The 57,110-nt window shown below is 62.0% G+C and carries 51 protein-coding genes and 1 other RNA gene (1 of these 52 running past the window's edge); 40 read left to right on the top strand and 12 right to left on the bottom strand.

Going from position 1 to position 57,110, the window contains the following annotated elements:
• Window positions 1–132: 132 nt before the first annotated feature.
• Both rfaE2 and H585_RS0106280 read right to left on the bottom strand, forming a co-directional pair.
• The gene (gene rfaE2 / locus H585_RS0106285) at window positions 133–630 is read right to left on the bottom strand and encodes a D-glycero-beta-D-manno-heptose 1-phosphate adenylyltransferase (protein WP_051182970.1); all 498 of its coding nucleotides are present in this window, start codon (window positions 628–630) and stop codon (window positions 133–135) included.
• Window positions 627–1,448, bottom strand: a complete 822-nt coding sequence (locus tag H585_RS0106280) for a YkgJ family cysteine cluster protein (RefSeq protein ID WP_027367198.1) — start codon at window positions 1,446–1,448, stop codon at window positions 627–629. Before H585_RS0106280 ends, rfaE2 begins: the two co-directional genes overlap by 4 nt.
• A gap of 637 nt (window positions 1,449–2,085) precedes the next feature.
• Here H585_RS0106280 and H585_RS0106275 point away from each other — a divergent pair.
• From H585_RS0106275 to H585_RS0106250, 6 genes are all read left to right on the top strand, one after another.
• Window positions 2,086–3,285 (top strand): ammonium transporter, encoded by a 1,200-nt coding sequence (locus H585_RS0106275; protein WP_027367197.1) that lies wholly within the window; start codon window positions 2,086–2,088, stop codon window positions 3,283–3,285.
• A gap of 24 nt (window positions 3,286–3,309) precedes the next feature.
• Entirely contained in the window at window positions 3,310–3,648 is a 339-nt protein-coding gene (locus H585_RS0106270; protein ID WP_027367196.1) for a P-II family nitrogen regulator, read from the top strand.
• A 96-nt stretch (window positions 3,649–3,744) separates the two neighbouring features.
• Window positions 3,745–6,567: a [protein-PII] uridylyltransferase family protein gene (locus tag H585_RS0106265; protein WP_027367195.1), complete on the top strand. Its 2,823-nt coding sequence runs from the start codon at window positions 3,745–3,747 to the stop codon at window positions 6,565–6,567.
• 137 nt (window positions 6,568–6,704) lie between these two features.
• A complete protein-coding gene (locus H585_RS0106260) occupies window positions 6,705–7,625 on the top strand; it encodes an ABC transporter substrate-binding protein (protein WP_027367194.1) in 921 nt (306 codons plus the stop codon).
• An 11-nt stretch (window positions 7,626–7,636) separates the two neighbouring features.
• Window positions 7,637–8,374: an ABC transporter ATP-binding protein gene (locus H585_RS0106255; RefSeq protein ID WP_027367193.1), complete on the top strand. Its 738-nt coding sequence runs from the start codon at window positions 7,637–7,639 to the stop codon at window positions 8,372–8,374.
• Window positions 8,374–9,144 carry an ABC transporter permease gene (locus H585_RS0106250; protein ID WP_027367192.1) on the top strand — a complete coding sequence of 257 codons (771 nt, stop codon included), beginning with the start codon at window positions 8,374–8,376 and terminating at the stop codon, window positions 9,142–9,144. Before H585_RS0106255 ends, H585_RS0106250 begins: the two co-directional genes overlap by 1 nt.
• Before the next feature lie 373 nt (window positions 9,145–9,517).
• Here H585_RS0106250 and H585_RS0106245 read toward each other — a convergent pair whose 3' ends face one another.
• From H585_RS0106245 to H585_RS23005, 4 genes are read right to left on the bottom strand one after another with little or no spacing between them, the layout of a single operon-like run.
• Window positions 9,518–11,299, bottom strand: a complete 1,782-nt coding sequence (locus H585_RS0106245; protein WP_027367191.1) for an N-acetylmuramoyl-L-alanine amidase — start codon at window positions 11,297–11,299, stop codon at window positions 9,518–9,520.
• 1 nt (window position 11,300) lies between these two features.
• Window positions 11,301–13,127, bottom strand: coding sequence for a glutamine--fructose-6-phosphate transaminase (isomerizing) (gene glmS / locus H585_RS0106240; protein WP_027367190.1), 1,827 nt, complete (start codon window positions 13,125–13,127; stop codon window positions 11,301–11,303).
• Between the two features lie 52 nt (window positions 13,128–13,179).
• Window positions 13,180–13,818: an XTP/dITP diphosphatase gene (locus H585_RS0106235; protein WP_027367189.1), complete on the bottom strand. Its 639-nt coding sequence runs from the start codon at window positions 13,816–13,818 to the stop codon at window positions 13,180–13,182.
• 17 nt (window positions 13,819–13,835) lie between these two features.
• Entirely contained in the window at window positions 13,836–14,120 is a 285-nt protein-coding gene (locus H585_RS23005; RefSeq protein WP_138708167.1) for a hypothetical protein, read from the bottom strand.
• 363 nt (window positions 14,121–14,483) lie between these two features.
• Here H585_RS23005 and rimO point away from each other — a divergent pair, with 363 nt between their 5' ends.
• The 3 genes from rimO (at window position 14,484) to sppA (ending at window position 18,693) form a co-directional block, all read left to right on the top strand.
• A complete protein-coding gene (rimO, locus tag H585_RS0106225) occupies window positions 14,484–15,800 on the top strand; it encodes a 30S ribosomal protein S12 methylthiotransferase RimO (RefSeq protein ID WP_027367187.1) in 1,317 nt (438 codons plus the stop codon).
• Between the two features lie 231 nt (window positions 15,801–16,031).
• Entirely contained in the window at window positions 16,032–17,804 is a 1,773-nt protein-coding gene (locus tag H585_RS0106220; RefSeq protein WP_005989084.1) for a 30S ribosomal protein S1, read from the top strand.
• The gene (sppA, locus tag H585_RS0106215) at window positions 17,776–18,693 is read left to right on the top strand and encodes a signal peptide peptidase SppA (RefSeq protein ID WP_027367185.1); all 918 of its coding nucleotides are present in this window, start codon (window positions 17,776–17,778) and stop codon (window positions 18,691–18,693) included. Before H585_RS0106220 ends, sppA begins: the two co-directional genes overlap by 29 nt.
• A gap of 50 nt (window positions 18,694–18,743) precedes the next feature.
• Here sppA and H585_RS0106210 read toward each other — a convergent pair whose 3' ends face one another.
• The 3 genes from H585_RS0106210 to mnmL all read right to left on the bottom strand — a co-directional run bounded on the left by H585_RS0106210 (window position 18,744) and on the right by mnmL (window position 20,802).
• Window positions 18,744–19,088, bottom strand: a complete 345-nt coding sequence (locus H585_RS0106210; protein ID WP_014259685.1) for a TraR/DksA family transcriptional regulator — start codon at window positions 19,086–19,088, stop codon at window positions 18,744–18,746.
• Window positions 19,089–19,115: 27 nt separating this feature from the next.
• On the bottom strand, window positions 19,116–19,598 hold the full coding sequence (locus tag H585_RS0106205; protein ID WP_027367184.1) for a methylated-DNA--[protein]-cysteine S-methyltransferase: 483 nt from the start codon (window positions 19,596–19,598) through the stop codon (window positions 19,116–19,118).
• A gap of 226 nt (window positions 19,599–19,824) precedes the next feature.
• The gene (mnmL, locus tag H585_RS0106200; protein ID WP_027367183.1) at window positions 19,825–20,802 is read right to left on the bottom strand and encodes a tRNA modification radical SAM protein MnmL/YtqA; all 978 of its coding nucleotides are present in this window, start codon (window positions 20,800–20,802) and stop codon (window positions 19,825–19,827) included.
• Between the two features lie 165 nt (window positions 20,803–20,967).
• Between mnmL and H585_RS0106195 the strand changes: the two genes are divergently transcribed.
• The 18 genes from H585_RS0106195 to rny all read left to right on the top strand — a co-directional run bounded on the left by H585_RS0106195 (window position 20,968) and on the right by rny (window position 38,100).
• Window positions 20,968–22,005, top strand: coding sequence for a rod shape-determining protein (locus tag H585_RS0106195; protein ID WP_005989074.1), 1,038 nt, complete (start codon window positions 20,968–20,970; stop codon window positions 22,003–22,005).
• A gap of 175 nt (window positions 22,006–22,180) precedes the next feature.
• Window positions 22,181–23,878 carry a rod shape-determining protein MreC gene (gene mreC, locus H585_RS0106190; protein ID WP_027367182.1) on the top strand — a complete coding sequence of 566 codons (1,698 nt, stop codon included), beginning with the start codon at window positions 22,181–22,183 and terminating at the stop codon, window positions 23,876–23,878.
• Window positions 23,875–24,342, top strand: a complete 468-nt coding sequence (locus H585_RS0106185) for a hypothetical protein (protein ID WP_005989070.1) — start codon at window positions 23,875–23,877, stop codon at window positions 24,340–24,342. The genes mreC and H585_RS0106185 overlap by 4 nt, the downstream gene beginning before the upstream one ends.
• Window positions 24,326–26,338: a penicillin-binding protein 2 gene (gene mrdA, locus H585_RS0106180; protein ID WP_027367181.1), complete on the top strand. Its 2,013-nt coding sequence runs from the start codon at window positions 24,326–24,328 to the stop codon at window positions 26,336–26,338. Before H585_RS0106185 ends, mrdA begins: the two co-directional genes overlap by 17 nt.
• The gene (gene rodA, locus H585_RS0106175; protein ID WP_027367180.1) at window positions 26,325–27,440 is read left to right on the top strand and encodes a rod shape-determining protein RodA; all 1,116 of its coding nucleotides are present in this window, start codon (window positions 26,325–26,327) and stop codon (window positions 27,438–27,440) included. Before mrdA ends, rodA begins: the two co-directional genes overlap by 14 nt.
• Window positions 27,441–27,505: 65 nt before the next feature.
• Window positions 27,506–27,916 carry a bactofilin family protein gene (locus H585_RS0106170; RefSeq protein ID WP_027367179.1) on the top strand — a complete coding sequence of 137 codons (411 nt, stop codon included), beginning with the start codon at window positions 27,506–27,508 and terminating at the stop codon, window positions 27,914–27,916.
• A 281-nt stretch (window positions 27,917–28,197) separates the two neighbouring features.
• Window positions 28,198–28,614 (top strand): ATP synthase F0 subunit B, encoded by a 417-nt coding sequence (locus H585_RS0106165; RefSeq protein ID WP_005989062.1) that lies wholly within the window; start codon window positions 28,198–28,200, stop codon window positions 28,612–28,614.
• Between the two features lie 20 nt (window positions 28,615–28,634).
• Window positions 28,635–29,210, top strand: a complete 576-nt coding sequence (atpF, locus tag H585_RS0106160; RefSeq protein ID WP_027367178.1) for a F0F1 ATP synthase subunit B — start codon at window positions 28,635–28,637, stop codon at window positions 29,208–29,210.
• Window positions 29,207–29,758, top strand: a complete 552-nt coding sequence (locus H585_RS0106155) for a F0F1 ATP synthase subunit delta (protein ID WP_027367177.1) — start codon at window positions 29,207–29,209, stop codon at window positions 29,756–29,758. Before atpF ends, H585_RS0106155 begins: the two co-directional genes overlap by 4 nt.
• A 4-nt stretch (window positions 29,759–29,762) precedes the next feature.
• Window positions 29,763–31,271: a F0F1 ATP synthase subunit alpha gene (atpA, locus tag H585_RS0106150; RefSeq protein WP_005989055.1), complete on the top strand. Its 1,509-nt coding sequence runs from the start codon at window positions 29,763–29,765 to the stop codon at window positions 31,269–31,271.
• A 21-nt stretch (window positions 31,272–31,292) separates the two neighbouring features.
• Window positions 31,293–32,168, top strand: a complete 876-nt coding sequence (locus tag H585_RS0106145) for a F0F1 ATP synthase subunit gamma (protein ID WP_027367176.1) — start codon at window positions 31,293–31,295, stop codon at window positions 32,166–32,168.
• Between the two features lie 19 nt (window positions 32,169–32,187).
• Window positions 32,188–33,591, top strand: a complete 1,404-nt coding sequence (gene atpD, locus H585_RS0106140; protein WP_027367175.1) for a F0F1 ATP synthase subunit beta — start codon at window positions 32,188–32,190, stop codon at window positions 33,589–33,591.
• Window positions 33,592–33,597: 6 nt separating this feature from the next.
• Window positions 33,598–34,026, top strand: coding sequence for a F0F1 ATP synthase subunit epsilon (locus H585_RS0106135; RefSeq protein WP_014259697.1), 429 nt, complete (start codon window positions 33,598–33,600; stop codon window positions 34,024–34,026).
• Between the two features lie 195 nt (window positions 34,027–34,221).
• Window positions 34,222–35,598 carry a bifunctional UDP-N-acetylglucosamine diphosphorylase/glucosamine-1-phosphate N-acetyltransferase GlmU gene (gene glmU / locus H585_RS0106130; RefSeq protein ID WP_027367174.1) on the top strand — a complete coding sequence of 459 codons (1,377 nt, stop codon included), beginning with the start codon at window positions 34,222–34,224 and terminating at the stop codon, window positions 35,596–35,598.
• 48 nt (window positions 35,599–35,646) lie between these two features.
• Window positions 35,647–35,823: a mediator of RNA polymerase II transcription subunit 21 gene (locus H585_RS23225; protein WP_014259699.1), complete on the top strand. Its 177-nt coding sequence runs from the start codon at window positions 35,647–35,649 to the stop codon at window positions 35,821–35,823.
• 15 nt (window positions 35,824–35,838) lie between these two features.
• Entirely contained in the window at window positions 35,839–36,117 is a 279-nt protein-coding gene (gene zapA / locus H585_RS0106120) for a cell division protein ZapA (RefSeq protein ID WP_014259700.1), read from the top strand.
• 8 nt (window positions 36,118–36,125) lie between these two features.
• Window positions 36,126–36,307: non-coding RNA, 6S RNA (gene ssrS / locus H585_RS22370), on the top strand.
• 212 nt (window positions 36,308–36,519) lie between these two features.
• Window positions 36,520–38,100, top strand: coding sequence for a ribonuclease Y (rny, locus tag H585_RS0106115; RefSeq protein WP_027367173.1), 1,581 nt, complete (start codon window positions 36,520–36,522; stop codon window positions 38,098–38,100).
• 263 nt (window positions 38,101–38,363) lie between these two features.
• Here rny and H585_RS0106110 read toward each other — a convergent pair whose 3' ends face one another.
• Entirely contained in the window at window positions 38,364–40,220 is a 1,857-nt protein-coding gene (locus H585_RS0106110) for a glycoside hydrolase family 68 protein (protein WP_027367172.1), read from the bottom strand.
• A 640-nt stretch (window positions 40,221–40,860) separates the two neighbouring features.
• On the opposite strand from H585_RS0106110, the gene H585_RS0106105 reads away from it, so the two are divergent.
• Window positions 40,861–42,651 carry a SulP family inorganic anion transporter gene (locus H585_RS0106105; protein WP_027367171.1) on the top strand — a complete coding sequence of 597 codons (1,791 nt, stop codon included), beginning with the start codon at window positions 40,861–40,863 and terminating at the stop codon, window positions 42,649–42,651.
• 52 nt (window positions 42,652–42,703) lie between these two features.
• Window positions 42,704–43,501, top strand: a complete 798-nt coding sequence (locus H585_RS0106100) for a TIGR00282 family metallophosphoesterase (RefSeq protein ID WP_027367170.1) — start codon at window positions 42,704–42,706, stop codon at window positions 43,499–43,501.
• Window positions 43,502–43,840: 339 nt separating this feature from the next.
• Here the strand turns inward: H585_RS0106100 and H585_RS0106095 are convergent, their stop codons facing one another.
• On the bottom strand, window positions 43,841–44,020 hold the full coding sequence (locus H585_RS0106095) for a hypothetical protein (RefSeq protein ID WP_027367169.1): 180 nt from the start codon (window positions 44,018–44,020) through the stop codon (window positions 43,841–43,843).
• 290 nt (window positions 44,021–44,310) lie between these two features.
• Between H585_RS0106095 and tyrS the strand changes: the two genes are divergently transcribed.
• From tyrS to H585_RS0106075, 3 genes are read left to right on the top strand one after another with little or no spacing between them, the layout of a single operon-like run.
• A complete protein-coding gene (gene tyrS / locus H585_RS0106085; RefSeq protein WP_027367168.1) occupies window positions 44,311–45,567 on the top strand; it encodes a tyrosine--tRNA ligase in 1,257 nt (418 codons plus the stop codon).
• Window positions 45,568–45,572: 5 nt separating this feature from the next.
• A complete protein-coding gene (locus H585_RS0106080; protein WP_014259707.1) occupies window positions 45,573–46,028 on the top strand; it encodes a DMT family transporter in 456 nt (151 codons plus the stop codon).
• On the top strand, window positions 46,025–46,912 hold the full coding sequence (locus H585_RS0106075) for a UbiA-like polyprenyltransferase (protein ID WP_081678594.1): 888 nt from the start codon (window positions 46,025–46,027) through the stop codon (window positions 46,910–46,912). The genes H585_RS0106080 and H585_RS0106075 overlap by 4 nt, the downstream gene beginning before the upstream one ends.
• A gap of 160 nt (window positions 46,913–47,072) precedes the next feature.
• Here the strand turns inward: H585_RS0106075 and H585_RS0106070 are convergent, their stop codons facing one another.
• A complete protein-coding gene (locus H585_RS0106070) occupies window positions 47,073–48,599 on the bottom strand; it encodes a class I SAM-dependent RNA methyltransferase (RefSeq protein ID WP_027367166.1) in 1,527 nt (508 codons plus the stop codon).
• Between the two features lie 571 nt (window positions 48,600–49,170).
• Between H585_RS0106070 and rsmI the strand changes: the two genes are divergently transcribed.
• From rsmI to secA, 8 genes are all read left to right on the top strand, one after another.
• On the top strand, window positions 49,171–50,010 hold the full coding sequence (gene rsmI, locus H585_RS0106065; RefSeq protein ID WP_027367165.1) for a 16S rRNA (cytidine(1402)-2'-O)-methyltransferase: 840 nt from the start codon (window positions 49,171–49,173) through the stop codon (window positions 50,008–50,010).
• Window positions 50,011–50,026: 16 nt separating this feature from the next.
• Entirely contained in the window at window positions 50,027–50,791 is a 765-nt protein-coding gene (locus tag H585_RS0106060) for a PTS system mannose/fructose/sorbose family transporter subunit IID (protein WP_014259711.1), read from the top strand.
• Window positions 50,792–50,815: 24 nt separating this feature from the next.
• Window positions 50,816–51,121 (top strand): HPr family phosphocarrier protein, encoded by a 306-nt coding sequence (locus tag H585_RS0106055; protein WP_027367164.1) that lies wholly within the window; start codon window positions 50,816–50,818, stop codon window positions 51,119–51,121.
• A gap of 6 nt (window positions 51,122–51,127) precedes the next feature.
• On the top strand, window positions 51,128–52,900 hold the full coding sequence (gene ptsP, locus H585_RS0106050; RefSeq protein WP_005989024.1) for a phosphoenolpyruvate--protein phosphotransferase: 1,773 nt from the start codon (window positions 51,128–51,130) through the stop codon (window positions 52,898–52,900).
• Window positions 52,901–52,921: 21 nt separating this feature from the next.
• Window positions 52,922–53,383: an SsrA-binding protein SmpB gene (gene smpB, locus H585_RS0106045; RefSeq protein ID WP_014259713.1), complete on the top strand. Its 462-nt coding sequence runs from the start codon at window positions 52,922–52,924 to the stop codon at window positions 53,381–53,383.
• Window positions 53,384–53,499: 116 nt separating this feature from the next.
• Window positions 53,500–54,870: an FAD-binding oxidoreductase gene (locus H585_RS0106040; RefSeq protein ID WP_027367163.1), complete on the top strand. Its 1,371-nt coding sequence runs from the start codon at window positions 53,500–53,502 to the stop codon at window positions 54,868–54,870.
• Complete coding sequence (locus tag H585_RS0106035; RefSeq protein WP_034627278.1) at window positions 54,870–56,063, top strand: (Fe-S)-binding protein; 1,194 nt, start codon at window positions 54,870–54,872, stop codon at window positions 56,061–56,063. The genes H585_RS0106040 and H585_RS0106035 overlap by 1 nt, the downstream gene beginning before the upstream one ends.
• A gap of 342 nt (window positions 56,064–56,405) precedes the next feature.
• Window positions 56,406–57,110 carry the 5' end (the start) of a preprotein translocase subunit SecA gene (gene secA / locus H585_RS0106030; protein WP_027367161.1) on the top strand. 1,812 nt of this gene lie beyond the right edge of the window, so the window shows 705 of its 2,517 coding nt (coding positions 1–705); the start codon lies at window positions 56,406–56,408; its stop codon lies off the right edge, out of view.

The raw sequence follows: 57,110 nt of genomic DNA, 5'->3' as shown, positions 1-57,110 counted from the left end.
TGCTCGAATGATGGAATGCAGGGGAATAGTTCTCCTGCCGGTAGTGGTCTGGGAGAGGGAGGCGATCTCTCCCAGTTCAAATACAAGGTGCTTTAACACGGGCTTGCGCTGGCCCTCTCCGGAGCAGGCCGGCTATTCTCCAAGCTGGCAAAGCCGACGGATGAGCCCGGTAGTCGAATAGCCGGGCAGAAGCGGCAGGCTGTGCACGCTGCCGCCGGCGGCCTCCACCACATCCCGGCCCACGATGTTCTCCACGCTCCAGTCCCCGCCCTTGATCAGAACCTTCGGTTGTACGGCCTTGATAAGCTCAAGCGGGGTATCCTCATCAAAGGACACGATATAGTCCACGCACTCCAGACCGGCCAGGACAAAGGCGCGTTCGGCCAAGCGATTCACGGGCCGGGTAGGACCTTTGAGCCGCCGCACGGATTCGTCGGAATTGAGTCCGAGCACGAGCACATCGCCCATGGACCTGGCTCGCTGCAGCAGGTCCACATGTCCGGGATGCAGGATATCGTAGCAGCCGTTGGTGAATACGATGCTCGACACCGGCCGCAAGGGAGCCAGCACGGCGATGATCTCGCTGCGCGAGCGCAGCTTGGGATTGGCGGGAAGACGTAGTGGGCTCATGCTTTCCTCCGCAGGTTCGCGCAGTTGCCGAAAAGCGCCAATTCCAGCCAGTCCATGGCGAAACGCAGGGTTTCTTCCTCGTCTCCCAATATGGCCCGCTTGCGGTCCTCATCCAGATCCAGCCGCTCGAAAATCTTCATATCTTCGATGAACTTGTGGAAGTTGTCCGGCTGATACAGGGCCAGGAATGCCATGTTCGTGTGCCGGTTGGCTATGGGCTGGCCGGTCAGCTTCTGACGGCCCATGATGTCCGTGAGCCGGTCGTTGGAGCGATTGTAGTCCTCCAGGCCCTGATCCGTGAGCCACATCGCGGGGGTCCAGTCTCGCTCTTCCTCGAATCCGCGACAGTGGGCCTCGCGCACCAGGAAAAACTGCTGCTCGATGTTGCCCGAGGAGGTCAGGCGCGTGGCCCGTCCCAAGGGGTAGGTGCGGCAAGCCGCCGGCCGGTGCTCGTACACCGAGCAGCCCTTGGCCGTGACGAAGGGACATGGCTTGCCAGGACCGGTCATCATTCTGAGCTGGAGCAAGGGGAAGCCGGTGTCCGGGGCGACCACGAGCGTGCCTCGGTTGGTGATAAAGGTCCGACTGTCCTCGCCAAGGGCGCGCCGCAGGCGCAGGGCGTCATAGGGCGTTATGGTCAGGGTCAGGTCCCCGCAGCAGGCATTGAAGCAACGCACTCCCGGATGGCAGGCGAAACGGAACGTTTCCTGGAGCCCGATCTCGGGCAGGCTCTCCAAAAAGGCCTGAGTTGCGTCCTGCTCGGATGCGGATCTGGATATAGGGCCAGGCGCGGGGGATTGTGTGGATTTTTCTTGCATGGCGTCTCCTGAAGGCGGCGGTATGCCGTTGTCAAACCGCCTACCACGTGGCTTGCTTTGAGGCAAAAGGCAAGCGCTTTGGCGTCCTGGCTGCGGTGCAGGCAGGGGGCGCTGCCCGGGTATGTCAGCATAGTACATAATTGAAAAACCCGAGACTGGTTGGGAGTGGTCCAGGCACTCCTTGGGATGTAAAAATACGGCAGGGACATTTTCAGGACTCTTTCGCTCCAGTCCGCCGCATAATAAAAGCAGACGAACTGCACGCTTGCGGCGGGAAAATAGCTGCTTTTGAGCTGCATCCTGGGTCTCTCCCATGGGCAGGCTCCCTGTGAATGGGAGCGTTTGAGCGTAAAAAACGGGAGATCCATGGGCTTGGTTCGGCAGAATGTCATGGCTGAGTCGGCATTGAAAAACGATATTAAGATGGCAATTATGTAAATCAAGGTCGAAGCCGCTGATTTGTCTAGGCCTGGAATAGAGGTTAGTCAGGGTTTGCCGGGCTGTTTAGTCACAAATGTAAATTTTTGATGCCGGCTTTTAAGGCAAACGGCTATGGCTTACAATAATGTCCATCATTGGCCCACAAGTTGCTATGCGCACCTGTCGGCATTTACACAAATGACAGGGGAGATGGACAATGAATGCGGCGGATACCTCTTTCGTACTGGTCAGCGCGGCCCTGGTCATGTTCATGACCCCGGGCCTGGCGCTTTTCTATGCTGGCATGGTCCGGGCCAAGAACGTGCTCGGAACCACCATGCAGAGCTTCACCCTGCTCGGGCTGGCCTCCATCGTATGGGCCGTGGCCGGGTACTCGCTTTCCTTCGGATCGGATATCGGCGGGATCATCGGCGGGCTCGACTACCTGTTCCTGAACGGCGTCGGCGGCGAAGCCAACGGACCTGTGGACAACCTGCCCCACGCGGCCTTCATGATCTTCCAGTGCATGTTCGCGGTCATCACGCCCGCGCTCATTACCGGAGCCTTTGCCGAACGCATGCGCTTCGGGGCTTTTCTGGTCTTCTCGACCCTGTGGCTTATCCTGGTCTACAGCCCCATGTGCCACTGGGTCTGGGGCGGCGGTTGGATGGGCAAGATGGGCGCCCTGGACTTCGCCGGCGGCGCGGTGGTGCACATGAGCTCCGCGGCGGCTGCCCTGGCCGGCGCCCTGGTGCTGGGCAAGCGCCGTGGCTTCGGCCGCGAGCCGCTCATGCCGCACAACCTGCCCATGACCATCCTGGGCGCGGGCATTCTCTGGTTCGGCTGGTTCGGCTTCAACGCGGGCTCGGCTCTGGCGGCTAACGGAACCGCGGCAAATGCCTTTGTTGCCACGCACTTGGCCTCGGCCGCAGCGGCCATGAGTTGGATCTTCGTCGAATGGCACCACCGCGGCAAGCCCACGACCCTGGGCGGCGCTTCCGGCGCAGTGGCTGGCCTGGTGGCCATCACCCCGGCCGCCGGCTTCGTGGGGCCCATGGCCGGCATCATCATCGGCGCGGTGGCCGGCGTGCTGTGCTACGGCGGCATCATGCTCAAGGGCAAATTCAAGTACGACGACGCCCTGGACGTTGTGGGCATCCATGGCGTGGGCGGCACCTGGGGCGCATTAGCCACGGGCATCTTCGCGACCATGAACGCCAAAGGCCTCATCGCCGGCAACCCCGGTCAGGTCTGGATACAGATAGTATCCATCGTGGCCACCTGGGCCTTCTGCTTCATCGTGAGCTACATCCTGTTCAAGCTCGTGGACGCCACCATCGGCCTAAGGATAAGCGAGGAAGACGAGGTTCGCGGCCTTGACGTGAGCGAACACAAGGAAGCCGGATACCAGATCTAACCAGCAGCACGCCGGAGCGACATCATGAAAAAGATCGAGATAATCATTCGCCCCTTCAAGCTCGATGAAGTCAAGACCGCCCTCGCCGGCATCGGCATTCAGGGCATGACCGTGACGGAAGTCAAAGGCTTCGGCCGCCAGCGGGGTCATAAAGAGGTCTATCGCGGGGCCGAGTACCAAGTGGATTTCGTGGCCAAGGCCAAGATCGAAGTCGTGGTCGAGGACGCGCTTGTTCCCAGCGTGGTCGATACGGCTTGCAAGGCCGCTCGCACCGGTCAGGTCGGCGACGGCAAGATCTTCGTTTCGCACGTGGATGAAACGGTGCGCATCCGCACCGGAGAGACGGGCGAGGACGCCATTTAGCAGGAATATGCCTTCGGCGACCGGGGGAAATCATTTCCCCCGGACCCCCTGCAGCTTTAAAGTGCAATGCTCAGCCACACATATGCCTAGGCTCCCATGACCGAGTCGACAATGGACTTGGCCTCCGCGAGGCGAAAGATCCTGGACGAGCTGGCCCAAGGCGGCCAAGCCAGCGACGCACCGGCCCGGCTTGCGTTGGCCATGGACGACTACTTTCGGCGGCGGCTGGAGGAGACGCGCGACGATGCGCCTCTCCAGCCGCCTTTCGTCCTGCTGGCCGTGGGCGGCTACGGCCGCCGGCAGCTCTGTCCTGGATCGGACATCGATGTCCTGCTCGTGTACCGGGAAGATCCCGGACCACGGGATGGTCATATCGAACAAATCTTAAGTGATCAGCCCGTCTCGCCTGATGCCCCCACCTGTTCTGATTCCATGACCGGGCCCGACGAGCCCACCGCCATGGAAAGCCTGGCCGGCCACTTATTCCATCCGTTATGGGACCTGCGCCTGGCCGTGGGCCATGGCGTGCGTTCCCTCGAGGAATGTCTGGACCTGGCCGCCGAGGACCCGCAGGTGCTGGCCTCGCTCCTGGATATGCGCCTGATAGCCGGTGACTTGGGTATATTTTGGGAGTTGCGGGAACGCATGCAAAAGGCTTTGGGAAGGGCACTGCCCTCCTCAAACTCCTCCCACCAGGGAGGTCATTTCCAGACATGGACCCCTGAACCCCGTATTTCCGGTCAGCAGGACGAACCGGCTGACCAAGTTTCCCATGAGCTCGCCATGGGCCTTGTTGCGCCGACGCATCGTCGGCGCAACAAGGCCCATACTGCAGGGGGTCCGGGGGGAATGATTCCCCCCGGCCGCCGGAGGCTATTCCAACTCCACATCGACGCCCGCCACTTCGCGGCCTGGCTGGCGCAGAGCGCGCCCGAAGGCGATGCCCCCGGCCTGGAGCCTGACCTGAAGAGCGGGCCGGGCGGCCTGCGCGACGCACATCGCCTGGCTTGGCTGGGTAAGCTCTTTCCGCAGGCCGAGGGCTTCTTCGAGCCGGCAGAACGGCAAGAGCTGGAGGGGCACGCGGAGTTTCTGCTGACCGTGCGCACGCAGTTGCACGCCATTGGCGGCGGCAAAGGCAATGTGCTGCACCAGGAACTGCAACCGGCCGTGGCGGAGCGCATGGGCTTTGACGGCAGTCCCGGCTTGGCCGCCGAGGGCCTGCTGGCTGGGGTGCAGACGGCCATGACTGGCCTGCGCATGGCCCGCGAGGCGCTCCTGGATAGCCTGCTGGGCCATGAAACCCTGCGCCCCGGCTTGTATTCGTCACCGGCCGACTGGCCGGAGCTGGGCTTTCTGCTCTTTTTGCGCATGGCTTTCTCGGGCCAGCCTTTGTCTTGGGAATCCAGGCGGGCAGTACGCCAGGGGCTGGCTCGCGCGCCAGCCACGGTAGCCTCCGCGCCCATGGCCTTGTCTTTTCTGCGTCGCGTTCTGCCCGCGCCTTATGGGGCGGACGCACTGTCCGCCATGCTGGAGACCGGCTTCCTGGCCGTGCTGCTGCCCGAGCTTGGCCAAGCGCAGCATCTCGTGCAGTTCGACGGCCTGCACCAGCATCCCGTGGGCCGGCACAGCATCGAAGCCGTGCGCGAATTGGGTGTGCTAGCCCGCGACCCGCGCCTTGGCGCGCTGCTGGAAGAGTTGAGCGGCGGGCAGCGCGACGCCTTGTTCCTGGCCGGACTGCTGCACGATGCGGGCAAGGGCGGGCCGGACCACGAGGCGCGCGGGGCAGTGCTGGCCCGTGACATGCTCGACCGCCTGGGCGCGCCCAGGTCCATGATAACAGACGTGACTTTTCTAGTGAGTCAGCACCTGTTGTTGCCGGTCACGGCCGTGCGTTCCGACCTTGGCGACGAGGTAGTGTCGGCATCGGTGGCACGCGCGGCCGAAAGCCTTCCGCGTCTGACCATGCTGCACCTGCTGTCCGTGGCCGACTCCAAGGCCACTGGACCACGGGCCTGGAATGGCTGGAAGGCCGCGCTCATGGGCGAATTGTACACCAAGGCCCGCCGGCTGCTGGAGCGCGGCTGGTTGTCCACGTCCGACGCCATGCGCAGGGCCCTGACCACGCGCGACAGGGTACGCGGCCTGGCCAGGGGCGGATATGATCAAACATTCGTGGAAGCTGCTCTGGCGGCCATGCCGCCGCGCTACGTACAGGCGCTCGACGCGGCCACCATTGTCTCGCATTTTCCGCTCGTGCTCGAATTCCGCAAGGAGCTGGAGGATGAACGCCGTCGCGTGCCCCATGGCCGAGGCGGCCTGGGACTGGCGATCGTGCGCGCCAGAAGACTGGAAGGAGCCAAGGCCTGGGAGCTGACCGTGGCGGCCATGAACCAGCCACGTTTCTTTGCCACCATGGCCGGGGTCCTGTCCCTGCACGGCCTGAATATCCTGCATGCGGAGGTGTTCACCTGGAGCGACGGCACGGTGCTGGATATATTTACCTTGGCCGAGCCGCCGGACCGACTGCAACCCCAGGAGGTCTTCGAGCGCGTGCGGCTAGGGATCAAAAATGCCTTGACCGGCAAGCTTAAGCTGGACGAACGGCTGGCCGAGCGTCGTCGTTCGCCGCTCAACCGCTGTCGTACCGGCGCTGCAGCCTGCCCCGAGGTGCGCGTGGACAACGAGGCTTCGGATTTCTACACCGTGCTGGAGGTGCGCGCCGCGGACAGGCCAGGCCGGCTGTACGAATTAGCCATGGCTTTGGACCGCCTTGGCCTGTCCGTGTTCCTGGCCAAGATCGATACCATGGGCGAGCGCGTGGCCGATATCTTCTTCGTGCGCGACGGAGACGGGCAGAAGCTCGACAGGAATTGCGCGGACGAGGTGGCGCAAGCCTTGCGGGACGCGGCTATATCCTGATCGCGAGAAGCGCTGTCTCGACCCTTATCGTGCGCCTTGATGCGCCGGGCAGGGGCTTCCCTTGGCCGGTCCGGCGTGCTAGCAAAACTCCGGTTCCCGCACATATCCACAGTCGATCCGAAGCCAGGAGCCCGAGCATGCGCAGCCTGACGGCATCCATCGCCATTGCCTTGATCCTTTTCATGTCCGCGACCTCGGCCGGAGCAGCGACCATCCGTTTCGGCGTGCTGCCGGTGCTGGACACGCTGCCGCTGCAGGTGGCCGCGCGCGAAGGGCTTTTCGCCGCCAAGGGGCTGGACGTGGAGCTGGTCAGCTTCATGAGCGCCCTGGAGCGGGACACGGCCATGCAGACCGGCCGGCTCGACGGCTACTTCGGAGACCTCATCGCCACGCTCCTGTTGGTCAAGACCGGCGCGCCCTTGCGGGTGGTGTCCATCGCCTACGAGTCGCGCCCGGACCAGCGCATGTTCGGCCTCGTCACTTCTCCACACAAGGCTGGCCTGACCCTGGGGACATTGTCCAAAAATTCAGTGAGCATCTCGCGGGCGACCATCATGGAGCTGCTCCTGCAGCGCATGGAGGCGGCCTACGCCATCCCGGCCGGGGCCTTGGTCCCGCTGGAAGTCAAAAAGATCCCCATCCGCATGCAGATGCTGCTGGCCGGCGAGATCGATCTGGCCTTGCTGCCCGAACCGCTGCTGTCCCTGGCCGAGTCCAAGGGCGGCACTGTGCTGGCAACGGACCAGAATCTGGCCATGCCGCTCACGGTGCTCTGTTTGGCCGATCGGCTGGCTGCCGACCGGGCCACGCTGGACAGCTTCCTGGCAGCCTACTGCGAAGCCCTGCGGCGCATCGCGGCCGAGCCAGAGAATTATCGCAGGCTCATGGCCGAGACGGGTCGCATCCCGCCAGAACTCAGGGATTCCTTCCCCATGTACCGCTATCCCGACCCGCGCCTGCCCACGTCCCAGGAGATCAAGGACGTGCAGGACTGGATGCTCGCCAAGGGCCTGCTCGCTCAGCCCATCCCTTACGCGCGGCTCGTGCCCGCCAGCTAGGCCGCGCTGCCATGCTGGAAGCCAGGCGACTCGGTAAACGCTTCTCGGGCGGCCGTGAAATATTGCGCGACGTGTCCCTGCGGCTTGGCCAGGGCGAGAGCCTGGCCGTGCTCGGGCCTTCAGGCTGCGGCAAAACCACGCTGCTGTATATGCTTTGCGGTCTGAGTCGGCCCGACATTGGCGAGGTGATGCTGGACGGCAAGCCCGTACGCAAGGGTATCGGCGATGCCGCCATCATCTTGCAGGACTTCGGCCTGCTGCCCTGGAAGAGCGTGCTGGACAACGTGGCCCTGGGGCTGAAGATCGCCGGAATCGGACGTGCCGAGCGCAACGAGCGCGCCCGAGCCGGCTTGGTCGAGGTAGGCTTGGAAGGCCGTGAGCGCGACTGGCCCGCCTGTCTTTCGGGCGGCGAACAGCAGCGCGTGGCCATTGCGCGGGCCTTTGTCATGAGCCCGCGCGCGCTGTTGCTGGACGAGCCGTTCTCATCCTTGGACGCCATCACTCGCGAGAAGTTGCAGGCGACCCTTCTGGCCATGTGGAGAAGGCGGGGGGTGCCCTACGTGCTGGTGACGCACAGCGTGGAGGAGGCCGTCTACCTGGGCGGGCGCATCCTGCTCCTGGCCGGCGACCCGGCCGGTGTGGCCGGCAGCTTCGACAACCCCGGCTTCGGCAGCGAGGGCTACCGCAACAGCGAGGAATTCTATGGCTTGGTGCGCCGGGTGCGCGCTGCCATGGAGGAGCTGTTCTGATGCGCTCGTGGCGGTCCCGCGCGGCCAAGATCGGCCGCTACCTGCTGGCTCTGCTGCTGCTTGGGTTGGCCTGGAAGGCCCTGGCCGAGGTGCTGGGCTCCAGCGTGCTGCCGCCGCCCGAGGCAGCCTTGGCCGCCTTTGGTCGCGACGCGCTCACGGCTGCTTTCTGGCGACACTTCGGGACCAGCGCGTATCGGGCCGTGTCGGCCATGCTGCTGGCCTGGTTGATCGCCTTTCCGCTGGGCATCCTCATGGGCGGCAGCCGCCGCATCGACGCGCTCCTGTCGCCCTTCGTGTCCCTGACATATCCCATCCCCAAGATCGTGCTCCTGCCGATCTTCCTGCTCCTGCTTGGTCTGGGCGACGCCTCCAAGATAGCCATGATCGCGCTCATCCTGGCCTACCAGATCCTGGTCACGACCCGCGACGGCGTGCGCGGCGTGCACCACAAGCATATCGACTCGGTGACTTCCCTGGGGGCAGGCAAGTTACGCGTGTTCCTGGATGTGCTGCTGCCCGCGGCCCTGCCGCACGGCTTCACGGCCCTGCGCCTGGGCACGGGCGTCAGCGTGGCAGTGCTGTTCTTCGTGGAGTCTTTCGCCACACAGACTGGCCTGGGCTACCTGATCATCGATTCGTGGGGCAGTCTGGATTACCTGCGCATGTTCAGCGGCATCTTCGGCATGTCGCTTTTGGGCGTGCTGCTCTACGAGGGAACGGACCTGCTGGAGCGCCTGGTCTGCGCTTGGCGCTACCAGGGACGGCGCTGAGACGTCTTAGAGCATTTTGCTTTTGAAAATGCTCTGCAAGCCATGCGTCGGCATGGCTTGCCGCTAGCTTCGGCGTAGGCGCAATTCACTTGCGCCGTCAACGCCGAAGCGGGCGTCTTAAAAGCAATCTGCTCTAGAGAACACAACCTTTTCAAATCCTATGTAGTTGGCTCTACGTCGAGATGGCCGGTTGACTCGGGCCGTCCTGGCCCTCGCCCTGCGGGCGTCATCCAAGGCGGCGACGTCCAATAGTGCTGTCCTGCACTATTGTCCTCCGGCCGTCTCGGAATGCGGGGTCCAGGGGGCCGAGTTCCCTGGTGGGTGAGGGTTCGGGAGAGGGCAAAGCCCTTTCCCGATTCATCCGCGAATTGTCTTACAAACTCGCGTAGCGCTCGATCTTCTTCTTGTATTCCAGAACGCCCTGCACGATGCCGTCGGCCAGCATGTCCTGGTAGCGCGGGTTTCTGAGCCTGTTCGCTTCGTTCTTATTGGTCAGGTAGCCGGCTTCCACGAGGATGGAGGGCATCTTGGCGCCCATGAGCACATAGAACGGCGCCTCGCGCGTACCGTGGTCCTTCAGGTTGTAGGACCTTTTTACCGAGGCGATAGTGGCGCTTTGCACGAACTTGGCCAGGTCCGTTGACTCACGCACCTTGGAGTTGAGCATGAGGTCGGTCAGGATGACTTGCAGGTCCGAGATGCGCTTCTCCGAAACCGCGTTCTCGCGCGCGGCCACGCGCACGGCATCCTGTGTCCTGGCCAGGTTCAAGGAGTATGTCTCCAGGCCGTGGATTTCAGTTTTGCGGTTGGCGTTGACGTGGATGGACACGAACATGTCGGCCTTCTGCACGTTGGCCATGGCCGTGCGCTCTTCCAGGGGGATGAACACGTCCGTGGTGCGCGTGTAGATCACGTTGAAGCCCTTGGATTTAAGTCGCTGGCCCACCTTGAGGGCCAGCGAGAGCACGATGTTTTTTTCCTTGAGGCCATAGGCCACGGCCCCCGGGTCCTTGCCGCCGTGGCCGGCGTCGATCATGACCGTATGCACCGTGAGCCCCAGCTGCTCGATCAGCTCGCCCACCGCCCCCGGAGATGCGGATACGGCAAGGGGCACGTCTCCGGCCGCCGCGCCCTGCACGGGCTTGGCCTGGGCCAGCGCCTGGGGCTTTCGCTCCGTCGCATAGACGTCCACCACTACCCGGTAGGGATCGGGCAGGGTGAATACGTGGTAGTTTTGGAGATCCTGGAAATCGAGCACCACGCGGGCCACGTCGGGTTGATTCTGCGCCGCGCGGATGCCGGAGAGGATGCCGTCGCTCACACTCAGGGTGCGCGCGGGGCCTCCGGCGAGTTTGGTCGACTGCAGGTCGATGAACAGTCGGTGCGGCAGACCCTGGGAGGCGTTGGGCTGCAGCAGCTGATAGCGAAACTCGACTTCGGCGTCCACGTCGATGACCACGCGCGTGTAATCGCTGGAACTGCGATGGCGGATGTCGTTCAGGCTGGCAAGCCCTATGGTCTTCACTTCGGGCCGCACCACGCCCGAGGCCCTGGCCGAAGGCGGGCCGGACATGACCGGCTGCAGGGCCGGGGCTTGCGGTGGCAAGCCGGCGTTTTTTCGGTCCAGATCCAGGAGCATGGCCTGGGCCTGCGCGTGCATGTCACCTTTCTTGTGGTTGTGCACGATAAGCAGCAGGTCCACGTAGGCCAAATCCTTCTCGCCCAAGCGTTCCAGATTGATTTTGGCCTTGCGCAGAAGGGAGTCGTCGGTCCAGGCATGATTCGGAAAGCGCGTGGACATGCGCTGGAAATAGTCCACGGCCCTGATGAAATCGTCCTTGCGGTTGGAACGCAGGCCCAGCTCTTCATGGACCCGGCCCAGATAGAAGAGGGATTTGGGAGCGTAGGAGCCTTCGGGATCACCGGCATATGCTCGGCGGAAATGCTCCTCAACCTGGGACCATGCGCTGCGCTGGCTTGCCTTGTCCTGGTTCTTGAGCAGGGAGTGGAAGGCGTGCCAGCCGGCCTTATAGCTCGTTGCCGCCGTGGCTGCCCAGGCTTGACCGTTGCCTGGCCAAGTCATGAGCAGGTTCAGCAAAACGCAAAGAAAAATGGCCGGGATGAGCCGCGGCGCGAACGGTTCCGGTACGCGCATGTTATTCCACGGTGACGCTCTTGGCCAGGTTCCTGGGCTGGTCCACGTCCTTGCCCAGGTAGTCGGCCACCTCGTAGGCGAAGAGCTGCAGGGCCGGTAGGGCCAAAAAGGCGTTCAGCGGGCCCCAGACCTCGGGCAGCAGCCAGGGATGATCCACGCTCAGGTCCAGGCCGGGGTGGGTGAGGGCGATGATCTTGCCGCCGCGCGCCTGCACCTCGATGAGGTTGGACTTGACCTTGGGGTAGAGGGCGTCGTTGAGCGCCAGGGCGAACGTCGGGAATTTCGGGTCCACCAGGGCGATGGGGCCGTGCTTCATCTCGCCGGAGGCATAGCCCTCGGCGTGGATGTAGGAGATCTCCTTGAGCTTGAGCGCGCCCTCCAGGGCCAGCGGGTAGCACAGGCCGCGGCCCAGGTAGAAGAAGCTCTTAGCCTCGGAGTAGGTGCGCGCGAGGAAGCGGGCCTTGTCGCGCATGGCCGGCAGGCTGGCCTCCAGCACCTCGGGCAGGCCCAGCAGGCCGCGCATGGCCTTTTTGCGCTCGTCGTCGGCCATGAGCCCCTTGCGCCGGCTCCAGTACAGGGCCAGCAGCGTGAGCAAAGTCAGCTGGCTGCACATGGCCTTGGTGGAGGCCACGCTGATCTCCGGGCCGGCCTGGGTGTAGACCACGTAGTTGGACTCGCGGGCGATGGTCGAACCCACCACGTTGCACAGGCCCACGACCTTGACGCCCTGCTCCTTGGCCAGACGCAGGCCGGCCAGGGTGTCGATGGTCTCGCCTGACTGGCTGATGGCCAGGACCATGTCCTCGGGCTCCAGGATGGGCTGGCGGTAGCGGAATTCGCTGGCGATCTCCACGTTCACGGGCACCTTGGCCCAGGACTCGATGAGCTGCTTGCCCCACAGGCCGGCGTGGAACGAGGTGCCGCAGGCCACGATGTGCAGCCGCTTGGGCACGGGCATGGCATCGAGCTCGGGCAGAGACACCTCGTTGGTGGCGTGGTCCACGCGGCCCAGCAGGCAATCGTGGATGACACGCGGCTGCTCGAAGATCTCCTTGAGCATGAAATGCTTGTAGCCACCCTTTTGGGCCGACTGCACGTCCCAGGTGATGGTGTGGGTCTGCTTTTCCACGGGCGCGAGCGTGGCGGCGTCCATGACCTTCCAGGAGCCGGCGTCCATCTGCACGAGTTCGCCGTCCTCCAGAAAGACCACTTCGCGCGTATAGGGCAGAAAAGCCGGGATGTCCGAGGCCAGGAAGATCTCTCCCACGCCAAGGCCCATGACCAGCGGGCTGGTCTGGCGCGCGCCCCAGATTTGACCGGGGTGGTCCTTGTGCATAACGACGATGGCGTAAGCGCCTTCGGCCCGTGACAGGGCCCAGGAGATGGCCTCGGGCACGCTCGCCTTGTGCGTGAGCCCTTCGGCGATGAGGTTGGCCAGCACCTCGGAGTCGGTGTCCGAGGAGAAAGTGTAGCCCGTGGCCGCGAGCTCGGTCTTGATTTCCTGGTAGTTCTCGATGATGCCGTTGTGCACGAGCGCCAGGCTGCCCTTGCAGTCGAGGTGCGGGTGGGCGTTGCGCTCGCTCGGGCTGCCGTGGGTGGCCCAGCGCGTATGGCCCATGCCGTGGGTGGCGTTCATGATGTTGCCGGCCTCGGGCACGGCCTTTTCCAGCTCCGCGAGCTTGCCGGGCTTGCGCACCACGCGCAGCGCGCCGCCCTGGGGCACGGCCAGCCCGGCGGAGTCGTAACCACGGTATTCCAGGCGCTTGAGGCCTTCGAGGATGACGGGAGCCGCGGGCCTATGCCCGCAATAGGCGATGATGCCGCACATGATGCTGCACTCCAGGGAGTGATAGGGTTCGCTGATTGAATACGCTCAAGCCTCAGCCCTCCGTTGCTCCTTGGGAGCCCGGTGAGGCTGAAATCTTTTTCCAAAAATCGGGCCAAATATCCATGAGCTTGCGCAGGGCTCTGCCCCGATGGCTGCGTGCGTTTTTTTGTTCCGGACCGAGTTCGGCCGCCGACATGCCAAGTTCGGGGTCCAGGAAGAGTGGATCGTAGCCGAAACCGCCCTGGCCCTTGGGCTTTCGGGCTATCTCGCCGTCCCAAGTGCCACGCGCGGTTACCGTGGCTCCGTTGGGAGCCACGGCAGCCACCACGCATACGAAATGGGCGGAGCGGCGCTCGGGCGGGACCGTGGCCATCTCGCGCAGGAGCTTGGCATTGTTGTCCGCGTCGGTGGCGCGTTCGCCGGCGAAGCGGGCCGAGTATACGCCCGGCGCGCCGGCCAGGGCGTCCACCACCAGGCCCGAATCGTCGGCCAGAGCCGGCAGTCCGGTGGCTTGGCATACCGCCCGGGCCTTGATGAGCGCGTTCTCCTCGAAGGTCTTGCCTGTCTCCTGGATCTCGCCGATCTCGGGAAAGGCGTCCAGGCCCACGACTTCGACATCCAGCGGTCCGAGCATGGCCGACAGTTCGGCGATCTTGCCTCGGTTGCGCGTGGCCAGTACGATTTTTTGCACGCTGCCCCCCAAATTCGTTATGCGCCCGGGTCTTCGTCAGTGACAGCGGGCATGCTCAGGACCGGGCGCAGGGACAAGACTCGCTTGGCATCCATGCCCAACCGGCTTTTCTGCGCCATTGCATTGGCATTCATATCGCCGGCGTGGCCTTGGGTGGGCCAGACGAAATTGTACTCGCTCGCCATACGGGCGCGCTTGGTGATGTCGCGGCGCTTCTCGACCATATTTGTCAACTCGCCCTTGGCGTTAAAGCCTGGAAGGGTGTAAAGTTTGAGGTCTTGCAGCCGGCTCAGCGTGTCCACTAGGGAGTGCATGGCCTCGGATTTGGCGCCGGTAGGCAGTTGGCCTGGAAGGGACAGGGGCCGCCCGTCGCACAGGGATTCTCCTTCCTCGCGGAAATGCCGGCCGGGTGTCTTTGGGAGACATCCCTTGCGGGCACAAAAATTGCGGTTGCAGTCAGAGGTGATGCTCGGCGATTGAATCATTGGAAACCGGCGTCCTTGACCACAATCCAAGGCGCTACAGTGTAGCAGTGAAAGGCTTGGGGAATCAAGTGTAGCCCTATTGCGGGTGCGGACCATGGCTGTGGCCCAGGAGAGCATGAAAAGCCTTTGCAGCCCGTGGGACATGATGTAAAAAAATCTCTTTTTGAAAGCAGGCCAAACATGCCAACCCTAAAAATATACAGTGTAAGCTTGGGCTGTCCCAAGACCCGCGTGGACTCCGAACGGCTGCTCGGCGCTCTGGGCAAGGTGTGCCCCGTGGACAAGCCCGAGGATGCGCAGCTTATTTTTATAAACACCTGCGGATTCATCCGGCCCGCGGTGGAGGAATCGTTGCAGGCCGTGCTCGACGCCGCTTCGGCGGCCGGAGAGGCAGACGCCCGGAACCGGCCGCTTTTGGCCGTGGCCGGCTGCCTGGTCAGCCGCTATGCCGGCGAGCTGTCGCCGGAGATGCCCGAGGTGGACTTGTGGCTGCCCCTGGACGCCATGGACCACTGGCCGAGCATGGTCTCCGAAGCCTTGCAGCGCCGGGGCCTGGCGCAGGGGCCGGAGCTCGCGGCTTGGCCGGCGCGTTTTGGCGGACCCGTCAGCTACGCCTACCTCAAGGTCAGCGAGGGCTGCTCCCACGCATGCTCCTTCTGCACCATCCCGTCGATCCGCGGAAAGTTGCGCAGCGAGCCGGCGGATCGGTTGCTGGTCGAGGCGCGCATGCTCCTGGACAGGGGCGTGAGCGAGCTTGTGCTCGTGGCTCAGGATTTGACCGCCTACGGCCGGGAGGCCGAGGGATCCGATGGCCTGATCCGCTTGCTGGAGCAATTGCTGCCGCTGTCCGGCCTGGCGCGCCTGCGTCTCATGTATCTCTATCCCGCCGGCCTTACCGACGAGCTGCTTTCCTTTCTGCGTACGGCCGGAGCGCCTCTGCTCCCCTACTTCGACATTCCGCTGCAGCACGCGCACCCCGAGATCCTTTCGCGCATGGGGCGGCCTTTCGCCCGCGATCCCTGGCGCGTGCTGGACCGCGTGCGTGAACGCTTCCCCGAGGCGGCCATACGCACGAGCCTTATCGCCGGCTTCCCAGGCGAAACCCAGGAACACTTCCAGGCCCTGCTGGATTTCGTGCGCAAGGCGCGCCTGACCCACCTGGGAGTTTTTCCCTACTGGCCCGAGGAAGGCACCGCAGCGGCGGGCATGGAAGGCCAGGTGGACGAGGATATCAAGCAGGAGCGCGTGCGCCTGCTCATGGAAGCCCAGGAGGAAATCAGCGAGGAGCTCATGGCCGGCTATGTCGGGCAGGAATTGGACGTGCTCGTGGACGAGCCGAGCCCTGATTGGCCGGGCCTGCACATCGGACGGGCTTGGTTTCAGGCCCCGGAGGTGGACGGCGTGGTCTATGTGAGCGGGCCGGGAGTGGCCCCTGGGCGCACGGTCAAGGCCATGGTGGAGGAGGCAGGCGCGTACGACCTGTCGGCATTGGCGTAGATCAATCAATAGTTCATCCCGTCGAGGCAATACGCTCCCTGGATTTTATTTGACCATCGTCGCGTCCCGACCCATGTGCCGCGCTGACGTTGCCCCGACACGAAAACCGACGGGGCATGCTGCGAACACTGGAGGGAGAAAACACGGCCAGAGGCCAGAGCCGGAGTTGTCATTACGATTCCGTTCTGGTATTGACACGTAAATTTTCGTCAGAGGAGCCTGGAGGTATCTATGACAAACGCAACTCAAAGCATGGAAAAAACAGTAACCCACGGCGGCGACGCCGACTTTGCCGAGAACATCGATTTCGCCTCGGCCCTGGACAACTACCTGAATGAGGACTTCGGGGCCATCGAAGACGGCAACATCGTCTCCGGCGAAGTGGTCAAGATCGACACCGACCACGTGCTGGTGGACGTCAACTTCAAGTCCGAAGGCCAACTTCCCATTGGGGAGTTCACCGATAGCAACGGCAATGTGACCGTGAAGGTCGGCGACAAGGTAGACGTCTTCGTGGTGCGCAAGGACGAGGTCGAAGGCACCATCGTCCTGTCCCGCGAGCGTGCCCAGCGCATGAAGCTCTTCGACAAGCTCGAGGACGTGCAGGAAGGCGACAAGACCATCAGCGGCCGCATCATGCGTCGGGTCAAGGGCGGTTACACCGTGGACCTTGGCGGCGTGGAGGCTTTCCTGCCCGGTTCGCATGTGGATCTGCGCCCCGTGCCCGACATGGACGCGCTGGTTGGCAAGGACTACGAGTTCCGTGTCCTGAAGATCAACCGTCGCCGCTCCAACGTCATCGTCTCCCGCCGCGTGCTCCTTGAGGAGCAGCGCGAGCATATGCGCAAGGAGCTGCTGGAGACGTTGTCCGAGGGTCAGGTTGTCACGGGCAAGGTCAAGAACATCACCGAGTACGGCGTGTTCGTCGACCTCGGCGGACTGGACGGTCTGCTGCACATCACGGACATGTCCTGGCGGCGCATTCGCCATCCCAAGGAAATGGTCGGCCTGGGCGACGAGCTGGAGCTCAAGGTCCTGTCCTTCGACAAGGACAACAAGAAGGTCTCCCTGGGCCTCAAGCAGCTCGTGCCCGATCCCTGGGAAGACATCACCAAGAAGTATCCCGAGGGCGCCAGGCTCAAGGGCCGCGTGACCAATCTCGTGGACTACGGCTCCTTCGTGGAGTTGGAGCCCGGCGTTGAAGGTCTGGTACACATCTCCGAGATGTCCTGGACGCGCAAGCTGCGCCATCCTTCCCAGATGGTCCATCCCGGCGATGAGGTCGAGGTGGTCGTGCTGGGCGTGGACCCGGACAAGAAGCGCATCAGCCTCGGCATGAAGCAGATCAAGCCCAACCCGTGGGATCTGGTGGCCGAGAAGTACCCCGAGGGCACCATCCTCGAGGGCACCATCAAGAACATCACCGAGTTCGGCCTGTTCATCGGCATCGAGGATGGCATCGACGGCCTGATCCACGTCTCGGACATCTCCTGGACCAAGAAGATCCGCCATCCCGGCGAGATGTACAAGGTCAGCGACACGGTGCAGGCCAAGGTGCTGACCGTGGACAAGGAGAACGAGAAGTTCACCCTGGGCGTCAAGCAGCTCAACGAAGATCCCTGGAACGAAGTCCCCGGCAAGTATCCTGTCGGCGCCACGGTCAAGGGCATCGTGACCAACATCACCGACTTCGGCCTGTTCGTCGAGGTCGAGGAAGGCATCGAGGGCTTGGTGCACGTTTCCGAGATCAGCCATAAGAAGGTCAAGAATCCGGCCGAGCTGTTCAAGGAAGGCGTGGAGATCGAAGCCAAGGTCATCCACGTGAGCGCTGACGAGCGTCGGCTTGGCCTGTCCATCAAGCAGCTCAAGGAAGAAGAGGAACGCAAGAAGCCACGCGAATTCCGCACCACAAGCGGCGCGGATACCGGCGGCAGCACCCTGGGCGACCTGATCAAGCAGAAGCTCGAGGACGCCAATGCCGAATCCAGCGGCGACGAAGGCTAGTTTTAGCCAGCGCCACCCGATTCTCTTCGGTCTTATGCTCCTAGCGGCGGCCATGGCCCTCTTCGGAGGCGCCATGGCCGCCTTTCATCTTCTCCCGACAGGCGAGTTTGCCGGCGCACGCCTCGGTGTCGTGAGGGTGGAGGGGCTTATCGTCGGGTCCGAGGATCTGGTGGGCTGGATCGGTGAGTTGGAACGCGATGATTCCATAAAAGGCGTATTGCTGCGCATAGACTCGCCTGGCGGCGTGGTGGCTCCGAGCCAGGAGGTTTACGCCGCCGTACTCCGCCTGGCCGAGCGCAAGCCCGTGATAGCCAGCATGGGCGCCGTGGCCGCCAGCGGCGGATATTATATCGCGGCCGCAGCCCAGGAAATCATGGCTAATCCCTCGACACTTACGGGTTCCATCGGTGTGCGCATGGAGCTTCTCAACATTCGGGCCCTGGCCGAAAAGGTCGGCCTGTCCCAAACGCTCATCACAAGTGGCGAGATGAAAGGCGCAGGCACTCCGTTCCGGGAGATGAGCCCGCGCGAACGCGAATACCTCACGGCCGTGGTCATGGACATGCATGACCAGTTCGTGAGTGACATTGCGCAAGCTCGGGGCATGGAGCGCGAGCAGGTGGCCGCCCTGGCCGATGGCCGGGCCTTCACCGGTCGCCAGGCGCATGGGCTTGGCCTGGTCGATCATCTGGGCGGCATGGAAGATGCCATGGACTTGTTGCGCGAGAGGTGCGGCCTTACCGGTGAAACGCCTGTGCTGGAAGGCCCGATCGAAGAAAAGAGCCTGTTGCTCCGTGTCCTCTCCGCCGCCATCATTGAGCCGGCTTCCGAGGCTGTTTCCGAAATGACTTCCGCAATCAGCGCGCCGCGCTGGGTATTCCTCTTTTGACGGCAAACGGCCCCGGCCCGCAAACGCGGACCGGGGCCGCCGCCGTAAGCCTAGCCTTGGACCATCTGCGCGCAATGCACGCAGAAGCGGGTCTCCGGCATGGCCATGAGCCGCTTGATTGGAATCTTCTCGCCGCATTCCTCGCACAGGCCGAATTCAGGGCTGTCGATGCAGGCCATCACGCGCCTGAGCCCGATTAGCCTGGTCATGGCGGATTGAAGCGCTGCTTCGTTGACCGCCCGACTGGCCAGCCCGCCCATGCGCCCAAGCCTTCCCACGGAACAATCCGGGGTCTCGGGCGCGGACAGGGTCTTAAGTTCTTCCACATGGACTTCCAGTCCACGCATATCGTCGATAATCCGGTTCTTAAGCGTTGCCTTTTCCATAGGCAGCATGGCGGTACCTCCCTCGAAAGGTACAGACTAACCGCTCTGCGAAGTCTGTTCAAGGTCGAGGAGGAATTTTTTCATTGCAATGCCCGGCCCGAAGCCGGTCAGGTTTCCGCCCGTCCCGATGACCCGGTGGCAGGGCACTACCAGGGGCCAGGGATTGGTGGCCATGACTCGGCCCACCGCTCGGGCAGCTCCGGGCCTGCCGACGAGGGACGCTAGTTGGCCATAGGTCGTGAGCTGGCCATGCCGCACGTCCTTAGCCAGGGTCTCACTCACTTCGCGACGGAAAGGAGTTAGTCCGTCCATGGCGAGCGGCAGCTCGGGCCACTCCACGCGCTCGCCGGCCAGGTAGCGGGTCAACGTTTGGGCCAAGGCGCGCCCGTATCTGCTTGTAGGTTCAGGACCGGATGGGGCGTCAGGGCCTGCCCAGTCCAGTCCAATGGCCGCAATGCTATCCGATTCCCAATGTAGGGACAGGCATAGCGGTTTTGAGATGATGACTTCGAAGCTCATGGGCTCTCCTTACTCCACGCGGTCACCGTGCCGTGTGCGCTGGGGGGGCAAGTGCGCAAGAACCGTCGGCTTGACCGTCAAAAATATGAAGCCTGGGCCGACGATACCCTGCGAGTTGAGTTTTCATGGAGGACGGCATGGACACCACTAGGGTGATATGTCTAATAAACGTGGACGTCTTGGTCTTTAAGTAGTTGGCATGGATGAAACGGTTGTCAAGGCATGGTCATTGCAGCGTTGACGGCAAGCCGTGGGTGTGGTCGAACCAGACCGGAATGCCGGTTTGGGCGCCGACCGCTTTACCCTGCCAGAGATCTCGATTGGTCAGCTCCTCGCGAATGCGCGTGAGCAGGGCGGATTTATCGCCCGCCCAGTCGGGGGCGACTAGTTCGCCTGGGGCGGGATCGGCCTGGAGGCGGTGTACGACCATGTCCGGCCGGGTTTCTGCAAGGGCTAGGCAGAGCATGGACACGTAGCGCGAAGGGGTGAGGGGGGAATACTTACCGGTTCTCCACATCGTCTCCAGGGCCGTTTCCCGCAACACGAGCAGGTTGTGGAACTTGATGCCGCGCACAGGCAGGGCGCTCACGGCTCTGACCGTGGCCAGGAACTCGGTTTCACCCTCGCCTGGCAGCCCGGCCATGACATGGGCGCAGACCTTGAGTCCGAAAGTGGCGGCCTGCTCCACGGCCGAGGCGAAGCAGGCAAAGTTGTGGCCACGGCCGATTCGTGCGAGGGTTGAGTTGTCGGATGACTGCAGTCCGATATCCAGCCACGTTTCGGGGATGCCGGCCCTGGCGAGGATGGCCAGTTTTTCCCTGTCCAGGCAGTCCGGTCGAGTGCCTACGCTGATGGCCGCAAGTCCTGGCAATACGCTGATCTCTTTCAGGAGATTGGCGAGTCGGGCGGCTGGTCCGTAGGTGTTGGAGAAGGACTGCAGGTAGGCAATGAGGGAAGGTGGGGCTGCCTCATCCGCTTGGCCGGGAGTCTTGCGTGAGGCAAGCCGGGCCCACTGTTCAGACAGGGACAAGCCGCTTGTGGCCAAGCCTGTGCCCGAGCCGCGCGCATTACAGAATGCGCACCCCTGGCGGGATATGCTCCCGTCACGATTCGGGCAGCCGGAGCCAGCGTCCAACGGTATCTTGCGCAAGCGCCTACCGAAGCGCTGCCGTAAGTAGGTGGCAAGGCTATAGATTCTGTTCATGGCCGATGCTCCTTCCCGGTAGTCTCTTGTGGCCGGCCGTTAATGCGTACAGTGGCAACCGGCTATATTTTCCCTGGCTGTTGACAATGTGGCCCTTTTGAAAAAAGAAGGCCTTTGCAAACCTTAAGACCCACTAAGTTTCACCGTATCGGGAAGCGAGGCGATATGTCGAAAGTCTTCGATAAGGCCCTGGGCTATTTTTCCAACGACCTGGCCATTGACCTTGGCACGGCCAATACCCTCGTCTATGTTAAGGGTAAGGGCATAATGCTCGATGAGCCGTCGGTGGTCGCCGTCAAGGAAGACAGCCGCGGCAAGAAGGTGCTGGCCGTCGGGCATGAGGCCAAGAAGATGCTCGGCCGCACGCCTGGGAATATCGTGGCGATCCGGCCCATGAAGGACGGCGTCATCGCCGACTTCGAGATCACCGAGGCCATGCTGCGCCATTTTATTTCCAAGGTGCACAACTCCAGGCGGCTGGTCCGTCCGCGCATCATCATCTGCGTGCCCACGGGCATTACCCAGGTGGAGAAGCGCGCCGTCAAGGAGTCGGCTCAGAGCGCCGGAGCGCGCGAGGTCTATCTCATCGAGGAGCCCATGGCGGCTGCCATCGGCGCCGGGCTGCCCATCACCGAGCCTACTTCCAACATGGTCGTGGACATCGGTGGCGGCACCACCGAGGTAGCGGTCATCTCTTTGGCCGGCATCGTCTACTCCAAGTCGGTACGCGTTGGCGGCGACAAGATGGACGAAGCCATCATGCAATACGTCAAGCGCAAGTACAACATGCTCATCGGTGAGTCCACGGCCGAGATCGTCAAGAAGACCATCGGCTCGGCTTTCCCCAACGCCATCGACGGCAGCATGGATCTCAAGGGCCGCGACCTGGTGACCGGCATACCCCAGAACATCACCATCACTTCCGAGGAAGTGCGCAAGGCCATTGCCGAGCAGGTGGACGCCATTCTGCAGGGTGTTCGCATCGCACTTGAGCAGACCCCGCCCGAGTTGGCCGCCGACATCGTGGACCGCGGCATCGTGATCACCGGCGGCGGCGCACTGCTGCACGGGCTTGATCAACTCCTGCGCGAAGAGACCCGCTTGCCCATCACCGTGGTGGACGAGCCGCTCAAGGCCGTGGTTCGCGGTTCCGGCATCGCCCTCGACGATCTGGATACGTATCGGGAAGTCTGCGTCGATTAATCCGTCCCGGCCGGGAGGGACCATCTTCCGGTGCAGGGCTTGGCAGGGGCTGCTCTGGAGCAGCCCCTGCGCGCCCTTACTCCAGTAGCTGGGGACGGCGGAAGTTGGGGGCCGGGAGGCTGCTTCCAGGTCCCCTGTAGCTGCGGTTCATCCTTCAACTCGTGGTCGGTTGCCCATGCGTGCAGGCTTCGTTTCAAGGCGAATCTTTCTCCTGTTGCTCATCGCCCTGTTCCTGTACCTGAGCTTGTACACCTGGAACCTGCGCTACGGTTATCTCGACCGTCTCTCGGAGATCACGGGCCTGGAGATTGCCGGCACTCTTCTGCGGCCTGGCAACTGGGTTGCGGACGAGGTCAGCCTGCGCTGGCGACGTTACGTGCACCTGGTGGACGTGGAGCAGGAGAATGAACGGCTGCGGACGGCATTGGCGCGCATGGCTTTGGATATGGCCCGCCTGCGCGAGGACTCGGCCAAGGCCAAACGCCTGGAACACATCCTTGAGTTCAAACCTCCCGAACAGTGGCAACGTCAGGGGGCAAGAGTCATCGCCCATCGCCTGGGCCCCATCGGAACCCTTGAGACATTTTTGGTGGATAAGGGCGCAGGCGACGGCATATACGATGATGCGCCGGCCATAACCGCGGATGGCGCGGTGGGCCGCATCCTGCGTGTCTCGCCGAATAATGCCACGGTGCTTCTGTTGAGTGACCCCAATAGCCGTATACCCGTGCAGGGCCGTGATTCGCGCACGACGGGCGTGCTCATGGGCCATGGCCAGGGTGAGCCGCTCAGCGTCAACTATGTGCCGCTTAACGAGCCTATCGAGGTGGGTGAGATCCTGGTCAGCTCCGGCTTGGCGCGCGTATTCCCCAAGGGTGTTCCCGTGGCTCGCGTGGTCACTGTGGAGCGTTCGGACATCTCCCTGTTCAAGACCGTGCTCGCCGAACCGCTGGTGGACGTCCGCAACCTGGAAGAAGTTCTTCTGCTTACCAGGCAGGTCGTTGCGGAACCCGAAACAGGAGTAGCCGAAGCCGTAGCGCCTTCGACGCCTGCGGCGAAAGGCGGCTCGGCTGGCATTTCCCAGCCCAAGGGCGCCACGCCCCACAACGCGCAGAGCCAAAAGCCAGCTGTAGCCCAGCCCCAAGCTACCCACAAGCAGGCTGAGCAAAATCCTCCGGCAACGCAGAAACGCGCTACGCCCGCTGCCCAGACCAAGCCGGCGAGGCCTCAAGCGGATCAGGCCTCGAAGCCGCAAGGCGCGCAAACGGACGTGTCTCCGGCTGCCCTAACGCGGAAAGCTCAGGACAGTCAGGCTCCTAAGCCCCAAGCTGCGCAAACGCCAAGGTTTCAGGATGCCCAGGTGCGGAATCCGTTGCCTCCAAAGGCCGTGGAGCAGAGCGCACAGGCGGCCCAGGAACGCACACCGCTCGTCCGGGAGGCCGCCTCCAAGCCGCAGGCCGCGACCACGCAGCCGCAAGCGCAACCCAACCCGGCCCAGCCCGTTCCAGCTCAAGCCGCTTCGAAAGAGATAAAGAGCACGCCGGTCGCTCGAATTCCCGCGCCCGAAGCAACGACCGGTCCAACAGGAAATCCTCAGCCTCCCACCTCGACCCAGCAGCCAGAGCCAAACGCCAATCAGGTAGCGACACCTGCGACGCAAATTATTTCGATTCCCGAGGCCCAGCCCAAGGAGATGGCAGGTCAGACCGCCCCGGCGCAAGCTCAAGAGCGCTCTCCGCAGTTAACTGACAAGGTTGAGGGCCCGACAGCCCAATCGACCTGGCCTCCGGCCTTGCAGTCGCCTCCGGTTTCGGCCCCAACCAGTCCTCAGCCTGCCCCAGTCAGCCAATCGGAACCAGCGGAGCAGCCATGAGCGCGGTGGTTTTCTGGGTGGCTTTCGGAATGCTCGGGGTGTGGATTCAATTCTTCGCACCCGGGCTGGACGCCTTGGCTCCGGGCTTGGTGGTCAGTCTGCAGCGCGAGCATTGGACGCGAACCTTTTGGTTGCTCCTGGCTTGGATACTCGTGCAGGAGGGAGTAGGCTCCATGGCCTTCGGCGGGGTGGTCATGCTCTATGGGCTGCTCGTCGGGGGCTTCATACTAGGGTGCAGGCTCTTCGATGAAGCCAACCCCTTATTCATGCTTATCCTTGGACTCGGATACAGCCTGTTGCTCATTGTAAGCCAATATATATTGGCCGGGCTACAAGACGTGCTCCTGCCCTCCCGTCCGCTGCTGCATGTTTTCCTGGCGCAGAGTCTCTATTTTGTCGCGGCATGGTTCATAGCCCATAGTCTTTATGGTCGAAAGGTGGTCAGGCGTGTCCGTAGCTTATGAGCCGGAGGGACAGCAGCCTCCACGCCATGGGCTCATCCTGCTCCAGGCGCTCATCATGGCCCTGTTCTGCGCCTTTGCCCTACGATTATGGTACCTGCAGGTGCACAAGGGCGAACAGTTCGCGCAAAAGGCCCGCGAGAATCGTCTGCGGCAAGAATTCGTCTACGCGCCTCGCGGCCTCATCTACGATCGTGACGGAGTGCTCGTAGCTGTAAACGAGCCCGCCTATGCGCTGGGGCTAATCCGGGAAGACGTAGCCGATATCGAAAAGACCCTGGCCCAGGTTTCGGAGTGGACCGGTCAGGACATCGCCGAACTGCGCACCGTTTACCGGCAAGGCCGCAAGAAGGTGAAGCCTTTCGACCGTATCATCCTCGCCCCGAACATTTCCTTTGACCTGCTTTCCAGCATCGAAGCTGGCTCGCATCGTTGGCCTGGGCTTGAAATCATGGTCCGTCCGCGCCGAAATTATCCTCAAGGACCCCTGCTCTCCCAGATTCTGGGCTATGTGGCCGAGGCAAACGATGAGGAAATCACGCGCGACCCCGACCTGCAGCTTGCCGACACCGTGGGCAAGCAGGGCCTCGAATATGTTCTCGAGTCTCAGCTGCGTGGCCGCAAGGGGCTGCGGCAGATGGAGGTGGATGCCTCGGGTCGGCTGCTCAACGAGAGACAGGTCAGTCAGCCTAGCTCGGGTCAGAGTGTGACCATGGCTATCGATTTGGATCTGCAACAGTTCGCCACGGAGGAGATGGAAAAGCTGGGTCATGCGGGCGCGGTAGTCGTCATGGAGCCCTTCACGGGACAGGTCTTGGCCATGGTTTCCACCCCGACTTTTGACAATAACGCATTTGCTTCGGGTCTATCGACGGAGCAGTGGGCCGCCCTGCGCGACGATCCTCGGCATCCTTTGCAGAACAAGGCCACCCAGGGCGTATACCCTCCAGGCTCCACCTTCAAGTTGCTTGTGGCTCTGGCCGGCTTGCACGAGGGGATCATCGACCCGAGCGAGACGGTCTTCTGCGGCGGAGAAATGAAGCTTGGAAGGCGCGTGTTCCGTTGTTGGAATAAGCACGGCCACGGCCGCGTGGACTTGAAGCGCGGCCTGGTGGAATCATGCGACGTCTATTTTTATGAAATGGGCAACCGGCTTGGCGTGGATCGGATGGAAGCCTTTGCCAAGGCCTCCGGGTTCGGCTCCACTACGGGCATAGACCTGCCTCACGAGAAGGGTGGGCTCATACCCAGCCGGAACTGGAAGCTGCAGCGCTTCGGCGAGCGTTGGCAGGGTGGCGAGAATCTGAATTTCGCCATCGGCCAGGGCTACACGCTGGTCTCTCCGCTACAGTTGGCGCGTTTCGTGTCCTCTCTGCTTAACGGCGGTTTCCTGCTCAAGCCCTTGCTTGTGGATTCGGACGAGCCGGTAGTGCAGGGACGACTGCTTGCCACTGCTCAGCAGATCAAAATGGTGCTGGATACCATGGTGGCCACGGTGGATATGGATCGAGGCACTGCCAGGCGTTTGCGGCGGCCCGATGCGCGCATGGGCGGCAAGACGGGCACTGCGCAGGTGGTCAAGCTCAAGACCGAGGATCGGGGCAAGAAGACCGAGGAGATCGCTTACGAATTCCGCGACCATGCCTGGCTCGTAAGCTGGGGCGTGAAGGACGGCAGGGCCGTGGTAATTGTATGCCTGGTGGAGCACGGCGGCCATGGCGGCGAGGCGGCTGGTCCCGTGTCCCGCGCCATCTACGACTACCTTTTTGGCCCGCTTGGCGGAACCTCGACGACCATGGACAACTGGCCTTACATTGCGAGTGTTGAGCCAAATCCCTTGGATAAGTATGCCATTCCCCTCCAAATTGTCCCCAAAACAGCCGCAAAGGCAGGTAAAACCGGCAAATCCGGCAAGCTTGCAGCTCCGAAGTCAATGACGCAACCCGTGGGCCTGGTCTCTGCCGACACGACGGAGGGTGCAAATAGTGTCTCCCGTTGATCGCCGGATGCTTCTGTATATAAACTGGGGGTTGGTTGGCCTTACGCTCATCCTCTTCGGCCTTGGCTTGCTCAATCTCTATTCCGCGAGCGGCTTTCGGCTGGAACAGGGCATGGAGGTCAACACCTTCTACCAGAAGCAGCTGATATGGGGAGCAATGGGCTTCTTCGCCATGCTTCTGTTCATGATCTTCGATTACCGGCACCTGAAGATCACGGCTTGGCCCCTGTTCTGGGTCACGCTTATACTGCTCATTTGCGTTATGTTCTTCGGCAAGGTGGTGTACGGCGCACGGCGCTGGCTCGACCTGGGTTTCTTCAACCTGCAGCCGAGCGAACTGGCCAAGATCAGCACTCTCATTATCGGAGCCAGATTGCTTTCCCGTGAGTCCGGCCTTCTCTCATGGAGCAGGCTCTTCCAGGTCCTCTTGGTGGGCCTGCTGCCGGCGGGGCTCATTATCCTTCAACCTGACCTGGGTTCCGGCCTCAACGTTCTGCTGCTCCTGGGTGGGATTATCCTGTACCGCGGGCTGAAGCCTCTCATCCTCAAAGTCGCCGCGGTTGTGGTGCCCGCAATGCTGCCTCTAGGATGGTTCTGCCTCCATCCATATCAGAAACAGCGCATTCTGACCTTTCTGGACCCCACGAATGATCCTCTAGGATCGGGCTACCACATCATTCAATCCACTATAGCCATAGGCTCCGGCCAGATCTGGGGTAAAGGCTTTTTGGGCGGCACCCAAAGCCAGCTGCGCTTCCTGCCGGAGAAACATACGGACTTCGCCGTGGCCGTGTTCGGAGAGGAATGGGGTTTCATCGGCAGCATGCTGTTGCTGGCATTATTCTGCATGTTTCTGTACCAGGTTTGCGTTACTGCGCGTGACGCCAAGGACCGTTTTGGCTCCTTTCTGGCAGCCGGGGTGTTCTTCTATTTCTTCTGGCAAATCCTAATCAACATGGGTATGGTTTTGGGGCTCATGCCCGTGGTGGGCATACCCCTACCTTTCATCAGCTACGGCGGTAGCGCGACAATAGTGAACTTCAGCCTCATCGGGCTGGTGCTTAACGTAAGCATGCGGCGGTTCATGTTTAAGCAAAGTTGATCGTACCACAAAAAAATAAGCGAGACGAACAACATATGTTCAGCAAGAACGGCAAGGGAGGAAGCATGGCCAAGGACGAGATTAATGCATTTTTAGGCGCGGGAACAAGCTACGAAGGCAAGTTGCACTTCGAGGGCTCCGTGCGCATCGATGGCGACTTCGAAGGCGAGGTGTCCAGTGAAGGGACCTTGATTATAGGTCAGGATGCCAAGGTCAAGGGAGTCATTCATGTCGGCCAGCTTGTGCTCTCCGGAAACCTGCGCGGCACTATCGAAGCCAGAGAGAAAGTTGTCCTGCATCGCACTGCGCACCTGGTCGGTTGTGTGAGCACGCCTTCTCTTGTCATGGAGGAGGGCTCGGTGCTTGAAGGTCAGGTCAGTATGGGAACAGTGCCTGCTGAGGCACTGCCGGAGGCTTTTGTAGAGACCGCCGAAAGCATCACGCCTACAGACGAGCAGTCACCAGTTCAGTATTGATCCACTCTTAACGCATAACGGCATCAAAGACGACATTTATAGCGTTGTTCATGTAAGCGCCTGCATTTGCGCTTAATTTATTTATAGCGTAGGCCTATCCTGGATCGGTTATCCGACCCAGGATAGGTCTCGTGAAAGTTGTCACAATCGGCCTGCCACAACGCCTCCGGGCTCGTTTCTCCATGTATCCCGCCGGAAAAAGGTTTTGACAGGGTTCAGAAAAAGGGATAAAGCCCATCCCACTTTGAACCAAAATTCACAACCTTGAGCTGGGGGCGGTCATGATCGATCTGGATATTACATTTTTCATCCAGCTGGTGAACTTCCTGATTATCTGGATGGTGCTCAGCCTCGTCCTTTACCGGCCGATCCGCGGCATTATCAAGAAGCGCTCGGATTACATGGTGGGACAGGTGAGTTCCATCGAGAAGTTCAACGCCCAAGCCGTAGCCAAGGTTAAGGACTATGAGGTAGCCCTGGATGCCGCGCGCAAGACTGGTCTTGATGAGCGCAACCGCTTGAAGGTTGAAGCCCAAGCCCACGAGACCGAGATCGTCGGCAATGCCGGGCGCGATGCAGCTTCCAAGATCTCCGCCGCCAGAGCCGAGATCGAGTCGCAAGTGAAGAAGGCCATGCAGAGCCTGCAGTCCGAAGTGGACAAGATGGCGAAGAAGGCCACTGACAAGATTCTCGCCTAAGGGGCAAGGAGGTAAGGACCTTGAAACGCGTGCAGACGGTGCTTTGGACTCTGCTAATGCTGCTGGCTACGGCCTGCATGGCTTACGCAGCGGAGCAGGGCGGAGGGGAGGCCCACGGGCTGCCTTGGAAGGATTTCTTGTTCCGAGTCGTGAACTTCATCCTGGTTGTGGCCATCATTTGGAAGTTCGCGGGGAAGCAGATCAAGGAATTCTTCACGGGACGCCAGTACCAGATCAAGACCGAGTTGGAGGATCTCGACGCCAGGCGCAAGCAGGCCGAGGTCAAGCTCAAGGAAGTCGAGAAGTCCATCTCCAACATTGAGACGGAAAAGAAGACCATTCTCGATGATTACCGCAAGCAGGGAGAGGCCCTCAAGGCTTCGATCGTTGCGGATGCTCAGCGCAAGGCCGATAATATCAAGGCCCAGGCCGAGACTGCAGTCAGCCAGGAAGTGAAGCTCGCCACCGAGCGTCTGCGCGCCGAAGTTGCTGACATGGTCGTGGAAGCCGCCGAGAAGATGCTCAAGGAAAAGCTCTCGGACAAGAAGCAGCAGCAACTCGTCGATGACTACGTTACAAAGGTGGTGCTCAATTGACCGGGAACATTGTTGCACGCAGATACGCCAAGGCGCTGTTCGCCCTGGGCCAGAAGAAAGGCCCAGCCGAACTGGCGGCCTACGGCAGCGATCTGGCGAAGCTGGCTGAGGTCCTTGCAGCCGAACCCACAGTGCTCAAGGTTTTCAGAAACCCGACCTTTGGCTCGGACAAGATAAAGGCCGTGGCTGTGGCCATCATGGCCAAGCTTGGCGTGGGTCAGGTGGTCAAGAATTTCGTCATGCTCCTGGCTGATAAGGAGCGTTTGGCGAACCTGCCCGAGATCCAGGCCGTTTATGCCAAGCTCCAGGATGAGGCCCAAGGCGTTCTGCGTGGAAAGCTGACCACCGCGATCGCTTTGGACAAGAATCGCCAGGAGCAGCTCAAGGCCTCGCTGGAGAAGAAATCCGACCGCAAGCTGGTCCTCGACTACGGTGTCGACCCCGCCATTATTGGAGGGCTGGTGCTCAAGATCGGAGATCAAGTGCTGGACGCGAGCCTGCGCGCTCAGCTTCAGATGCTGAAGGAAAACATAAAGAGGGGTGAGTAGGGCCATGCAGATCAAAGCAGAAGAGATCAGCCAAATTATCGAGTCACAGATCGAGAATTACCAGGCGCAGGTCGAGATGAGCGAGACCGGCACCGTCCTCTCGGTCGGTGACGGCATCGCTCGCGTCTACGGCGTGCAGAACGCGATGGCCATGGAGCTTCTCGAGTTCCCGGGCGGCGTCATGGGCATGGTCCTCAACCTCGAAGAGGACAACGTGGGCGTCGCCATTCTGGGCGAGGACACGGGCATCAACGAGGGCGACCCGGTCAAGCGCACGGGCAAGATCTTCTCCGTGCCGGTTGGCGACGCTGTCATGGGCCGCGTGCTCAACCCTCTTGGCCAGCCTATCGACGGCATGGGTCCTCTGGACACCAAGCTGACCAGCCCCGTGGAAATCAAGGCTCCGGGCATCGTCGCACGTAAGTCGGTGCATGAGCCCATGTACACGGGCCTCAAGGCCATCGACGCCATGACCCCCATCGGCCGCGGCCAGCGCGAGCTGATCATCGGCGACCGTCAGACCGGCAAGACCGCGGTCTGCATCGACGCCATTCTGGCCCAGAAGAACTCCGACATTCATTGCTTCTACGTGGCAATCGGCCAGAAGAAGGCTTCGGTGGCTCTGGTGGCCGACGTGCTCCGTCGCCATGGCGCCCTTGAGTATACGACCATCATCTCGGCCACTGCATCCGACCCCGCACCGCTGCAGTTCATCGCCGCCTACACCGGCGCCACCATGGCCGAGTTCTACCGTAACAACGGCAAGCACGCGCTCATCATCTATGACGATCTGTCCAAGCAGGCCACTGCCTACCGCCAGATGTCGCTGCTGCTGCGCCGCCCTCCGGGACGTGAGGCTTACCCCGGCGACGTGTTTTATCTCCACTCCCGTCTGCTGGAGCGCGCTGCCAAGGTTTCCGACGACTTGGGCGCAGGTTCCATGACGGCTCTGCCCATCATCGAGACGCAAGCCGGCGACGTGTCCGCGTACATTCCGACCAACGTTATCTCCATCACCGATGGTCAGGTGTACCTGGAGCCCAACCTGTTCAACGCTGGTGTCCGTCCGGCCATCAACGTCGGTCTGTCGGTCTCCCGCGTGGGCGGCGCCGCACAGGTTAAGGCCATGAAGCAGGTTGCCGGCACGCTGCGCCTTGACCTCGCCCAGTACCGCGAACTGGCTGCTTTCGCCGGTTTCGGTTCCGACCTGGACAAGGCCACGCAGCAGAAGCTCAATCGCGGCGCCCGCATGGTTGAGTTGCTCAAGCAGCCCCAGTACCAGCCTCTGCCGGTCGAAGAGCAGGTTGCTGTAATCTTCGCCGGTGGCCGCGGCTACATGGACGACGTGCCTGTTTTGGCCGTGCGCAAGTTCGAGGCCGAGTTCCTTGAGTTCATGCGCAACGCCAAGGCCGATTTGCTTAAGACCATTCGCGAGAAGAAGGCGCTGGACCAGGATGCGGAAGGCAAGCTCAAGGCCGCCCTGGAAGAGTTCAAGAAGGGCTTTAGGGCTTAAGGCCAAAGGAGGGCTTGAGACATGCCTTCCCTGAAGGACGTCAAGGTAAAGATATCTGCGGTCAAGAAGACCAAGCAGATCACCAAGGCCATGAATATGGTGGCCTCGGCCAAACTGCGCAAGGCGCAGGAACGCATCGTGCGCTTCCGGCCCTATGCCCAGAAGTTCTATGAAATGTTGAGCGAGCTGGCCTCGGGCGTCGATGCTTCCACGCACCCGCTTCTCTCCGTGCGTGAAGAGGTCAAGACGACCGGCATCATGCTGGTCACGTCCGACCGTGGCCTGGCCGGCAGCTTCAACGTCAACCTTATCAACACCGCCAAGCGCCTGGCAGCCTCCAAAAAGGCCGAAGGCAAGACGGTCAAGTTCTACTGCGTGGGCAAAAAGGGTCGTGACGCAATCCGCAACGCGGATTTCGAGATCGTGCGCGGCTACCATGACAAGATGAGTTCGGCCTTCGACTTCTCGCTTGCCAACGAGTTGGGCAAGGAGATCATCGGCGCCTACATCGCCGGTGCGTTGGACGAAGTCATCCTGATCTATGGCGAGCTGGAGTCGATTGCACGTCAGACACCCAGATCGCTGACAGTCCTGCCCATCAAGCCTGAAGAGGGCAAGGCCACAAGCGGCCCACGCAGCGAGTACATCTACGAGCCCAGTGTGGTGGATCTGCTGGCCGAGCTCCTGCCGAGGTTCGTCAACGTTCAGGTCTATCGTGGCCTGCTTGACACCTCCGCCAGCGAGCACGCCGCGCGTATGGCTGCCATGGACAATGCGACCAGGGCCTGCGACGATATCGTCGGCGCTTTGACCCTGGCCTACAACAAGGCGCGGCAGACGACCATCACTAAGGAGCTTATGGATATTGTCGGCGGCGCTGAGGCGCTCAAAGGCTAAAAGGGGGCATAAAACCGCTATGGCTAACACAGGCAAGATTGTGCAGGTCATCGGCGCGGTTGTGGACGTGGAATTCCCGGAAGGGAAACTCCCAAACATCCTCAACGCGCTGGAAATCAAGAACCCTAACAACCAGGACGCTCCTGATCTGGTGTGCGAGGTTGCCCAGCACCTCGGCGACAACGTCGTGCGCACCATCGCCATGGACGCCACCGAGGGCCTGGTACGCGGCATGGCTGCTACCGACACGGGCGCGCCAATTGCCGTCCCGGTCGGCACAGCCTCCCTTGGCCGCATCATGAACGTCGTCGGACGTCCCGTGGACGAGCTCGGACCCGTCGCAGCCAAGGATTTCTGGCCTATTCACCGTCCGGCTCCTGCCTTTACCGAGCAGTCGACGAAGGTCGAAGTGCTCGAGACCGGCATCAAGGTCGTTGACTTGCTCATCCCGTTCCCCAAGGGCGGCAAGATGGGCCTGTTCGGCGGCGCCGGCGTGGGCAAGACGGTTATCCTCATGGAGATGATCAACAACATCGCCAAGCAGCACGGCGGCAAGTCGGTGTTCGCTGGCGTGGGTGAGCGTACTCGTGAGGGCAACGACCTTTACCACGAAATGAAGGACGCCGGCGTTCTGCCGAAAGCGGCCTTGATCTACGGCCAGATGAACGAACCCCCAGGAGCCCGTGCCCGCGTGGCCCTCACCGCCCTGACCGTCGCCGAGTACTTCCGCGATGTGGACGGCGAGGACGTGCTCCTGTTCGTCGACAACATCTTCCGCTTCACGCAGGCGGGCTCCGAAGTGTCGGCTCTCCTTGGCCGTATGCCTTCCGCGGTGGGCTACCAGCCGACCCTGGGCACCGACCTTGGCGCGCTGCAGGAGCGCATCACGTCGACCAACAAGGGCTCCATCACCTCGGTGCAGGCCGTGTACGTGCCTGCTGACGACTTGACCGACCCGGCGCCTGCCACCACGTTCGCCCACTTGGACGGAACGTTGGTTCTCTCGCGCCAGATCGCTGAGTTGGGCATCTACCCTGCCGTGGATCCGCTCGACTCGACCTCGCGCATCCTGGACCCCAACGTCCTGGGCGTCGAGCACTACGGAACGGCGCGCGCTGTTCAGCAGATCCTTCAGAAGTACAAGGACCTGCAGGACATCATCGCCATCCTGGGCATGGACGAACTCTCGGACGAGGACAAGATCACGGTTGCGCGCGCACGCCGCATCCAGCGCTTCCTGTCCCAGCCGTTCCATGTGGCCGAGGCCTTTACCGGCCGTCCTGGCAAGTATGTGAAGCTTGAGGATACCATCCGCGGCTTCAAGGAGATCATTGAGGGCAAGCACGACACCCTGCCTGAGTCCGCCTTCTATATGTGCGGCGGAATCGAAGAGGCTGTCGAGAATGCCAAGCGGCAGGGGTAACCCCCTATGAGCAACCAGATTCAGCTTGAGATAGTCACTCCCGACCGCAAGGTGCTCTCGGAGAAGGTGGACTACGTGGGTGCGCCCGGCATCGTGGGCGAGTTCGGCGTGCTGCCGAACCACATCCCGTTCCTCTCCGCCCTGGGCATCGGCAACCTGTACTACAAGCTCGGTGGTAAGACGCATTACGTCTTCATCGCCGGCGGGTTTGCAGAAGTCGGCCCGGATCGGGTGACCGTATTGGCTGAGATTGCCGAGCGCGCTGCCGAGATCGACGTGGAGCGTGCCCGCAAGGCCAGGGAGCGTGCCGAGTCTCGGCTGCAGAAGCGTGCCGAGGACGTGAACTTCGCACGTGCTCAGGCCTCGCTGCAGCGGTCCATGGCTCGTATGCGTTGCCGCTCGTCCGCCGAGGGCTCCGGCACCTGCTCGCTTTAGACAATTGACCCCACGGCAGGTCTTCCCTCGGGAATGACCGCCCTGGCATGCACAAAAGGGCAGGCCCCGGAGTTCTCCGGGGCCTGCCTTCTTTTTGCTTTACAATCGCTACCGCCCTTCCGTACACAGGCTGAACGCGTAATCCATCGTGAGTTGCGATTATATGATCAGCACAGCGTTTTGCCGGAGGCGGAATTGAGCTTTCCTGAGTCCATACATGCACTTGTGCTTGCCGCGGGCAAGGGTACGCGCATGCGCTCGAATTTACCTAAGGTGTTGCATACGCTTCTTGGCGAGCCAATGCTTTGGTACATTCACCAGACCCTTGAGAAACTCTTCGGCGACAGGGTGCATACTGTAATCGGTTGCGGCGCGGACAAGGTCCAGGCCGCTTTTCCGGAGTGCCAGGGCCGTTTTGTTCTCCAGGCCGAGCAGCTCGGCACTGGCCATGCCCTGCAGGTAGCCTGGGAAAGCATCATGTCCCTTGGCCTGCGCCATGTCGTCATAGTTAATGGCGATACGCCTCTGTTGCCCGCGAATCGGGTTCAGCAACTTGTTGATGCCGCTCTTACGGAAAATGCAGCACTGGCTTTCCTATCCATTACTCCGTCCGATTCAGGGGCCTACGGCCGTGTCTTGCGTGGCGATGACGGCGAGGTCACGGCAATAGTCGAGGCGAAGGATTACGACGTGGCCGCGCATGGGCCTGATCGGGGCGAGGTCAATGCAGGGATCTACTTCCTTGATATGCAACTGATGGCTCCTCTACTGCCTTTGCTCAAGAATGAAAACAAGAGCGGTGAATTTTACATTACCGATCTTGTCAATCTCGCCGTATCGCAGGGCCTTTCCGTAACGGCGGTAGAATGTGGAGAGCAGCCCGAACTCATGGGCATCAATTCGCCCTTTGAGCTGGTATGTGCCGAAGAGCGACTGGCTGCCGCAATTGCCGCGGAGTGGCTGCAGAAAGGCGTTCTCGTGCGCAACCCCGGTTTGGCGCGCATTGGTCCCAGGGTAGCCCTGGAGCCTGGAGCTGAAATCAGCGGGCCGTGCGAGCTCTATGGTCGTACTGTCGTGCATTGCGGAGCGCGGGTGGATTCGAATTGCGTCGTGCGTGACAGCGAGTTGGACTCGGGTGCCCACCTCCGCCATTTCAGCCATGCCGAGGGTGCTCGACTTGGCCCTGGAAGCATTGCCGGGCCCTATGTGCGGCTTAGGCCGGGAGCTGTTCTGGAAGAATGCGCCCATGCGGGCAACTTCGTGGAACTGAAGAAGGCTGTGTTGGGTAAGGGCGCCAAAGCCAACCACCTGACCTACCTGGGCGATGTCGAAGTGGGCGAGGGCACGAATATCGGTGCTGGCACGATCACCTGCAATTACGATGGCAAGCTGAAGCACAAGACGGTTATCGGCCGGAAAGTTTTTATCGGCAGCAATACGGCCCTGGTTGCTCCGATCACTGTTGGCGATGAATCTCTGGTCGGGGCCGGTTCCACCTTGACTAAGAATGTGGAGCCTGGCGAGTTGGCAATTGCGAGACAGCGACAGAAGAACTTGAAGCGCAGGAAATAGCTCGTCGCCGCTATTGATTTGCGACGCGGAAATGGCTAAATTTTCGGTATGGAAATAATTGAGCAACTTGCCAATCGTATAGAAGAGCTGCTCCAGCGTAAGCGCGAGCTTGAGCAGGAGAATCGTCAGATGAGGGCTGAGCTTGAGGATATCAAGCGAGGAAGAGAGGAGATTTTGGCTAAAGTCAACGGTCTCCTACAACGTGTTCAGGAAGAAACGTTGTAGGAATTATGCACTTGCATGTCCCGTTATACCTTGACCGTTCTGGGGCTTGAAATCTCCTTTGTCACTGACGCAGGAAGTACTCGGATCTATGATGCCCGTGATCATGTTGAGAAACAATACAGCCTCTTAAATCAAGATGGGAAGAACCTTAGCAAGGAGAAGCTCCTTACCGTCCTGGCTTTAAGTTTAGCGGACGATTCCCTGCAGTCAACCCAGAAGCTGCGCGAGTTTGAAGAAACGATTGATCGGCTTTTGGAGAAAATAGACTTGGCAAACGCCAAAGCGGCTTTATAGTTGTGTTGGTCTCCCTGGGGTGTGCGTGATTGTCATGTTTCTTTCTGAGCCAATGACGACATAACGGGTGCTGCTCCCGTCCGGGCCCGTGCGCAGCCCGCGAAAGCGGGAAAGCCTGACGGCCTGGCAGCGGCGCCCACCTGGTAAGCCAGGTTCAAAAGAACTGACGACACGGCTCCCTGGGGTAGCCATATAACGACACCGGTCGTTGCGAAATATATGCGAGCCTTCCGCCAAGTCTACCATGCCCGCGCACGGGATTACCCCGGCTCCTCCTAGACTGCATATCGTCGCCTTTATCATATTGCGAAATGCGGCTTGGCCATGGCCCTGCCCAACGCGAACGATCACTCCAACCCTAGCGCAGGCGGGGCAATGCCTGTTGCCATATAGGAGGTGCGCATGAGTTTTATATCTATTCTACTGATCCTGGTCGGAGCAGCCATCGGCGCTGCGGCTGGTTATGTCCTGCACAAGGCTATAGAGTCCAGGCGGTTGCGTGATGCCAAGGATTTGGCTGAGCGAATCCTCGACGAAGCTCGCAAGGAGGCCCAGGCCTCCAAGAAGGAAAGCCTGCTCCAAGCCCAGGATGAGATCTATAATCAGAAGAAGGAGCTGGAGGGCGAGTACAAGGAGCGCGAACGGCAGCTCAAGAGCAAGGAAGGCAAGCTCGCCGATAAAGAGGTCAAGCTCGCCGAGAAGGAAGAGCGGCTGGAGAGCAAGCTCGAAAAGCTGGCCCAGAAGGAAATCAGCGTTATTGATTTCGAGAAGAAGCTCACCAAGCAGGAGCGCCTGCTGGCGGATCGGGACGAAGTCATCGTGCAGCGGGAGGAGGAACAGGCTCGCAAGCTCGAGGAGATTTCCGGCCTGACCCAGGAAGAGGCCCGCTCGCGCATCATGCAGGATATCGAGGACAAGACTCGTCACGAGGCGGCCAAGATGGTCCGCACCATCGAGATGGAAGCTCGCGAGATGGCCGACAAGAAGGCCAAGGAAATCCTGGCGCTTTCCATACAGCGTTACGCCGGCGACTACGTGGCCGAGCAGACGGTCACGGCCGTGAGCCTGCCTTCGGAGGACATGAAGGGGCGCATCATCGGCCGCGAGGGGCGCAACATCCGCGCTCTGGAGGCCGCCACCGGCGTGGACCTCATCATCGACGACACGCCCGAGACCGTCATTCTGTCGGCCTACAGCCCGCTACGGCGCGAAATCGCCAAGCAGGCTCTGGAGCGGCTCATCACCGACGGCCGCATCCATCCGGCGCGCATCGAGGATATCGTCAAGAAGGTCGAGCAGGAGATGGAAGTCAAGCTGCGCGAAATCGGCGAGCAGGCCACCTTCGATGTAGCCGTGCACGGCATCCATCCCGACATCATTCGCCTGCTGGGCCAGTTGCACTACCGCACCAGCTTCTCGCAGAACGTGCTGCAGCATTCGCTTGAAGTGGCCTCGCTGTGCGGCATCATGGCCGCCGAGTTGGGCCTGGACGAGAAGAAGGCCAAGCGCGCTGGCTTGCTGCACGATATCGGCAAGGCCGTGGACCACGAAGTCGAGGGCCCGCATGCCATCATCGGTGCTGACCTGGCCAAGAAGTACGCCGAGTCCAAGGAGATCATTCACGCCATCGCCGCGCACCACGAGGACGTTCCGCCCAAGTCCATTCTGGCCGTGCTCGTGCAGGCGGCGGACTCCCTGTCCGGAGCCCGTCCCGGTGCGCGCAAGGAACTGCTGGAGAATTACGTCAAGCGGCTTGAGGACCTGGAGAACGTGGCCAAGGACGTGGAAGGCGTGTCCAAGGCGTTCGCCATCCAGGCTGGCCGCGAGATCCGGGTCATGGTCGATGCGGACAAGGTGACCGACGACAACACGTACCTGCTCTGTAAGGACATAGCTCATAAGATCGAGGAGAATCTGACCTATCCAGGCCAGATCAAGGTCACGGTCATCCGCGAGAAACGAGCCGTGGAGTACGCCAAGTAGCACTGCAAACACTAGTTTGCCAGATCGTATGTACAGAGGCCCCCGGTTGAACCGGGGGCCTCTTTCATTTCATAGCGCCGACAGGGCTGGTGTGCGGCTGCTGGTATCTGTCTAGAATGACGTCAACCGTGCCTATCCTGGCAAGGCAAATTCGCCGGAGTCGCGCCGGCGTGAATGCAAACGCATCTCACAAACGCGTTTTGCGTTGGTTTTGCGGGATATCGTTTGCACGACAGTCAGAGCTTCCATGATCGCCGTCAGGGTTAATTGTTGCCGGATGTAGTTCCATCATCCGCATCATCGTCGGACTGATCGGGTGGGCAGGGGAAAGTGCCCGGCTGGCAGACTTCGCCGACAACGAGTTGCGTCGTGTTATCAGTGACATTGTCAGGCGTCATGAGCTGCGCCGTTGGGCACAGCGTGCCGCCGAAGGCATCGAAGCGCTCCTGCTCCGTAAGCTCGTCCACTCGTTCGGCCTCGACCTCGGGGTAGAGGGCAAAGGAAAGCACGGAGAGGTCAGACGTGGTCAGGCGGCCATAGCACTGCAGAGGCGCCGTTTCCGGATTTCCCAGGACCAGTCCGCTTCCATTGATCGGCGTGTACTGGCCGATAAGCTCCTCGGACGTGAATCCGTACAGAGCGGTCCAGCCTTGGATGTCGGGAGCGAATGAATCGGAGTATGCGTTTGCGAAGAGGTGATAGATATTGTCCCGGAATATGAGGTGGGGTTGGTCGAGCATCTTGGTGATGCAGGAGGCGTGGAAGAGCGGGGGAAGAAGTGTCCAGTTCTGCGTGGAGTTGTCGCCGTTATCGTTGGTATCATCGTCACCGTTGTTATCATCACCGTTGCTGTCATCGTCCCTGCGGGCAATACCCACGGCGGCGTTGAAGCGGTCGCGGTTCTCGCAGTCATCGGTCTGGGTGAAGTCGGGGCTCAGGTCGCCGGAGAAGATGATGTAGTCGTCACCGGTTTGGGGATCGGTGAAGAAGAACGGGTCGCGGAAGGCGTAGGTCCGCTCGGGTGCGATGCCCTGCTGGGAATCGTCGTCGCCCACATCATCGCCGGTGCCGTCGTCAGTGCCGTCGCCGTTGCTGCCATTGCCGCTGTCACCGTTATCCGTTCCGCCGTTCTGGTTGTTGATCTGCTGCTCGGCCTGCTGGGCGGTCTGGTACATCATGCCTTCAGGTTCAAGTATGATTTCGTGTTCGGACCAGTTGCTGAAGATGGGGCCATCAGGACCGACCGTCAGGTTCGCCTCGGCAAGGGCGATGCTCTGGGAACGTATGGTGATCGGTTCGCCGACATCACCGTCTCCGTTTCCATCACCATCGCCATCCTGACCGTTCTGATCGCCAGGGCATTCCTGCCCATTCTGACGCACGGAGCCGTCCGGGCATTCCGGAGTATCCGTTCCGTCGCCGTCGCCGTCGCCGTCGCCATCAGGCGTGTCCGGTTCGATCTCGCCCACAGCGGTGTAGAAGATGCTCAGGCGGCAGTCGTCAATCACCGCGGAACCGGCCCATTGTGCGTCGCCCAAGGCGTCGCCTTCCGGGAACAGCTCGCCGCCGTCGGTCCAGGTCATTCCGTCCTGGCTATAGTAGTAGCGGATGCGCGCCTGCTCGTAGCGATCCTCGGGATCCTGCACCGAACCGTCAGGTACGGCCAGCGAGAAGAAGATGAAGTATCCATCCACCCTGGCCAACTCGCCGTCGGGCCGCATCAGAGGCCAAGTCTCGAAAGTCCACTGGTCGGGGGAGTATTGGTCGGGGAAGAGATCGTCCCGCATGATGGGTGGAACCGTGTTCTCTTCCGGAACGGGCTGTATGCCCATGGCATCCTCAAGAAGCCATGAGGAGACCTCGGCAGTGTCGTCCTGCCTCGCCACGGCCACTGACTGGTCATTTTGTCCGACAGAATCCGACTGCACTGTCGGAACATCATTTACAAGCCAGCCAGGCAGATCAGTTGCTTGGGCAGTAGTGGTAAGCATTGGAGGAGCAGGAAGTGCAATAAAAGCAATGAATAGAAATGCAATTCCATAATTGGTAAGGCGTTTCCTCACTCCATTAGCCAGCTTGACAATGATTGTAGCGGTTTTCTCCCTGTGTGTAATAGACATGTTCCTGCACCTTTGCTGTTGATTAAGGTTAATGAAACATTAGCCACCAGCCCTGTAAAGATAATGTGCGGACATTTGATATTTGCAGTTATTTCCTAAAATGAAATGAATAACAGCGTCCATTTGGGCAGGCATACCCGCCGAGTAAGTGTGGCGCCGCTCGCTTGATTCGATGGAAGCGGGAAAGTGCTTCAAGATGGCTATAGGATTGGCGTGAGGGGAATGGCCCTAGGCCGTAGCGTGGCAGATAGACGCTGAGAGTCAAAATGGATATGTTTTAGGTTGTCTCCCATTGATACAGTTTGTTGGGTGAATTTGAAACATAATGGCTTGTTGGGCAGTTAATTGAATGCGCTTGCCAAGAGGCGTAAGAGGCGAGCCTTGGGGCGGGAATCGGGAAATCGCAAGCGTACACCTTGAAATCCTAATGGGATCGAGTTGGCCTCCTGTCGCAGGCCGCATGTCAGGTTTGCTCCGGCAGGCCTAAGCAGGCGCGAAAAGGTGGATAGCTGCACGCTTCCGCATGGCGGAGAACTTGGCGTCGATGAGCCGAGCGGCATACGGGCTCATGCCCTGACTGTCCATTGGCGGCCTTACGCTGTTTGCGTGGTCCAGGAACTATTTTGATGGAGTTTGTCTTATGCAAGTCGAGTCTTCCGAAGCATTCAGGAAAGATGGCTGGCGCGGCCGGCTCAGCCGGTTCATGCCCGAGGCTCCCAAGGCCTTCAGCGTGCTGTCCCAGGGTTACGGCCCAGGGCCGCTGTCCCGGGATCTCCTTTCGGGCATTACCGTGGGCATCGTGGCCCTGCCTCTGGCCATGGCTTTTGCCATCGCTTCCGGCGCCTCGCCAGCGCAAGGCCTGGTCACGGCCATCGTGGCGGGTTTCATCATTTCCTTCCTGGGCGGCAGCCGCTTCCAGATCGGCGGACCGACTGGCGCTTTCGTAGTCATCATTTACGGCACCATCGCCAAGTACGGCATGGATGGCCTGCTCGTGGCCACGCTCCTGGCCGGCGCAATGCTCATGCTATTCGGTCTGTGCCGCATGGGCGCGCTCATAAAATTTATTCCCTATCCCGTGACTACGGGTTTTACCGCCGGCATCGGCTTGCTCATATTCACCCAGCAGATGAAGGATTTCCTGGGTCTGCAGATGGATAAGGCCTCGCCGGAGTTCTTCGCCAGCTGGGAAGCCTACTATGCCAATATCGGCACGATGGATCAGTCCACGCTGATCATAAGCGGCGTGACGCTCGTGACCATCTTCTGCGTGCGGCGCTGGATACCGCGCATTCCGGCTCCCTTCGTGGCCGTGGTGCTCGCCTCGGTCCTGACCGCGGTCTACGCTCTGCCCGTGGACACCATCGGCTCGCGCTTCGGAGGCATTCCGCGTGCCCTGCCGGGTTTCGCCATGCCGCACATCACTCTGGACTTGGTGCGCGAAGTGTTTCCCGCCGCCGTGACCATTGCCTTGCTGGCCGGCATCGAATCGCTCCTGTCCGCCATCGTGGCCGACGGCATGACCGGCGATCACCACAATTCCAACACGGAGCTCGTGGCCCAGGGCTTGGCCAACATCGCCTCCGTGGCCATGGGCGGCATCCCGGCCACCGGCGCCATCGCTCGCACGGCCACCAACATCAAGGCTGGGGCCTTCTCGCCCGTGTCGGGCATGATCCACGCTTTGTTCCTGGTAGCCTTCGTCTATCTGCTCGCGCCGCTCGCCTCGTATATTCCCTTGGCCAGCCTTGCCGGCGTGCTTGTGGTCGTGGCCTATGACATGAGCGAGCCGCACAGGTTCAAGCGGCTGTTCAAGGCGCCCAAGAGCGACGTGGTGGTCATGCTGTTGACCTTCGGGCTTACGGTGGTCGTGGACCTGACCGTGGCCGTGTGGGTGGGCGTTGTGCTCGCTTCGCTCCTGTTCATGCGCCGCATGAGCGAGCTTACGGGCATCCGCCGCACGCTCGAATTTGGGAGCGAAGGGGAAGCGGAGCTCCTCCCCAAGGAACTCCACCCGGATACCAACGAGCTGGATGTGCCTGACGGCGTTGAAGTCTACGAGATCGATGGGCCGTTTTTCTTCGGCTGCGCGGACAGGTTGAATGCCATCGTAAGGGCCATGCACAAGCCGCCCAAGGTGCTCATCCTGCGCATGCGCCATGTGCCGGCCATCGACGCCACAGCGGTAAATTCCATTGAGGCCCTGCACGACAAATGCAAGAAGCGTCATGTGACCATCGTGCTTTCGGGCGTCAGAACCCAGCCCATGGCTACGCTCAAGCGGCTTGGTGCAGACAAGCTCTTCGGACAGGAGAATATCACCGTGAATATCCTCCAGGCCTTGGACAGGGCTCGCGAGATCATTGCCAGCGAGCCACGGCCCAGAGGGATGATGACATCCATCACAGGCCCGGGGCCAGAGGCGGCGTGATTGCCCTGGCCGGTGAATCCGGCTAGGCTGTGCCATCTCTGGAGGCTGTTGGATGCGTGTTCTTTTTCTAGGTGATATTGTTGGCCGTCCGGGCCGTGAGGCTGTTGCCGGCGAGATGCGCCGGCTCCGCGAGGAACTGGCCCTGGACGTTGCGTTGGCAAATGCCGAGAACGCCTCGGGCGGGCTGGGCCTCAAGCCTGACGAAGCCAGAAGGCTTCTGGATTCGGGCCTGGATGTGCTGACCTCGGGCAACCACATTTGGAAGTACCGCGAGATCCAGGATTACATGCCCAGGACCACGCGGCTGCTGCGGCCGGCCAATTACCCGCAGGGCGCGCCCGGGTCCGGCCTGGGTGTGTACTCGGCGGGCGGTGGCGTTTCCTATGCCGTGCTCAACCTCCAGGGCCGTACGTACATGGAGGCCCTGGAGTGTCCGTTCCGCACGGCGGACGCTCTGCTGTCCCAGGTTCCCGAGGACGTGCGCGTCATCCTGGTGGACTTCCATGCCGAGGCCACCAGCGAGAAGATAGCCATGGCCTACCATCTGGCAGGTCGGGTCTCGGCCGTGCTGGGCACGCATACGCACGTGCAGACAAGCGACGCGCGCATCCTGCGCGACGCCCACGGCCAAGGCCATACAGCAGCCCTGACGGACCTGGGCATGTGCGGCCCGGAGGAATCCATCCTGGGCATGGAGGCGGCTCCCATTCTGTCACGATTCCTGACCGGCATGCCCACGCGCTTCCGGGTGGCCGGGGGCGCTGTGTTGCTAGAGGGCGCGCTGCTGCGCATCGACGAGGGCACGGGCCGCGCACAGTCGATCGAGATCTTTCGCAGACGCTTAATATGATCAGGAGCTTCCTGTTCAGAGTAAATCGCTAGAGCATTTTGCTTTTGAAAATGCTCTGCAAGCCATGCGTCGGCATGGCTTGTCGCTAGCTTCGGCGTAGGCGCAATTGACTTGCGCCGTCAACGCCGGAGCGGGCGTCTTAAAAGCAATCTGCTTTAAGAGCCGGGAAGGGCTTTGCCCTCCCCGAACCCCTCCCACCAGGGGAATGATTCCCCTGGACCCCCAATTTTATTGGCGGACCAGTTTCGTGAAATATGAAAGGGCCTGCAACGCAGGCCCTTTCATTTTATCCGGTCTGTGACCAGGGATGCTGGAGGCCGCAAGCCTTGGGGGGTGGTGTCACCGACCTCGAAGCATGCGTCTGCGGGAGCGGTCGCCCCACCAGAAGGCGCCGGCCACGAGCACGGAGAAGCCGAGCACATACAGGGCCGGTCGATTGAAGACGTCGGTAAGGGAAAGCGCCGCAAGAGTTACGAGAAGCGCGAGCAGGGTGTAGATGAAATGTCTGTATTCGGCCATGTCGCTCACGTGTGCGCCGTGCGCTGAAGCCGACGCAGGTTGGCGGTGCAGGGGCTGGAGCCCAGAATAGCCAGCATAGCATGTCCGGGCGGAAATGGAAGCCTGCCGGACAAGCCAATGCAGGGCTTTTGCGCGCGCCTGATGCTGGTCTCGTCAGGGTTTTCCCTTGACAGGACAGCCATTCCCTTCAAAACTACCGAGTTCAGCACTCCAGAAGCGCTCTCGGAAGGCAGGGCGCAAGCAACGGCAGACCGTAAGGGCACTCAGCCATCATTACAGCGAGGACAGGCGTGAACATCATCGACGAACTCAAATGGCGCGGACTCATCTACCAGGTTTCGGACGAAGGCAAGGTGCGCGAGTACCTGTCCACGCCGGGCCGCTCGCTCTATTGCGGCTTTGATCCCACGGCCAGCAGCCTGCATATCGGCCACCTCGTGCCTCTCCTGGCCCTGTACCGCTTCCAGCGCGCTGGTCACAGGCCCATCGCGCTCATGGGCGGCGGCACCGCGCTCATCGGCGATCCCAGCGGCAAGGACGTGGAGCGCCAGCTCATCGCCAGGGAGACCATCGAAGCTTCCATCGAGAGCATCAAGACCCAGGTCCGCCGCATCTTCGGCGGCGAAGTCCGCTTCGTGAACAACTACGACTGGATCGGCCGCACCACGGCCATCGAGCTCCTGCGCGACGTGGGAAAGTATTTCACGGTCAACTGGATGATGCAGAAGGAGTCGGTCAAGAACCGTATCTCCCGCGACGAGGTGGGCATCTCCTTTACCGAGTTCAGCTACATGATCCTGCAGGCCTACGACTTCTCCGTGCTCGCCGAGCAGGAGGGCTGCATGCTGCAGATCGGCGGCTCGGACCAGTGGGGCAACATCACGGCCGGCACCGAGCTTATCCGCAAGAAGCTGGGCAAGGAGGCCATCGCCCTGACCTTTCCGCTCATCACCACGGCCGACGGCAAGAAGTTCGGCAAGTCGGAGAAGGGCGCCATCTTTTTGGACCCGGCGCTCACGCCTGTTTACGAGTTCTACCAGTATTTCATGCGCACCGACGACCGCGACGTGATCCGCTTCCTGCGCTACTTCACCTTCGTCTCTCGCGAGGAGATCGAGGCCCTGGAAGTGACCCTGGCCGAGCGGCCCGAACAGCGCGTGCCCCAGCGGCGGCTGGCGGCCGAGATGACCCGTCTGGTGCATGGCGAGGAAGAGTTGCTCAAGGTTGAGGCGGCCACTGCGGCACTGTTCGGCACGGGCGATTTGCGCGAGGTGGACCCGGCCATGCTGCGCATCGTGTTCAACGAAGCCCCCAGCGTGAGCTACCCCGGCCTTGAAGGCCTGCCCGACTTGCCGCAAATCCTCGTGGATCTGGGCCTGAGCAAGTCAAAGGGACAGGCGCGCAAGGATCTTGAACAGGGCGGCGTGTACGTGAACAATTGCCGCATCGACCTGACCTGGAAGCCCTCTGCCGGGGACCTCCTGCATGGCCAGGCCCTGCTGGTGCGCAAGGGCAAGAAGAATTACGGCCTGGTGCAGGTGGGGTAGTCGGCGTGCTCATTGTCTATATTTTCATGGGCCTGCTGGCCGGCGCGGTCATGCCGGCCCAGGCGGGCATCAACTACAAGCTGCGCACCTTTCTGGGCGACCCGGTGCTGGCGGCTTTCATGTCCTTTCTCGTGGGCACCGTGGCCTTGGCCGCCCTGGCCCTGGCCCAGCGCACGCCCTGGCCCGCCTGGCATGATGTGGCCCGCGCACCTTGGTGGGTCTGGATCGGCGGTTTCATGGGCGCGTACGTCGTGGCCAGTTCCGTGGTGCTGGCCCCTCGCCTGGGCGCCACGGCCATGTTGGCGCTTATCGTGGCCGGCCAGATGCTGGCATCCGTGGTCATCGACCACTACGGCTGGTTCGGCTACCGTGTGGACCCGGTGAACCTGCGCCGCGTCCTGGGCACGCTGCTGCTGGTAGCCGGAGTCTGGCTGGTGGTCAGCGCCAGGAGGGCCTCGTGAACGGACCCGGGAAAGTGAATATCAAAGGCGTGTGGCGTCACCTAGTGGCCTTCGCGCGGCTGGTCAAGATCGAGCACTCGATCTTCGCGCTGCCCTTCGCCTATTGCGGCATGGTCATGGCCGCGAGTGGCTGGCCAGGCTGGCGCGTGTTCCTGCTGATCACCGTGGCCATGGTCGCGGTGCGCTCCTTCGCCATGGTCGTGAATCGCCTGGCCGACCTGCCTTATGATCGCCGCAACCCGCGAACGCAAGGCCGGCCCCTGGTCACCGGCGAGGTCTCCGTGTCCTCTGCGCGGTACATGGCTCTGATCACAGGAGCTGTTTTCGTGCTGGCCTGCGCCGGGCTCAACATGCTCGCGCTGTCCCTGTCGCCCGTGGCGCTGATCCTGGCCGGCGGCTACAGCTACACCAAGCGTTTCACCTTCCTGTGCCACTACTGGCTCGGCACGGTGCTGGGCCTGGCTCCCGTGGCCGGCTGGCTGGCCGTCACCGCCTCATTCCATATCGCACCGGTATTGCTGGGCCTGGGCGTGACCTTCTGGGTCGCGGGCTTCGATATCCTGTACGCCACCCAGGACGTGGAGTTCGACCGCAAGGTCGGCCTGTACGCCATCCCGGCGCGCTTCGGCATCCCGGCTGCCCTGTCCATCGCCGCCTTCAGCCACGCCAACACGGCTATCTTTTTCCTGCTGGCCGGCTGGGCCTGGGGCGCGGGCTGGCCGTACTACCTCGTGGCCGCGCTCATCGGCGCGATCCTGGCCTACGAGCACACTCTGGTGCGGCCGGACGACCTGCGCCGCGTGAACACGGCCTTCTTCACGGTCAACGGCGTGGTGGCCATCATGATCTTCGCCGGCGTGCTGCTGGACTTGTGGATGATCTAAGCCTGTCGAAAGGCTTGTGGAGAGGGGTACTGCCCCTCTCCACACCTCACCCCGCCAGGGGGATAATCCCCCTGGACCCCGTGTTTTTCCTACTGAATGATCTTATGCGTGGTTGTTTAGCGGACGGCCAGTGACCTTGCAGGCGGGTATCGAGGTCGTCTTATGTCCGTCTGACGAGCAGGGCCACGGTTTCCACGTGGTGGTTGTGCGGAAAGAGATCCACGGGCACGACGCGGGCCAGCGAGTAGCCGGGCAGGAGCAGGGCCGCGTCGCGGGCGAAGGTGGCCGGGTCGCAGGACACGGACACGATGCGCTCTGGCGCGAGGTCCAAAATACGCGCGGCCACGTCCGGATGCATGCCCGCGCGCGGCGGATCGATGACCAGCACGTCCGGCTTGGGAAGCTTGCGGTCGGCCAGGGTGCGGCGCAGGTCGCCGGCCACGAAGGAGCAGTTGGTAAGGTTGTTCAGGCGCGCGTTGTCGGTCGCGTCGCGCACCGCGCCCTCCACCAGCTCGAAGCCCGTAACGTGTCCGGCCGCGCGCGCCAGGCGCAGGGCCATGGCCCCCACGCCGCAGTAACAGTCGAAGACTTCCGCGTCGATCGGCCAGTCGGACAGGCCGGCCATCTCTTCCACCAGCCCGAAAAGCCTTTCGGCCCCGGCTGTGTTGGTCTGAAAGAAAGCCTGCGGCGAGAGCCGATATCGCAGCCCCCCCAGCGACATCTCCAGCACCGGGTCGCCCCAGGCGCGCACGATCTCCTCGGCATAGGCCACGGCCGCCTTGTCGCGCCGCACGCCGTGCGCTACGCTCAAGCCGGGGAAGCGTTCCAATAGCCCTTGAGCCATGATAGCGGCCTGTTTCGCGGCCTCGTTGCCTGGCCCCGTGATCAGGATGGCCTGCAACCCGGCCGCGCAGGTCAATTCAGCCTCACCTCGGCATCCCAACACCGAACTACGCGGGTCCAGGGGCGCGTCCGCCCCTGGTGGGAGGGGTCTGGGGAGGGCAACGCCCTCCCCAGTTCTTAAGGCATTAGCCTCGGCAGGCCGCGAATCGCGCAGCACGAGAAAGCGCCATACGCCTCGGCCGGTCGCAGGGTCGAATACTGCCGCGCTGCCCGCGCGGGCCATCTCGCGCACGGCGGCCAGCACGGCCATGGCCGGATCGGCCATGAGGCCGCAGGCGGTCACGTCGAGCACCATGCGCGGGTCGCGCCAGGAGCGCAGCCCTACTTGCAGTTCACGACCGGCGAAGGCGAACTCCATCTTGTTGCGGAAGCCGCGCAGCAGGGGCGAGGGCGTGGTTTCATTTACCAAGTCCTGCACGTCCTGCCCTGATTGGCCGGATTCGCCGGATTGGCGGCCGATATGGCGCAGGGACTCGGCCACGATCTGACGCTTCCAGCGCAGCTGCGCGGCGTAATCCAGGTCTTGCCAGTCGCAGCCGCCGCAGTCGGCGTAGTGAGGGCAGAAGGGCTCGATTTGCTCGGGCGAGGAGCGCAGCACCTCGACGGTCGCGGCTTCGGCGTGGCGTTTGGCGAGCTTGGACAGTCGCGCGCGTACGAGCTGGCCGGGCAGCCCGCGCTCGACGAACACGGCCCGGCCTTGGAGCCGGGCGAGCCCCCGACCGCCGCAAGTCAATTTCTCGATATCAAGCTCCAGCACGTCGCCGGAGCGAAGCTCTTGCGTCATATGGTGGTATTCCTACAGGCAGAGGCGCGGACCGCTTTGACTGGAAGTGCTTCCAGGAGTCGGCGGCGACCGCACGCGGTTGAATCGAGCGGCTGTGGATGCGACATTCCCGCTCTGTTGCCGTACCTATAAGTCTTGCTCACCGCGCCGTCACCTGGCGATTTGTGTGCTTCATGGCCGGACGGATGGAACGCGGGCCGCACGGATCGACAGGTCTTTGAGTAGCAGGGACCCGGAGGCCAGATTAGAGCATTTTGCTTTTGAAAATGCTCTGCAAGCCATGCGTCGGCATGGCTTGCCGCCGCGTAGGCGTAGGCGCAATTCACTTGCGCCGTCAACGCCGGAGCGGGCGTCTTAAAAGCAATCTGCTCTAGATCTAGGATCAAGGGGCAAGGCTCAATCTCATGTGTTTGCCACTCCGGGGATCATTTGCCGAAATACGCATCTCGTGACATGAAACGCGGGCCGGCTTTTCTGAAGACGAACTCATGGGGCCATGGTCGGGCGGCGATTGCAGGCACTTCCGCCAGGGGAAATGCCGCCGCGGACAAGGTTCGGGGAGGAGGGCATCATGGACGAACCCAGGCGCGGTCGCCTTTACGTCGTCGCCACGCCGTTGGGCAATGCGGGAGACTTGTCGCCGCGTGCACGCGAAATACTGTCGGCGGCAGATCTGGTGCTGGCCGAGGACACTCGTCGCGCCGGGCTGCTGTTCAAGCGCCTGGGCATTGGGGCCAAGCGGTACATGAGCTTTTTCGAGCACAACGAGGAAGGCCGTGTGACCCAGGTGCTGGCCGAGTTGGACCAGGGACATGATGTGGCTCTGGTATCCGACGCGGGCACGCCGCTCTTGTCCGATCCCGGCTACCGCTTGGTGCGCGCCTGCCGCGAGCGGGGCCATGCCGTATCGCCCGTGCCCGGTCCATCGGCTCCCGTGGCGGCTCTGTCGGCCAGCGGTTTGCCGCCTTATCCGTTCGTGTTCCTGGGTTTTCTGCCCCGCCGCGATGTGGACGTGCGCCGGCTCTTCGAGGAGTACGGGGCCACGAAGGCCACGCTCGTGTTCTTCGAGCGCAAGAACCGCCTGACGGCAACCCTGGAGCTGGCAGCCGAAACCCTGGGCGATAGAGAATTCTGCGTGGCTCGCGAATTGACCAAGGAGCACGAGCAGTTTATTTTGGGGCGACTGTCGAAGCGTGAGGATGTGCAACTGGATCTTCTGGGGGAGCTGACCGTGATTGTCGGGCCGCCCGCGGAAGAGCTGCGCACGTCCGAAGCCGAGATGGCGGCCGTGCTCGAAGAAGAGGTCCTGCGCGGGGGCAGGCCCAAGGAGGTCGCCCGGCGTACGGCCGAGCGCGTGTGCGGTTGGACGGCCAAGGCTGTGTACGAGCGCCTGATGGACAAGTCGGGGTAGCCCAAGGTGGTGAAGGGTGAGGCCGAGCGGTGAGCCTGAAGTTAGCGTCCTGTTTCGCTGCCTGGCGCGTTCATACCTGGTTGGGGCCAACTTCAACACCAGGGGCATGCAGAACATTGGCCTGAGCTACGCCATGGACCCTGGGCTCGTAGCCATCCACGTCCAGGGGAAAGACCTATACGACGCCCGCAGGCGCTACCTGCGCCACTACAACACCCATCCCTTCTGGACGCCGCTGCTCATCGGCATATTCCTGTCCCTCGAAATCAAGATCGCCAAGAATCAACTCCCGCCCGGCACGCTGGAAAACGTACGCCAAACCACGATCTATACCCTGTCGGCCATTGGAGATTCCGTGTTCGGCGGCGGCGTCCTGGTGCTCTGGGCTTTGGCGACCGCCTGCATGATCGTCACTGGTCATGGCGTGGCTGCTGTGCTAACAGGGGGTGTCCTGCTGCTGAGTCTGCAGGCATTCAAGGCACTGACTTTCTTCGCCGGGCTGCGCGAGGGCTTTCGGTTTCTACCCAGGCTCAAGAGGTTCAACCTCATAAACTGGGGCCGACGCATCAAGCTTGTCAACGCCTTGCTCACGGTTCTGTTCTGGTATCTTGTATGGCCTGAGCCAGTGCGTTGGACCGGGTGGGTACTCGGCGTCGGCGCCCTGTGCCTGGCGACTTGGCTTGTGCTCAAGACGCGGCTTTCGCGAGGCCTAGCCCTGATTTTCCTGCTGGCCGGGTACGCAGTCGCGCCCTTTGTTCTCAGATGGCTTGAAACCCTCTAGGCCTTCTCGGCCTGGGGAGGGGTGATGGATACGCAAACCAACGTGTCGGAGACACAGCGGCAATATCTCACAAGGCGGGTCTGCGTGGTCAACGAGCTGGGTCTGCATGCCAGACCGGCGGCCAGGTTGGCTCAAGAGGCCCAAAAGTTCTCCAGCCGGATACTGCTCAAGGTCGGCGCTCAGGAAGTGGATGCCAAGAGCATCCTGGACATTCTGACTCTGGCTGCTCGCAACGGCTGTGGTCTGGAGATCATGGCCAGCGGCGAGGATGCGGCTCAGGCTGTCGAGCATTTGGCCCGCCTGTTCCGCACCAAGTTCCAGGAAGGCTGATCCCCTTTGGCGCACAAGACCATCACCGGCATCCCGGTCTCGGCGGGCGTCTCAATCGGCAAGGCATTTTTCCTGAACCGCAGCCGTTTTCGCCACCTTCCGCGACAGACCATTCTCGACACCGCGATCTCCGGCGAGGTCGCCAGACTCCATCTCTCCTTTTCCGAAGCGGAGATCGAGCTGGAGGCCATCCGTCGCAAAGTGCCCAAGGAGCTGCGCGAGAACGCGTTGATCATCGACTCCCACGTCATGATCCTCAAGGACCCAAAGTTGCGGGCCCTGGCCGAGAAAAACATCCGCGAACTGTGCATCAACGCCGAATGGGCCTTGGAGAAGGCCGTCTCCGAACTGCGTGAGGCTTTCAGCGCCCTGCAGGACCCCTACATCCGCGAACGCATGGAAGACGTGCGCCTGGTGGCTGAACGCGTGCAGGCCCGCCTCGTGGGCGCTGTAAGCGACATCAGCTCCCTTCAGAGCCGCGTGGTGCTCATGGCCCACGACCTGTCCCCGGCCGACACCGTGGATCTGGAGCTGGACAAGATCATGAGCTTCGCCACGGCCACGGGCGCCAAGACCTCGCACACCGGCATCCTGGCCCGCTCGCTGCAGATTCCGGCCATCGTGGGCGTAAGCGACCTGGAAGAGAGCGTCACCGACGGCGATCTGGTCATTCTCGACGGTTTCTCGGGCAAGATACTGGTGGACCCCGACGACGAGGAGCTGGAATACTACACGGACCTCAAGCTCCAGTTCGAGCAGTACCAGAAGACCACCATCCGGTTCTGCCACCTGCCGGGCGAGACGCGCGACGGCTTCCAGATCAAGGTCCTGGCCAACATCGAACTCTTCGAGGAGGTCGCCCAGGTCATCGACAACGGCGGCGAGGGCGTGGGCCTTTACCGCACCGAGTACTCCTACATGAACCGCACCGAGCTGCCCACCGAGGAGGAGCTCTACGAGGAGTACCGCGACCTGGCCTCCATCCTGGCGCCCAGCCGGCTGACTTTGCGCACCCTGGATCTTGGCGCGGACAAGCTGATCAGCCATTACGGCGCGCTGGACGAGAGCAACCCGGCCCTGGGCCTGCGGGCCATCCGCTTCTGCATGCGCCATCCGCAGATGTTCAAGACCCAGATGCGCGCCATACTGCGCGCCGCGGTGCAGGGCAATGTCTCGCTCATGTTCCCCATGATTTCCGGCACCCAGGAACTGCGCTACGCCAAGGATCTGCTCCAGGTGTGCAAGCAGGAACTCGCCATCGAAGGCAAGGAGTTCAATCCCGACCTGCCCGTGGGCATCATGATGGAGGTGCCCAGCGCGGTCATGATTGCCGAGTTCCTGGCCAAGGAAGTCGACTTCTTTTCCATCGGCACCAACGATCTCATCCAGTACTCCCTGGGCATCGACCGCACCAACCGCCACGTTTCGCACCTGTATCAGCCGCTGCATCCGGCCATCGTGCGCATGATCAAATACGTGGTGGACGCGGGGCATCAGGCGGGCATCGAGGTCAGCGTGTGCGGCGAAATGGCCGCGGACCCTTTTTGCGTGCCCATCCTCATGGGCATGCAGGTCGACTGCATCAGCCTCGGACCGCAGGCCATCCCCGGCATCAAGCGCATCATTCGCCGCGCGAACCTGCAGGACTGCAAGCAGCTGCTCAAGGACGTGCTGCAGTCCTCCACCGTAACCCTCACCAACCGTCTCGTGCGCGAGACCATCTTCAAATCCTTCCCGGAAGAACTGACCTTCTACACCTCGCTCCTCGACAACGACTAGTTCAGGCATTATTACTCGCCCATGGCAAAGCAAAGTGGCGTCAAGTCCATAGCCGTCAACAAGAAGGCCCGGCATCTCTACGAGTTGCTGGAATCATTCGAGGCGGGCGTGGCCCTGCAAGGCGTGGAGGTCAAATCCCTGCGCCAGGGGCATGTCAGCTTCAAGGACGGCTACGTGGAATTCAAGAGCGGCGAAGCCTGGCTCAGGGGCGTGCATATCGCGCCCTACGAGAACGCTGGCTACGTGCAGATCGACCCCGAGCGCGAGCGTAAGCTGCTCCTGCACACCGAGGAGATCGAGCGCCTGACGGACAAGGTCGAGCAGAAGGGCCTGTCCGTGGTGCCCGTGCGCATGTATTTCAAAAACGGCCGCGTCAAGCTGGAGATCTCCCTGGCCAGGGGCAAGAAGCTCCATGACCGGCGCGAGGACATCAAGCAGCGCGATATCGCCAAGGATACCGCGCGGCAGTTGGCGCGATATTAAAGACTTGAGGATGGGGAAGGGGAACCCTTTTGGAAAAGGGTTCCCCTTCCCTTCGTGCCTCCAACCCCTCCTAAAACTCTTCTTTCGCGCTTCGCGCGGGATACTCAGGAGCCCGCATGCTCACCTCCCGGCACGAAAAGTTCCTCCACGACCTGTTCCCCGGCGACGCCAGCTTATTCACCCCCGAGGAGAAGCTCATCTTCGGCACCGACGCTAGCCGCCTGAGCGGCCAGCCTTGGGCTGTGGTGCGACCCGAGAATCGCGAACAGATCGTGGAGCTGCTGCGCTGGGCCGAGGCCGAAAAGGTGCCGCTGTTCACGCGCGGACGGGCCACGAACGTGGTCGGCGGGACCGTGCCCGACAAGGGCGGCGTGGTCGTGTCCATGTTGCGCATGAACAGGGTCAAGGAGATCAGCGCCGAGGATTTCGTGGCCGTGGTCGAGCCGGGCGTCATCAATGGCGATTTGCAGAAGGAGCTGAAAAAGCGCCGGCTGTTCTATCCGCCCGACCCGGCCAGCGCGGCCTTCTCCACCATTGGCGGCAACGTGGCCATGGGCGCGGGCGGCATGCGCGCGGTCAAGTACGGCGTGACCAGGGATTACGTGCTCGGCGTGGAAGCCGTGCTGCCGGGCGGCAGGGTCATGCGTCTCGGCGGCCGCTGTCACAAGAACGTGGCCGGCCTGGATCTGGCGCGGCTGTTCGTGGGCAGCGAGGGTTCGCTGGGCGTCATGACCGAACTGACCCTCAAGCTTTTGCCGCTGCCCGAGGCCACGGCCTCGTTGCTGGCTGGATTTGGGACGCTGGACGCGGCCCTGGATGCGGCGCGCGCGGTCTTTGGTTGCGGCACGCTGCCCACGGCCATGGAGTTCATGGCCGGCTTGGTGCTGGAGGCCATCGCCGGCGAGGGCGAGGCTCCCTGGCCCCAAGGCACGCAAGCCGCGCTGCTGTTGCGCATCGACGGCAGCGAGTCCGCCGTGGCCGAGGACCTGCGCCGGCTGGAGGCTGTTTTCAAGCGGCACGATCCCACCTGCCTGCTCACTGGGCGAGGTCAGGAGGAGGAACCCCTGTGGGAGCTGCGCAGACTCATCAATCCGGCCTCATTCCGCATAGCACCGGACAAGATCAGCGACGACGTTACCGTGCCGCGCGGCAAGGTCGGTGAAGCGGTCAAGCGTTTTCAGGCCTTGGGCCGGGAGCGCAATCTTAAGATGCTCCTCTTCGGTCACCTTGGCGACGGCAACCTGCACGTGAACATCATGCATGACGCCTCCAACCCCGATGAACTGGCGCGCGCCCGCCAGACCAAGGAAGACGTCCTGCGCGTCACCATCGAGCTTGGCGGCACCCTGTCCGGCGAGCACGGCGTGGGCCTGACCAAGCTGCCCTATCTGCACTGGCAGATCGGCGAACCGGAGAGGGCGCTTATGCGCGACGTCAAAAAAGCTTTCGACCCGAGCGGGATACTCAATCCCGGAAAGGGCTATTGATGGCTCATCAGCAGCAGAAAGACTACCTCTGCCTGCACGACGGCACGCATCTCGCGCCCAAGTGCATCCTGTGCGGCAAGTGTCTGGAAGTTTGCCCGCTGGTGGCGGCCACGGGCCGCGAGGAGCTGTCCCCGCGCGCCAAGTTCCACTTGGCCGAGCGCGCTGCCGACGCGGGCAGCGGACTCGATGAGAAGAAGGCCGCCCGCCTGGCGGCCATGTGCCTGGCCTGCGGGCGTTGCGAAAAGGCCTGCCCCCATGGCCTGTGCGGCCCGGAGCTGGCCTCGAAGCTGCGCGCAAGGCATCCGGGCTGGCACGAGTGGCTATGGCGGCAGTGGTTGACCAAGCCCGGCGCGCTGTGGCCCACGGCCGGCGCGTTGGCCAGGCTGGTGCCGGGCGGGCTCGCGCCGGATACGGTCCGAACGATGCTCAAGCAGCTTGCGGCCCTGCATGGCGGTAGAAACATTCAGCCGTGGCTGGGCGTTGCACGCTACGACGCTTGCGGCAGCGCGAAAAAGGCCGTACTTTTCGAGGGTTGCACCGCACGATACGCCAAGCCCCACTGGAGCGAGACCGCACGACAAATTGTCACGGGGCTAGGGTATGAGCTTGAGCTCGGTGCGCGTTTCGAGTGCTGCGGCTGTTCTTTGGGCCATGCGGGTCTGGAGGATGCGCAACGGGCCATGCAGCGCGCCAATGTGGAAGCGTGGCGCAAGGCTGGCCGACCGCAGGTGATCGCTTTTTGCGCCACCTGCCGCTGTGGATTGCGCAGCTACACGCATATTGACCTGGGTTGGGAGACCTTCGAGCGTGAGGAGTGGTTGCGCGCTGTTATGTCCCTGGCCGGACTCATGGGCGACACGGAATTTCAAATTCTGGACAATGCGCCCGATGCGGTGCATTACCATAGGCCTTGCCATGGTTCCGGCGGCGACCAGGACAGGCTCTTCCTGTCCCGGGCCATGGGCGGCCGGCTCAAGAAGGCCGGATTGGAGCGCTGCTGCGGCTTCGGCGGCGTCATGCAGCTTGCCGATCCCGGCCTGTCGCGGGCCGTGGCCGCGCGCTGCTGGGAATATTTCGAAGCCAAGCCCGGCGAGCAGCTGGTCACGGGTTGCAGCGCCTGCGTGCTGCAACTTGCGGCCAATGCGCCCGAGGGAGTGGCCGTGGGCCACTGGCTGGAGGCCATCAGGCCCTGAAGCAGCTCATTTGAATATGGGCTGTGCGGGGGCGGTAGGCCGCCGAATGTGCGGCATGCGTGAGCAATGGTTGAGCTTTGCTCACGCGACGTTTGAAATACGCGGGACATGCGTTTTAGAGCATTTGGCTTTTGAAAATGCTCTGCAAGCCATGCGTCGGCATGGCTTGCCGCCGCGTAGGCGTAGGCGCAATTCACTGTCGCCGTCAGCGCCGGAGCGGGCGTCTTAAAAGCAATCTGCTCTAATAGCCGGGTGGACCCCCACCATTCGGGGCGGTTGAGCAGGATACGGTCCGCGTGGGTCGCTGGCATCCGCGACCTGCCCCAGATCAAGGAGAAAGGCATGATCGGTTTCATCACGAAGAAGATATTCGGCTCCATGAACGATCGGTTTCTGAAATCGATCGATCCGTACGTGCAGAAAATCAACGGCCTTGAGGGGCAGACGCGCGAGTTGAAGGACGAGGATTTTCCCGTCAGGATACGTGAATGGCGCGACCAGGTTGCCCAGGGCCGCGACCTGGATGAACTGCTGCCCGAGGTTTTCGCCCTGGTGCGCGAGGCCGGCCGCCGGACCCTGAACATGCGCCACTTCGACATGCAGCTCGTGGGCGGCGTCGTGCTCCATCGCGGCCGCATCGCCGAGATGAAGACGGGCGAAGGCAAGACGCTCGTGGCCACCTTGCCCGTGGTGCTGAACTCTCTCAAGGGCCGCGGCGTGCACGTGATCACGGTCAACGACTACCTGGCCCGCCGCGACGCCGAGTGGATGAGCGCCATCTATAACTTCCTGGGCCTGACCGTGGGCGTCATCCTGCACGGCCTGAGCCCCGAGGAGCGCCGCGAGGCCTACGGCTCGGACATCACCTACGGCACCAACAACGAGTTCGGCTTCGACTACCTGCGCGACAACATGGCCTTCTCCATGGCCCATGTGGTTCAGCGCGACCTGCACTACGCAATCGTGGACGAGGTGGACTCCATCCTCATCGACGAGGCGCGCACGCCGCTCATCATTTCGGGTCAGGCCGAGAAGTCCACGTCCATG

It is taken from the genome of Desulfocurvibacter africanus subsp. africanus DSM 2603, assembly GCF_000422545.1.
GTDB lineage: Bacteria > Desulfobacterota > Desulfovibrionia > Desulfovibrionales > Desulfovibrionaceae > Desulfocurvibacter > Desulfocurvibacter africanus.
This window is presented reverse-complemented; position numbering and strand designations above follow the sequence as displayed.

Coding starts and splice junctions, on each gene's coding strand:
- rfaE2 (WP_051182970.1), bottom strand. CDS start 630: ATGAGCCCACTACGTCTTCCCGCCAATCCCAAGCTGCGCTCGCGCAGC.
- H585_RS0106280 (WP_027367198.1), bottom strand. CDS start 1,448: ATGCAAGAAAAATCCACACAATCCCCCGCGCCTGGCCCTATATCCAGA.
- H585_RS0106275 (WP_027367197.1), top strand. CDS start 2,086: ATGAATGCGGCGGATACCTCTTTCGTACTGGTCAGCGCGGCCCTGGTC.
- H585_RS0106270 (WP_027367196.1), top strand. CDS start 3,310: ATGAAAAAGATCGAGATAATCATTCGCCCCTTCAAGCTCGATGAAGTC.
- H585_RS0106265 (WP_027367195.1), top strand. CDS start 3,745: ATGACCGAGTCGACAATGGACTTGGCCTCCGCGAGGCGAAAGATCCTG.
- H585_RS0106260 (WP_027367194.1), top strand. CDS start 6,705: ATGCGCAGCCTGACGGCATCCATCGCCATTGCCTTGATCCTTTTCATG.
- H585_RS0106255 (WP_027367193.1), top strand. CDS start 7,637: ATGCTGGAAGCCAGGCGACTCGGTAAACGCTTCTCGGGCGGCCGTGAA.
- H585_RS0106250 (WP_027367192.1), top strand. CDS start 8,374: ATGCGCTCGTGGCGGTCCCGCGCGGCCAAGATCGGCCGCTACCTGCTG.
- H585_RS0106245 (WP_027367191.1), bottom strand. CDS start 11,299: ATGCGCGTACCGGAACCGTTCGCGCCGCGGCTCATCCCGGCCATTTTT.
- glmS (WP_027367190.1), bottom strand. CDS start 13,127: ATGTGCGGCATCATCGCCTATTGCGGGCATAGGCCCGCGGCTCCCGTC.
- rimO (WP_027367187.1), top strand. CDS start 14,484: ATGCCAACCCTAAAAATATACAGTGTAAGCTTGGGCTGTCCCAAGACC.
- H585_RS0106220 (WP_005989084.1), top strand. CDS start 16,032: ATGACAAACGCAACTCAAAGCATGGAAAAAACAGTAACCCACGGCGGC.
- sppA (WP_027367185.1), top strand. CDS start 17,776: ATGCCGAATCCAGCGGCGACGAAGGCTAGTTTTAGCCAGCGCCACCCG.
- H585_RS0106210 (WP_014259685.1), bottom strand. CDS start 19,088: ATGCTGCCTATGGAAAAGGCAACGCTTAAGAACCGGATTATCGACGAT.
- H585_RS0106205 (WP_027367184.1), bottom strand. CDS start 19,598: ATGAGCTTCGAAGTCATCATCTCAAAACCGCTATGCCTGTCCCTACAT.
- mnmL (WP_027367183.1), bottom strand. CDS start 20,802: ATGAACAGAATCTATAGCCTTGCCACCTACTTACGGCAGCGCTTCGGT.
- H585_RS0106195 (WP_005989074.1), top strand. CDS start 20,968: ATGTCGAAAGTCTTCGATAAGGCCCTGGGCTATTTTTCCAACGACCTG.
- mreC (WP_027367182.1), top strand. CDS start 22,181: ATGCGTGCAGGCTTCGTTTCAAGGCGAATCTTTCTCCTGTTGCTCATC.
- H585_RS0106185 (WP_005989070.1), top strand. CDS start 23,875: ATGAGCGCGGTGGTTTTCTGGGTGGCTTTCGGAATGCTCGGGGTGTGG.
- H585_RS0106170 (WP_027367179.1), top strand. CDS start 27,506: ATGGCCAAGGACGAGATTAATGCATTTTTAGGCGCGGGAACAAGCTAC.
- H585_RS0106165 (WP_005989062.1), top strand. CDS start 28,198: ATGATCGATCTGGATATTACATTTTTCATCCAGCTGGTGAACTTCCTG.
- atpA (WP_005989055.1), top strand. CDS start 29,763: ATGCAGATCAAAGCAGAAGAGATCAGCCAAATTATCGAGTCACAGATC.
- H585_RS0106145 (WP_027367176.1), top strand. CDS start 31,293: ATGCCTTCCCTGAAGGACGTCAAGGTAAAGATATCTGCGGTCAAGAAG.
- atpD (WP_027367175.1), top strand. CDS start 32,188: ATGGCTAACACAGGCAAGATTGTGCAGGTCATCGGCGCGGTTGTGGAC.
- H585_RS0106135 (WP_014259697.1), top strand. CDS start 33,598: ATGAGCAACCAGATTCAGCTTGAGATAGTCACTCCCGACCGCAAGGTG.
- H585_RS23225 (WP_014259699.1), top strand. CDS start 35,647: ATGGAAATAATTGAGCAACTTGCCAATCGTATAGAAGAGCTGCTCCAG.
- zapA (WP_014259700.1), top strand. CDS start 35,839: ATGTCCCGTTATACCTTGACCGTTCTGGGGCTTGAAATCTCCTTTGTC.
- rny (WP_027367173.1), top strand. CDS start 36,520: ATGAGTTTTATATCTATTCTACTGATCCTGGTCGGAGCAGCCATCGGC.
- H585_RS0106110 (WP_027367172.1), bottom strand. CDS start 40,220: ATGTCTATTACACACAGGGAGAAAACCGCTACAATCATTGTCAAGCTG.
- H585_RS0106105 (WP_027367171.1), top strand. CDS start 40,861: ATGCAAGTCGAGTCTTCCGAAGCATTCAGGAAAGATGGCTGGCGCGGC.
- H585_RS0106100 (WP_027367170.1), top strand. CDS start 42,704: ATGCGTGTTCTTTTTCTAGGTGATATTGTTGGCCGTCCGGGCCGTGAG.
- H585_RS0106095 (WP_027367169.1), bottom strand. CDS start 44,020: ATGGCCGAATACAGACATTTCATCTACACCCTGCTCGCGCTTCTCGTA.
- H585_RS0106070 (WP_027367166.1), bottom strand. CDS start 48,599: ATGACGCAAGAGCTTCGCTCCGGCGACGTGCTGGAGCTTGATATCGAG.
- rsmI (WP_027367165.1), top strand. CDS start 49,171: ATGGACGAACCCAGGCGCGGTCGCCTTTACGTCGTCGCCACGCCGTTG.
- H585_RS0106055 (WP_027367164.1), top strand. CDS start 50,816: ATGGATACGCAAACCAACGTGTCGGAGACACAGCGGCAATATCTCACA.
- smpB (WP_014259713.1), top strand. CDS start 52,922: ATGGCAAAGCAAAGTGGCGTCAAGTCCATAGCCGTCAACAAGAAGGCC.
- H585_RS0106040 (WP_027367163.1), top strand. CDS start 53,500: ATGCTCACCTCCCGGCACGAAAAGTTCCTCCACGACCTGTTCCCCGGC.
- H585_RS0106035 (WP_034627278.1), top strand. CDS start 54,870: ATGGCTCATCAGCAGCAGAAAGACTACCTCTGCCTGCACGACGGCACG.